Here is a 54,831-nt window from a genome sequence, read left to right on the forward strand (position 1 = left end):
TGAAAGAACCACGTCGACAACGGCCCCGTCTCGAATACAACGCGCCTGGCGTACGGGGCATGCTTGCGGATCATTTGCGCCAAAAGCTTGGGATCCGAAGGACATTTCCCCCGCCAGATCCGCTTGCCATCTTCGCGGATCGAAATTGCGGTATCTTTCAATGAAACATCAAGCCCAATATATTGGTTCATGGTTGCCTCCATCCGATGTTTGGGCCCGGTTCCAATCGAGAGCCCGTTTTTCCATCCTATCGGGGGCAACCACCCTCACCAGCCCAAAAAGCCAGAGACGGTCGCGCCGCGATTACTCCATGTTCGAAGGACGGTTGATGCGCGGCGAGAGGAGGTCCCCAGCATGAACTGGTCCTTGATTTTGGAGAGCGTTCCGGCGCTGCTTTACGGTGCGCTGGCCACGGTGCAATTGCTCCTTATGACCCTTGTTTGCGGAGCCCTGCTCGCCTTGCCGCTTGGCATCGTCGCAGCCAATGGCCGCCCGATTTTCCGGCTCCCGGTGATGGGCTACATCACCTTCTTCCGTGGAACGCCTCTGCTGGTGCAGGTTTTCCTGGTTTATTACGGATTTTCGCAGTTTCAGATTGTTCGCAGCAGCATCTTCTGGCCGGTCCTTCGTGAAGCCTGGTTCTGCGCACTGCTGACGCTCGCGCTCCATACCGCAGCCTACACCGCGAACATGTTGCGCGGCGCCATTCTCGCAATCCCGGCCGGTCAGAAGGAGGCGGCCGTCGCCTTGGGCATGCGCCCCTCGCTCATCTACCGGCTCGTTATTCTTCCCCAGGCGTTGCGCATCGGCATGCCGGCCTATGGCAACGAAATGATCAGCATGATGAAGGCGACCTCGCTCGCCAGCACAATCACGATCATGGAGCTCACGGGCACGGCAAATACGATCGTCGCCCGGACTTATGCTCCCTACGAAGTCTTTATCTCCGCTGCGCTCGTCTATCTCTGCGTCGCCTGGATGCTCTCGCGCCTGGTGCGGGCGATCGAGGCCCGACTTTCCCGCCACATGCGACCGGCCGTAGAGGCAAAAAACACATTGAGGAGGGTACCCGCCCATGCTTGACCAGCCGCTTCAGCTTTTTTCCAGTTTCGCCAGCGAGATCGCCGATGTTGCGCGGCAGATCCTGCGCACTGCTGCGGCCGGCCCGCGCCGCCCCGTTGCGAAATCGGATTCGAGCCCGGTGACGGAAACGGATCGCGCGGTCGAGCAGTCGCTGCGCGAACGCATCGCAGACCGCTTCCCTCGCCATGGGGTGCTCGGGGAGGAGTTTGGCGCCGAGGGTTTGGGCGAGGAGTTCGTCTGGGTCATCGATCCTATTGACGGCACCAAGGCTTTCGTCGGCGGACTCGCTGTCTATGGCACATTGATTTCATTGACGCATGGCGGGACGCCGGTCCTTGGACTGATCGACAATCCTGTCACCGGCGACCGCTGGTTGGGATTGTCAGGGCGCGCGACGACCCTCAACGGTGTTGCCATCCGGACCGCATCGACTGCTCTCCTTTCGGAGGCGTTCATGGCCAACGGCAATCCGGAGCCGTTCCAGCAAAACGAGAAGGATGGCGTTGAACGCCTGCGCCTATCTACGCGGTGGTGTGTCTATGGTGGGAGCTGCATGGCCTATGGCCGAGTCGCGGACGGTAGCATCGACATCAGCATCGACGGAGGGCTCGATCCCTACGACTATTGCGCCCTTGTCCCGGTAGTGACGGGTGCGGGCGGCTGTATCACGGACTGGCAGGGTCGGCCGCTCACGCTGACTTCCGGCAATCTGTGCCTCGCGGCCGCCAACGAAGCCTTGCATCGCCAGGTCCTCGAAACGCTAAATTGACGCAGCTCTGATGAGGGCAGGGCTACGATCAAACGTCTCCCGGCCCCGGAATGACAGCTCTCCCTCTGCCAACACGATGCATACGAAATACATGCCGACATCTTCGCCTGGTTTGTCTTCGTTGGGTGAACCTTCGAGCACCTTGTGAAATTCAGCACCTCACCTGTAATCCAGCGCCAGGCGGCCGCCGCAGCACTTGGCGGCCATATTCGCCGAGTTCCACGTTCCCTATTGCGCATAGATCACCACGTACACATGGCCCCTGAACGAACCGTAGACTTCCCTCCCCATTCCGTCCAGTATCGGTCGGTACGGGCGAAGAGGCGCGTTTTAGGCGTGCGTGGAAAGTACGGACGAAAGCCCAAGGGAGCGCTGCTCAGGCGCTATTTCGCCTCACGACCAACTGTTCCGGCAGTCCGGATCGCCGCAATCTTCCAGCAAGGCCAGCCAATCAACGCCGATCTTGTAGCGCCGCAGGCCGCGCTGGTAGAAGACCATGGCGGCCGCATACCGAGCGCGGCCGGACCACTCGGTTCCGGCCAGCAGCCTCATCATCTTCCAGTGCCGCTTCGTCTCCTCGTCCATGACGCTGGTCTCAGAAGCGGCCAGGCGGGTTGGCCGAGCGACGGTCCAGCTTGACGAAGAGCCGCGCGAAAACGCGCGCCCGCTGGCCACCTGGTGGCGATGATGTGGTTCCGAAGATAGTCCAATTCGGATTGCGCGATCTCGGCGCGACGGCCTGATTTCATCTCCAACGGAGCTACTGGTCGATCACATGGACCCTACTGCAGAGCCGTTGGCGAGCATCGGCACAACGGCGGGGGGTGACATGGCAATTGCGCCAGCCCCCGAAAGCAAACCTCGCTAGACAGTGACCTGGTGAGGGTATTTGACATGTTTCATGAGTGATCGCTCCCTATCGCAGCGAACTCATTTCACAGGGGCAGCAAGCGGCGTGTCCTTCGCGACGATGTAAGTCGCAAGCTCCGACGCCTCGCCATCGCCAACATTCTTGGCGATGTGCGCAACACCCGCCGGAATGAAGAGGGCTTCACCGGCCTTCAGCGTCACCGGCTTCTTACCCTCGAGCGTGTACTCAAGCGTACCTTTGAGCACGTATGCAATTTCTTCGCCGGGATGTTTATGATTGATAGATTCAGCGTTTGGCGGGAAATCTACCCGGACCTGAAGCGCTTCCTTGCCCGGCACGCTGATATCGCTTTGAACCAGACCAGTCCGTTTGAGTTCCTGCGCCTGGGCGACGCTGCCCAGCGCGAAACTGATTGAAACCGCCGCGGCAGCGATCGCGATGCTATGCATAATTTTCATTTGGAACCCTTTCCAGTGGTGACCAGTTGTCGAACTTGGAGCGTGCAGCCGAGGATGGAATCGCGCTTTTGCGGCGGGACCTCAGTCCTCACGAAATCCGTTTCTATTACCGTGTTCAGTTGACGCGTTGCTTGTGTATGGATTGTTTCTCGATGAGCAGGAGTTTGTATCGAATCTGCGCCAATAGATTGGCTGAAACGATTAGTTACAAATTGGCGATGATGGTTCGTCGAAAGCTGGAGCAAGTCGAGCCAGGCTATCCCTGAGACTGCCCGCGCTGCGTTCCTAGGTACCTTCCAAACCCGAAGTCAGCGGTCACAGCGCCGGGGCTTCTAGGCGGCTGATCCGTCATTTTGGAAGGCGAGAAGCGCGGAGCCTCTTATAACATAAAGGCGAAGTTGGATGGTGGGCCCACAGGACATGAACCTGCAACCGATCGGTCATGAGCCGGCGGCTCTGAGCATTGAGCTATCCACCATCACCTTTCTAAGGACAGCAGAACCGATAGATCAATCGCGTGGCGGCTTTCCTGAAATCTCGCAGATTTCACACAACGAACGGCCGGTGGGATCTGCTGGTAGAACTCAGCGCCTCTAGCCTGGCCAACTTTGACGCTGTGCTGCGCAAAATCCGTCTCGTGCCCTGCATTATGGGCAGCGAAACGAGCTTTCTTTTATCCACGCCGCGGTCGACGAAGGCGAAGCTCCAACTTAACGAGGGTCGATTTAGGTCACGCCGCGGCGTCGGGCGGCTGGGATGATATTGATCGAATTTCCGCTGAAAACATGGACGACCATCAGCGGGACGCCAGTCACCCAATAGCTGCATTTTCGCAATGGATCATGACCATCGCGCCCTCACGGCGCGCAGCTGCCATGGCGTCGAGCAACTCGCTGCCCGTAACCCAGAATGAAGACAGGATGCTTCAGCTTCGCCGAGAAAAAGGCGACGAAGCTTGCTTCCGCTAGAAAGCAGACGGCGTCAGTGGAACGGCATTGCTACTGCTCCAAGTCAAACTCCAGATGCTGGGATGCAAGACCGGCGACGCTTGAGCAGCGGCACTCGCCTGATGAATTTGTTGGTCGCGAAATCTGGTAATATCCGCCCTAGTTCTGCCCAACGGACCCGCAACGATCTTGGCTTCCGTGTTTGGAGATATAGCGCCATGCCGACCCGGCGACATTTCCTTATCAGCTTCGTCGCCACGCCGATTGTGCTGCCGAGACTCGGCCATGCAGCCGGCGCTTCCGTGGAGTTGCCGCTTACGGCCAATTGCGGTGATGACCAGGATCTGACGCCGGCACAGACCGAAGGCCCGTATTTCACACCGGAGAGCCCTGAAAAAAAGGACTTCGCCAGCGATTCACCGGGCGGTGAAAGAATGACACTTGTTGGCTACGTGCTAACCAAGGACTGCCAGCCGGTAGAAAAAGCGTTGATCGAGTTATGGCATGCCGATGAGACCGGCACCTATGACAACAGCGGATACAAACTCCGCGGACATCAATTCACGGACGCTGAAGGCAAATGGTGGTTTGAGACGATCGTGCCTGGGCTCTATCCTGGTCGCACCCGGCATTACCACGTGAAAGTCCAAAGGCCCGGCGGGAACGTGCTGACGACGCAGCTGTATTTTGCCGGTGAGCCGGACAATAAGGGTGACCGCATATTCAATGCAGACCTGTTGCTCGACATCAAAACGACGAGCGACGGAAAATTCGGCCGCTACGATTTCATAGTGGCGTAACTGGCACTTTTCATCCAGCCCTACCGGCGGCTACGCCGTGGCAGAGTGTGTCTGAGCATTCTTATAGCAGCTCGGTCATGTTCCAATGGCATGGCTTTCGAGAACATTGCTGAGGATACGAAGAGGTCGGGGCGCTTGAGGTTGATTACGGGGCCGCCTGGCAGATCCTGCTGCCTGCAGCATATCGCAACCTCATGATTTCCCTGATGACCGTTCACACACACCGTCCTCTCCGCCTACGCTGTGTGGACCGATCTCCGCGAATGGACCGACACTGAAAACCGTGCGCACCAAGGCCAAGGACTCTGGTACTTTAGACCGGATCCTTTCGCTTTGGCGCTGTCGTCGCCGTTTGCGGCCATTTTTTCTCCCCCTCTCGGCTTTCAGATCGAGCCGGAACCAATCCTGACGTCGTAGGTTTGAAGGTCGTCCTGGCTCTCTTACACCAGGATTTTGGCACGTACCTCCTAGGGTCCGGTTATCGGCTTTCGGGGCCCCTTTTTTTTCTTCGGTGCTGGAACCTCTGTTAAATGTACGCGTTTCTAGCTTTGCCTACGATCCACCATCCCCCGCGGGATCTAGGCTAGGCTCCATCTAATAGCCCAGCATGGAGCCAATGGCACCTCCGTGCCGAGGCCCCGCTCTCCCCGGACGGGGCCGTCTCTTTTCCAACTGGGAACCACTTTCACACGCGGCAGTTAGAGGATAGGCAATGATCCTTTCCGGGATCACAGCGCTTCATGAGGTACTCCCATTCCCCGCGTAGAAGCGCCAACGATACCAACTGGCCCCGACACCCCATCGGGGCCATTCTTCCGTTTGCTCCGAATTCCGGTGAGCGTTTTTGTCCCTGTGGGAACCGCTCGACTTCACAGTAGTTTCTCGTTTCAAAGCGAGGATGTCATGATTGAGAGCAAGCGCGAAATGAACGCAAATGAGATCCCAAGTTTTGTGGCCGAAGTGATCGCGGCGGGTTGCGATATCAACGCCGTGGGACACGATATGTATGTGCTTGGCGATGTCGATGAGCAGGAAGAAGCCAAGGAGGAACTTAGTCGGATCGGCGAGAGGTATGGCGACCGCGCAGCTCTGAGGTCCGAGATCATCGCCTACCTTCGGTCCATTGGTCGGTTCGTGGACGTGACATGGCCCCAGACCATCCACTAGCGCAGCCTGCGCGACCTTACGGAGCCATCTTTATTCAACGGCGGCAGGAACCTATCCGGGACCTGTTGGTTTGTTCATTGCTGATGATCCCGGATCCCTCCGGATCAAACGTAGAGAGCCCCATCGTCGTGCCGTCGGAGGTGGGGTTCTTCTTTCTGCTTACCTACCTTGCCCCGTGATCCCGAAGATGATCCGCCGTATCGCCTCGGCCTGACTTATCCCAAGCGCCCTGGCCGCAATTCCGGTGACTCCAAGCCACCGATGCCTCAGCTTCCATCGCCTCACGTCATCGGTCACCAGCTTCATCTCGGAGACCTCCTCCCCAATCGTTATCGCGGAGGCCTCAAGATGGCCGACGCGGTCGACAAGCTGGTTCATGCGCCAATGAACCACTTGCCGGCTAGTCGTCGCCTTGTCTTGACGGCCAGACCTGGGCCAGGCGCGCGGCCGAGTAATTGAGCTTCTCGATCACCCGCTGCATCGTGCCGCCGGTCTCGTGAAAGACGGTCGCGAGCTGTCGGCGAGCCACCGGTCGTCGATTACCTTACCGGCCGATTGGGGTCGATACTATGACACTCATGGCGCCGACCTGGGATGCATGAGCCGGCCGCCAAAAGGCGCGCGCCTCGCATAGGCGAGGAACGTCGTTCTGTTCATCGAGTTTTCCTTTAGTGAGATGAAAAAATGAGATAAAAATCGCCGGCCGAAGTCGACGCTGGAGCTGTTAAGGGCTAGTCATAGCCCGTTTTGAAGACCATATTTTGTCTGATCGCCGGACCATGAAACGGGCTCCAGCGACTGATGGACCATCATCACTTTCGCCTTAAATGGAGGAGGTTATGTTTGATCGACTGCAATCCGGATACATTCTTCCCGAGGGGCTCACCGTCATTTCCACGGTCTTTGATAAGGTCGTGAACGCACGGAATATCCCCCGACAAAGTGAAGAAAGCGAATGGCTGGCTCGCGAGGCGCTCCGTTTGTTCATGAGTGGCGTACGAGACGCCTGGGAACTGGAACGCCGACTTAAAGATGCTCGCCGCCCGCTCGACCATTTACCGCCATCGGGAGGCGTTGGCATGGTCGTGGATCTGCTGCCAGAGCTGACGGCATGGGCGCGGAGCTTGACCGCCTCACAGCGTGCGGCAACCGCGCTCACCGAAAAAACACTCGAATACGCCATCGAAAACATCGATGAATTCGTGGCGACATCAGATGTCAGGAGATGGCTGGTCCGTGTGATGTTGGACCTCCGGCTTGGCCGAAGACGAGGCCAACATCGAACGTAGGCCCGGAGGGGCCATCATCGGGATCTACCTCTTTGTTAGGAACGCCAGCCACCATTCACGAACGGCATGAAGCCGGCTGAGGAACACATGGGCTATGACTGGAATGGTGCTCGCGGGCGCCGGATGAAGATCGCGCGAATTGGAACGGCCGTCGCGCTGGCCGCCTTGTTGGTGTCCGTCGCGACGGAGGTTGTGACGCGAGCTATTTAGAGGGTAATAGACGATGGATACTTTGGGGGCGACGGTGCTGATCGCAGGGCTGTTCCGGCTGACCAGAAGAACACTAGCTGGGGGCCTCGTACGCAACCTCAACCAGGGTCGAAACCTTCCCATCGAGCAAAATCGCCGCCTGGGACCGACGCCTTGACTGGCTGGGGTCCCTGCCGGCTTGGCCTGGAGCCGCGTTCGTCTTCATCGGCGTCTCCATGATCTCCTGACGCTGAGTGATTGCACTCGTTCAATCTACCCCCCTAAGCATCGCGAACCCGGCGCCGGCTTTGCGGATCGATCAAAAGCGACTATTTTAGTGATGTCTTTCGTACCATGCAGGAGGCATCCATGGGGCTTGGCAGCACAACGGTCCAGGGCGAATTTCTGGGTTCTTTTTCTATCGCGTCCATTGACCCGCTCCTGGGGGTTTTCGAACTATCAACTTCGGCTGGTACGACGATCGAGGTTCAGCTTGACCGCTACAGCGCTGAGACATTGATGTCGGCACTTGCGCAGTTCCTGGCTCAAGGGCAAGCAGCGGAGTTTGACGACGGGATGTGAAGGGTTTGCTGGGTGAGGCGAGCTCTTTAGGGAGGAAAGGAGAGGCCTCGCGCTGATCGCAGGTGTGTTGCGGCTCGATCGAACTGCCCTGCCGGAGGGAACTATCCGCAATTGCTTGACTGGATCCCCGCGATGCCGGCTTGGCCTCGAGCCGCGGTGATCGTCGTCAGGGGGATTGTGATATTAATGTGAAAAGGCTCCAGATCGAAACGGGTACGATCCAGAGCCTTCGTCTGAGTGTTGCCTTCCGTCTGCGCCTTCGATTTCGACAGACGACGCAATTGAGAGCGCATTCACTCGCAGAATGCAACCAAACGATTTCTGTTGCTTCGTCGGCTGGACCATCGAGGGCGAGCGGTCGTCGCTCTGGCGGCCGGTCCGTCGAGGCATCGCGGACCTGCTCTGCGCGGTGATGGCGCCCGCCGGGTACTGATATGCGTGGGGCAGGCAAAGTAGCAACTTGCTAATGAAGTCGTGTTCGAGGAGACTGCGTTTAGCCTTGCCGTTAGGGGGTGTAACATGGACTTCCAAAAGGTCGGTAGAGCCCGGATGATGATGCGCTTGCCACGACATCGGAAACAAATTGCCGACGCAAACTTCGTTGCGATAACCGATCTGCTCGAAGCTTACGGTAAAGCCGCTGTGACCCGTGACGAACTGCGCGAGCAGGCGGGTCCCGCCCCAGCACGGCTGAAAGAATATGAAGACCTGTGCCGGAAGTTCGAGGACGACATCCTGAGAATGCTGAGTGCCGTCAGTCCACGTATGATCCGCTAGCGCACGAGAGCGATGTTGACAGCGATGTCTTTCGACACTCCCGCCGCACCGTCCGGAACGGACGCAATCGTCGCCATTCGGAACACGCCTCCGCAAACACGTTACGATGTTGTTCTTCTCGACTGGCAGATGCCGAAAATGGATGGAAGAGAGACTGCAATGGCGCCCCGCTCGCTTGGGATGACCGACACGCCGTGTCTCATCATAGTAATGGCCTATGGCCGTGAGGAAGTAGTCCAGGCGGCGGGAAGGGCGGGAGTATCGGATGTGCTGGTCAAGCCCGTTCAACCATCTGCTATGCGATGCGGTCATCCGTGCGATGGGGACGAGCCGCCGACAGGGCCGAGGGAGGCGCGCCTTCGCTCCTGCGACACAATTGGATGAGTACAACCAAAGGGGGAATGCTGCGTCTTGGAAAACTAATCGTTGACGCGGCAATCCAAGTCCCTTATAGATGCGGCATCGATCTTTTGCTTGCCGAGCTTTGTCTACCGCGCGATTGGCACCGCGCTTTAAGCGAACTTCCCTTTCAAAAACAGTCGGTTTCCACCTGCTTAGCATAGGCTGAGCGGTCCCTCACTCTATGCTTTGAAAGGGTTCATCATGACCACAGGCACAGTAAAATGGTTCAACTCCACCAAGGGCTTCGGCTTCATCCAGCCTGATAACGGTGGCGCAGACGCGTTCGTGCACATCTCCGCCGTCGAGCGCGCTGGAATGCGCGAACTCGTCGAAGGTCAAAAGATCGGCTTCGAGCTCGAGCGCGACAATAAGTCGGGCAAGATGTCTGCTACCAATCTGCAGTCTGCCTAAAATTGAGATTTGCTTCCCTTTGACCACGGATGTACTGGCATTGCCGGAAGCAGTTTCAACAAGGCCGGGCGTTTCGCCTGGCCTTTTTTGTTCGCCACGCCGAACTAGTTGAGGTTCCAATGATAGAAGCACATAGCAAATCCCGTCAGCAGGCGGAGATCGCCTTCATGAAAGTCCAGACGCAGTTCTTCTCCAAAAACAACGCAATGGAAGAGGTGGAATCCGTTGCTCAGGCCCGGGATGCCAAGACTCTCCGGCTCCGAGAGGACCGCCTTGCAAAGGAGTTGGCCGACCGCTTGTCGGCGACACGCAATCTCATCGCCAAACGCGCCAACACACGCTGATCTCTGACGCACTTACTATTGGGATACGAATGAAGAACGCCGGAAAAAACGACATCTCCGACCGCCGAGCCGCATCGGCAGACGCCAAAACTGCTCTCTTGAACGCCTACCGAGCGGCAAGGACTGCAGCAGAACCAGGGAGGATGGCAAGGCAGGCCGAGCGCGAAGCCCTTTCCACCGCTCGTGAAGAGCGGCGCGTTGAACGCGAGCGTCTGAAGCTTGAGGAACAAAAGCGTATCGAGACCGAGGCGACAGAGCGGCAGGCAGCCGTTGAGGCGGCAGCGGTCGCCGAAACCGAAGCGCGGGCGATCGCCGAAAACGCGCGTATAGCGCGGGTGATCGAAGATGAGGCGGTGCGAAAGGCCAACCGCGACAGGCGCTATGCCAATCGCAAGGCAAGACAAGGATAATTTTTCCGTTGCGCCGTTACCCGACAGCATGGCGATGTCATGCTCGGGACACTCAATACGAAAGGGAACGCCGATGGCACCGGATGCGAATGAACTCCAGGCGATCAACACGTCGTGGCAAATCGCAATCCAAGAAATCCTGCGCATGGTTATACGGGACATGTACCATGCCGGCGGCGAGGCAAATTTCAAGGCGCACATCAAACGCATCGAAGAGGCCGCCGTCGACAGCATCTACACCGATCTAAGGCTTCGAGGGACCAATGAATGGACCGAGGTGCTCGTCAAGGAACGGGCGAGCAATTTCGTAACCACCTTGCTGACGTCCTTTACGTACGACCGAGCCTGACTGGATGCATACGCTCGCTGCGATCAGCGATTTCACGTTGCTTCATCAACGCCGACTAGTCGCCAGGCTGGGCGGCCCTCACCGTCATCTCATCCCAAAGCAATGATGCTGTCCGTGCGAACGCGCTGTAACCGGCTTCAAACGGATGGCCGTCTCTTTCAGGATAAAGGCGCTGCCCGGCAACGATCGCATCCTGCAGGGCATCGGCGGTTGCGGCAAGCGCGCTTCGATACGGCAAACCGAGCTCCTTTGCGGTCTCGCGAATCTTGTCTTCAAGCGCAACCTGACGTTCAACGCTGAGGACAAATTCCGGCGCAGCTGACGCCAGCCGGTCATGGCGACGCAGGCATTCGAAGATTACGCGCTCTTTCGATGGAATGAGCAGAATGCCCACCCGCCCCGGCCGCTGCTGTGCCCAATCGGCCGCAAACCGCTGGAAGTCGCTGAACATTGCTGCGGTTTCGGGTGACGCCAGATCCGCCATGCGGCCGTGGTCGTCGACATAGCGCTTCAGGACGGAAGGGCATCCGTCCGGAAATGTGTAGTATTCGGATGTTTCATCATCGCCCGGTTTGAACAGTCGGGCGTAAAGAGTCTTTAGTCGTTCCCCGATCTCATGGTGATAGACACTCAGGATCGCGACATTCTCGACAAGCTTCGTCTTGAGGCTCGCGGATTGCTCGGCACACTGCCAATAACCTCCCGCGTCACCGAACAGGGCCTGCAGATGAAGCCGCCTCTGCTCTGAGAGCCAGAAGTCGGAACGGGCATTCTTGATATCACAGGCGGAAAAGACGACTGCGAAGTCGTTGGCAGGGAATACGGCGACAATGTTTCCTTTCGCGCCCGCGGCCAAAGCATCGTGCACGATGGCGTGATAAGTGTAGATACCGTAGCTCCCAACACCGAAGTTGTAGGTGCGTTGCCCCGTCATTGCCTCGAAAGCCGCCGGCCAAGAATGCGCGCTATCAACGTTGTTGCCATAGGTCATCGAATCGCCGATCGCCGCGACCTGAAAGTCATGACCTGCTCCAGGTGGATCCCGGAAGCCGGCCTTGTCTACGTCGCCGAGTGCCGGATCGAGGCGATAGCCATATTTCTCGTCGATGCTCTTGTGCGTCCGTGTGCCGATCGGAAACGGCGTAAACATACGCAGCATTGCTTCCCCGGCCCCGAGCGCCACCGTGAGCGAGATAAACAGCAGCATCATGTTCTTCAGCATGTCCCCTCCCTCTCATACCCGATGCGAAATCGATCCGGCATAGTTGCCGGTCGCAGCCGCGCAGTCCCCCACATGCCTGCCGCGCGGCGGTCCGAGCGATCCCGTCAGGTTGCGGTGGCTTCCCGCGAATGTCGGAAAGGTCGACGAGAGGAAAGTCAGCCGGAAAAATTCCCCACCGACAGCGTAGGCAAGCCATAAACGTCCATTGAAGGAATGCGAGTTATGTCGCCTCCAACAAGCAAATTTATATGCGCAATAACTAATATTAATCTATCATGCGTTTGACCGTCCCGCCATTAGCCCGGATGGAGGATGAACTGCGCGAGCCGTCTTCGGTCAGGCAAGAGCAAGGCTCGGGCTCGCGTTGCCTGCCCCGAGCGACGCCGGCGACCCAGGTGCGAAGGGCCTGGGTTGACTCACCCTAGTTGCTGCGCTGTTCACGTTCCGGGCCAAAATGATTGCGTAATGTGCACCATTCATTTCCGACAAAAGGAAGATCTGGCCAAATTTGCTCAGCAAGTTCGGTGTCCCATGCAAGTCCTGCGAGTGAGCTCGCGTGGCGTTGCGGGCAGAGGTCTATCGATCGCGCTTTTCCCCGTTAAATCGCGAGCGATAGGATAGCTAGACAGTCTAGCCAACATGGAGTGGAGCTATGGAATGGCAACTGCAGGACGCCAAGAACCAATTCTCGAAGGTGGTGCAGAAGGCCCGCCACGAGGGACCGCAGATTGTCACGCTGCGGGGGAGCGCGGCGCCGTTGTACTGTCCGCTCATGACTACGACGCCCTACGGGCTGGCCGGCCGACGTTGGTCGATGACCTGCTTGGCGGTCCCGCTTGGGACGACCAACTCGCTGATGCGGTGAATGTACGCATCAAGACGCCAAGCCGAGATGTGGCCTTCTGATTTACCTGGTTGACACAAACATTGTGTCAGAGGCGCGACGTGGCACGTCGCAGGCGGTGTCTTGGCTGCGCTCTGTCGATCCGCTCAGCATCCACCTGAGCGCGCTCACCCTCGGCCAAATCATGCGCGGAATTGCCCTGAAACAGAGGTCGGATCCGAAGACTGCAGCACACCTCACCGAATGGCTGCGCAAGCTGCGCCACGACCATGGCGACCGCATTTTGCCTATAACAGACCAAATCGCGGTCGAATGGGGCCGCATCGCGGCAATCCGCCCCCGCGGTGATACTGACGGGTTGATCGCCGCGACCGCGATCGTCCACGATCTTGTCCTTGTCACGCGCAACTTCAAGGATTTCGAAGACACAGATGCCTGCGTAATCAATCCTTGGGAAACGTCGGCGTGAGCCGCCCGGCGCGACGGACACCCTTTCTCGAGGATAGTTTTTCGGACCAACTGTTCGCCGGGGCTTGGATCTTGCGGTATGCAATTGATTGAGCCTCCGCAGTGAGCGGAGGCTCAATCACGGTCGTTATTGCGACGCGCTCGCGTTGCATGGCGATGCCGAGCCTAGCCTAGCCTTGGATTTTCCCATTACGAGAACCTTATTGTAGGTCGGCGGCGATGACACGCTGATCGGCGTCCGGGTAGCGACCACCCCTATGCTCCATGTTTGGGGCGCGCGCGGACGAAGCACCCATCGCTGAAACTTTGACGCAATCACTTTGTGCTGCTCCGCCGCTCGATATCCGCGCTCACCGCGGCCGCCTCTCGACCGATCTCCCTGAGCAGGCCGGTGACCGGATTGTGGAAACCGACGAGATAAAGGTCGAGCGCGGCGGCTTGGCGAGTGACGCCGCTCTTGCCGGGCCGCAATGCCGCCGGCAGGAACTTCTCGAAACTCGGCCGGTAGCCGGTCGCGAGGATGACGCTGTCGAACTCCGCATGCCTGCCGGAAACGAAAGTGGCACCGCGCTCGGTGAAACGCTTGATGTCTGATGCCACTTTGATGTCGCCGGATTTGATCGCTCTCACCGTGCCGACATCGATGACCGGGATGCGTCCGGCGTTGATCTGCTCAAGAATGCCCTGCTTCGGCCTGGCGATGCCGTATTTTTCGAGCTTACCTAGCGCGAGGTCGAGGATGGTGGGGAACAACCGGTCGTTCACAGCTCGCGGCAGCGGTTGGGTTGCGATGGCGATGATCTGGATCGGCACGCCGAACAGCTGGCGCGGCACGATGTGGATGCCGTTTCGTACCGACAGCGTCGGGCGGGCGCTGCACTCGGCAAGGTCGAGCGCAATCTCAGCGCCGGTGTTACCCATACCGACAACCAGAACCGACTGGCCGGCGAAGGGCGCGGCTTCAGTGTAGTCAGCGCTGTGCAGCCGCCTGCCCTTGAAGGCCTCGATTTCGGGCAGGCTGGGAACGAAGGGCTCCGCATTGTTGCCGCTGGCGACCACGACGTGGCCTGCGCAGAATGTCTCCGTTCCGGTCTCGACCAGGTAGCCGCCGTCCTTGCGGCGGATGGACTTGACCGTCTCGCCGAAGCGCGGTCGTAGCTCGAAGCGCTCGGCATAAGCGTCGAGATAGGCGACCATCTTCTCGCGCGGCACATAGCGCGGATAGTCCTTGGGGAATGGCATGTGCGGCAGCGCGGAGAACGCCTTCACCGTATGAAGGTGCAGCCGCCCGTAGTGGCGTCGCCAGGCGGGGGCGATCTCATGCGCCATTTCGAGGATGACGAAATCCAGCCCCGCCCGTCTTAGGCAGGCGCCGACCGCAAGGCCGGCCGGCCCGGCTCCGACAATGACGACATAAGTATCCACTCGATGGTCGCTCCCAGAATGGAGCCTAATTCGACAGGGGTCGGCGGACAAGTGGGCGGGGCGCTGTCTCCCCTTGTACTCCGCCTGTATTGCCCGGGTTGCGTTTCCATGCCTTCGGCGAGAATGTTTTTTGGGGCGGGAGCGGCCGAGCGGTCGTTGCAGCCCCAATTAGACGGATTTCATTTTCCACGCCAAAGGAAAAGTGAGGAGAGACCGAAAGCCTCACGATCTGATCGCACAATGTATCGACTGGAAGGTGCCTCACTGGGGTAGAGCCGGGTCTGCCACTCTATGGGGAACAAGTGCTACTTCCTCGGTGTTGAGGTTCTAGCTTGTGCAGAAATACTTGGTGGCGCGCGTCCAGAGGTATCCGCCGGTAAATCTTACCATTGCGACGACGATTGCATCGATCAAAAAATGGGGCCGGACGTTCTCTGCGCCGATAGGGTCATCTCATTTTTCAACCAGGCGACAAACGCCTCTATCGCTTCGAGTTTCTTCGAGAGCGGGTCGAAGGCTGCCCAGTATGCAGCTTTCTGTGAGCTCAACGAAGCCGACAAGGGCCTAACCAGGCGCCCCGCCCGAATATGCTCCCGAACAAGAAGGCCTCGCCCCATGGCGACACCCTGACCATCAAGAGCAGCTTGCAATACAATGTTGTAGTCAGTCAGCCGGGTCTGTTTGGCCCTCTCAAGCGGAAATCCGGCTGCCTCCGACCACAGCTGCCACTCGAGGCCGCTCTTGGCCTGTAATATCTCTTGGTTGAGCAGGTCTAGCGCGGATTGAAACTGGGATCCGTCTCCGTATAGCGCCGGGCTCAACACCGGAGACAAATCTTCGTTTGCGAGGTGCACGCAGGACTGTTTGCTCCCGCCAAAATCGCCAAATCGGATCGCGATATCCGCTTCGCCTCGCCCGACATCGACAATGCGCAGGGTCGGATCCAATTCGAGTTCGATCGCCGGGTAGCTCTTGAGGAAACTGCCAAGTCTGTTGACCAGCCAGTTGGCGGCGAAAGAGGGAAGCAGGCTCACACGCAAGCTGGTCTGCCCGGATCGCGAGCGCACCCTCGCGGTGCCCTCCGACAGCACAGTGAAGGCCTCGTCGACGGTGGCAAGAAACATTGTGCCCGCCTCGGTCAGCTCAATGCTTTTACTCTTGCGACGAAAGAGTGGAGTACCGAGAGCACTCTCGAGCTGCTTGATGTGGTGGCTCACCGCGCTTTGCGTAATGAGCAGTTCCTCGCCGGCCAATCGAAAGCTCCCTCGGTTTGCTACCACCTGGAAGACCCTGGCCGCGGAAAGGGGTGGGAGGAACGGGGAACTGCGCAATGCCGATGCCTCGCGGATCAATGACGGCTGACATTAACGAATTCGATCGCAGGGCGCAAAGCTTTGAATTGGCGGGCTCCTCGGATTTCTTTCATTAAGCGAGAAAGAAAAGGAGAAAACGATGACGATTTCCATCCGTGACCAACTGGTTACTCTTGGCCTGGAACTTCTCGCGCCGACGTCTCCGGCTGCGAATTACATTTCGGTGGTCCACACGAGCAACCTGTTGTTCATTTCCGGTCAGATCAGCAAGGCGCCGGCCGGTGAGATCATTGCAGGCACCCTGGGTGCGGACATATCTCACGAGCAGGGGGTGCAAGCGGCGCGCATCGCAGCCCTTAATCTTCTCGGACAGATCGCTTCCAATACAGACGGCTCGCTTTCGTCTGTCCGCCGCATCGTGAAGATTGGCGTATTCGTCGCGGCAACGAGCGAGTTCAAGGATCACTCGAAGGTTGCAAACGGTGCCTCCGACCTGATGGTTGCGGTGTTCGGCGAAGCCGGGCAGCACACGAGGGCCGCCATTGGTGTCAGTTCGCTTCCCTCGGGGGCAGCCGTCGAGATCGATGCGGTTGTTGAACTGGAGCAGACTAGGTGCTGACCGACGCAAAAATCGACGGCCTGCGCAACGACACACCCGGCTGCGCCCAGCGAAGTCACTTCAATCACGCCGGAGCTTCGCTCCCACCGAGGCGGGTCACCGAAGCGATTGTCGGACACTTGATGCTGGAATCGACGCGAGGTCCGATGGAAGCTGCCGCACTGGTTGCGGACGAGTTTGCGATACTTCGTACCAATGCTGCCAAGTTCATCGGCGCCGACGAAGGCGAGGTTGCCTTCGGTGGATCGGGGTCTGCCCTTTGGGGGAGCGTATTTGCCGCGTTGCCACAGCTGAGGTCGGGCGAGCGCATTCTCATTGGGCGACAGGAATGGGGCGGTAATGTCGCATCGATGCAGCGTGCGGCAAGCCATGCCGGGGCAAGTATCGAGACCATTCCCTGCGCGGAAGACGGCAGTGTCGATCCGAACGCTCTTTCCGCAATGATCGACGACAAGGTGCGCATGATCTCGCTAACATGGCTTCCCGCCAACGGGGGATTGATAAACGACGCCGAAGCCATCGGGCGGGTCGCCAACGCGGCTCGCATCCCATACTTCGTGGATGCCGGGCAGGCACTTGGTCAGCTTCCTATCGATGTGTCGAGGATAGGTTGCGATGTGCTCAAGGCGGCCGGCAGGAAATACGTTAGAGGGCCGCGCGGAACGGCTCTCGTCTACGTTCGCTCCAATTTTCTTGAGAAGCTCGATCCCAGTTTCGTTGACGTGAGCTCCGGCCCTCTCGTGAATGGAAAAGTCGAGCTGAGGAAAGATGCTCGTCTATTCGAAACGTCCGAAGCGCCTATATCACTGCTCCTGGGGCTCGGCGAAGCACTCGCGCTGGCTTCGGAGTTGGGTGTCGAGGCGATCCAAGCCCGCATAGCCCGACTGGCAACCCGGCTTCGGGACGGGTTGAAACGTATTCCGGCGGTTGAGGTGCGCGATCTCGGGGAGAAACAGTCGGGCCTTGTTTCTTTCACGGTGGAGGGAATTTCGGCATCGGTTGTGAGACGCAGACTAGCAGAGAAGAGTATCTCAATCGGGGCGAACGGCGTACCCTACACGCCCTTCGACATGACGGCGCGCGGACTGCAGGAAATAGCTCGAGCCTCGGTCAGTTATTTCAATACGGCGGGAGAGGTCGATGGCCTGATCCATGCGGTTGAGCACATCGCAAAAGATGCGATCCAATAGAAGGACGGAACCACGATGGATTTGGGAATGAGTGGCAAGCGCGCGATCGTCTGCGCGAGCTCGAAAGGGCTGGGCAGAGGCGTGGCGCAGAAGCTCGCAGAGGCGGGCGTGATCGTTACCCTGAACGGTCGTAACCGGGACGCGCTGGAGGCCACCGCGAGGGAGCTTCGCGAGCTGACAAGTGCCGAAGTCTATGCCGTGGTAGCAGACGTGACGACCGTAGAAGGTCGGCAAGAGCTTCTCGAAGCGGAACCGAAAGCCGACATCCTCGTCACCAACGCAGGGGGACCGCCGCCTGGGTTATGGACTGATTGGGAGACGAATGAATGGTTGAACGCACTGAACGCTAACATGCTGACCCCGATCTTGCTGATGAAAGCGGTTCTGCCCGGTATGATCGATAGGAGCTGGGGGCGCGTCGTCAACATCACCTCCGCCTCGGTAAAGTCACCGATCCCGGAGTTGGGCCTGTCCAACGCATCCCGCAGCGGACTGACCGGTTTTGTGGCAGGGACGGCAAGGCAAGTCGCGAAACATGGCGTAACGATCAACAACCTCCTACCGGGGTCACATGAGACTGATCGTGTAGCCGTGCTTCTCCAGCGACGGGCAGAAGTGAAGGGCATCTCAATCGACCAGGCGCGGCAGGAGGCGCATGCGGAGAATCCGACCGGGCGCTTCGGCACGATTGAGGAGTTCGGCGCTGCCGCGGCATTTCTTTGCAGCCAGTACGCAGGCTATATTGTCGGCCAGAATATTCTGCTCGACGGTGGCGCTTTCAGGTCGACGCTTGCTTAAGTTCCAACGTCTCACGGCATCGCGGACCTCATTTCCGTGTCAGAGGGTATTCGAATATTATCGAATACCCTTTGATGATCAGATCGACTTGAGTTTGACGCGCTGTTCCGGCTTCTCCGCGTCTTCCTTGCGCTCGCTGTATCGGTCGACGAGATAGGCCGACGCGTCAGCAGCGTGAATTTCATCAGCTCCTCGCAGAGGTCGACAACGCGGTCGTAGTGGGACGATGGCTTCATACGCCCATTTCCGTCGTACTCCTGATAGGCCTTGGCGACTGACGTTTGGGGATCGTGATCATGCGCATCCAGCGGCCGGGCAGCCGGAGGGTATTGATGGCATCGAAGGACTGAGAACCACCCGACTTGCATGACCGCAAGGGACTTCCCCTGCGTCGCACAGATCGAGCCGACGGACAGCGGGATCCAGTCGATCTGCGCCTTCATGATCCTGGGGCGCTCCGGGCTGCCCCAGACCTGGCCCTCCGACCATGCCGAAAGTTCCCGGCGTTCCTGGACCTTCGGATGGCGCACGGGTGCATCATCCGGAAGCGGTAAGCCGGAGGGATCAGATGAAGCACACCTCAGCCCCGAAATGCTCCCAAGTACCCCCAGTGCGCTAAGGAGGCGGAAGGCGACGGCTCTTGCTTTTCAACCCACAAGCGTCCCAGCGATTAACTCTAAGGCCCTGGTCGTAAGTCGCCCTCAGAGCCTCACTTTGCTGGACGATCCCAGGCTCCATCCTCAAGACGGCGATCCTCGATCAGTTTCCCCACCTGAAGCAAATCGGGCGCATCCGCAAGCGTCCGCGCCAAAGCATCGTTCCGCGGATCCCTGCAGCCGAAATTGAAGACAAGCTGGTCAGAACGTCCGACCTCGATCCACGTCACCGAGACTGAAGCATGATCCGTGGCAAACTGTCTGCACCGCGCATGCCCCACGGTAATGGTCTCCGTTCCTTGTGGCCGATGCGGTGCGAGTGCCGACTGAAAGGTGGACCATTCCTTTGGCGTGATCGAGAAAGGCTGTTCGCCATGAACGCTTGTAAAGCGCCGGCCCTCGAACATACCCCCGCTGGCGCTCACCTGGAAACGGTAAACGGGGCACTCGCCGAGACATGGTTTGCGTTCGACAATGATGCTCGGCGTCTGGCTTTGCTCCACCAGCAGCGCTGCCGCAGCCATTATAATCTTCGCAACCAGAATCATATCGTGCACCCTTTCAGGACCCTGGGCCGGTCGTCAGGTCCGCTCAACACGTGTGTCACGGGTCAGCATCTTTTGCGTGTTAAGAAGTCAACCTCAACCAATACGCAGTCCCAGTCAACGCCCTTTTGTGGCTGACAATCTTGACCTGTATCCGGGCGGGTCACGCGTCTGCCCTTAGCGAGGGGCCGGTCGGTTGGAACAAAACTCCCAAGGTACTGTTTACCTACAAATATGCAGGAGGATCAAACATGGCCGATATCGGGCTGCCTATTCCGAAGGCGATCGTCGATCCCACTAAAGATTTCGTGGGCATTCCGGCACAGCAGAGAAACACTGCTAAGGAAATCAATCGACTTAGAAAGCAGGTGCGTCGCTTGCAGACGCGTGTTGAGAACATGGGCATAGTGGCAATTCGTCCGAGGCGAAGGACGTATCGACTGGTAGGCGCGGCTGTAACCATTGCCTTTGCGGGGCTTTCATGGGCCCTTTGGAGATCACGCGATACGGCGACTTTTCGTCGAATAATATCGGTCGCGCTTCCGTTTCGCGATCCCGGCAACTTCTGACCTCTCGCCCCAAGGCCGGTTTTTCAAGCCAGGATCGCCCCCGTCGGGAAGCGGCGACCGAGGACGCGCCAATCAGCTCCATTCCGGGGAATATCGATGGAACTCGGCCCGGGTCCGCGGGGATAATCGGGGCTAGCCGATCTCCCCAAGAGTCTCGCCGTCGCATGCGAAACGAATGTAGGCTGGCTTGGCGAAGGCGAACAGCTTTCTTGCCAATTCAGCGGTCGACAGCGGTGAGCAAGGTTACCGCGCGACGTTTGGAAGCCGACGGGTTGACGGCTCATTGGATCGGTCGTCCAAACCCTCTGTTAAATCTCTGCCGCTAGTCTGTTTCAAAAGGGGATACGGAAAGGCATTTTGATGAGAGGCGCGGCGCCGGTGATGTATCAGCACTTCCTGAACAAGCAAGAGTCCTTCATGTACGATCGGGAAACCAACTTCCCAATGGAGGACACGCGGAACGATGCGCGCATCGAATACACTGAGAAGGGCATGACGCAACTGAGCTCTCGTCGCTGCGAGATCATCAAGCTTTCGAAAAGCGGCGCCCTGATCAGCATCCTCACGCAGTACACGCTGCCACAGAATTTCTACTTGGACATCCCGAGCGCCCGCATCCAGATGGTCGGCTGCCTGACAAAGCGGGTGCATGCTAACAACATTATCGAAGCGCGGTTCCTGCGCATGCTGACGGACCGCGACCTCAATCGCATCTTCGTCTACAGCACCCATCCGAACCACCGCAATCGCACGCTCGACATTTACCGCTAGAAAGCAAATCACCGGCGCCGCCGCCAACGCAGCGCCTGCGGTAGCGACCACCAGGCCGATCCCAAAAGAGAGCGGCTATGTCCCTCAAGGCGCCGAGTGACTGGGCAGATCCCATCAAACCACCGCGCCGCCGGCAGAGGATATTCTTCACACGAAACACCTGCCATCGGACAGGCGGGACCTGTCCTTGGAGGAACAACAATCCGGCGCGGGGGTTTTCGACTCCAGTGTAAGGAATTTCCTGATGGGATGGATTGAGGTCGATCATGGCGGCTGACAAGCTCTCAACCTACAAGAAGAAACGGGACTTCAAGCAGACAAAGGAACCGAGCGGCGCGGCCGCTGTTAAGCCGGCCAATCGGCTTCGCTTCATCATCCAGAAACACGACGCGACGCGCCTTCATTACGATCTTCGCCTCGAACTCGACGGCGTGTTCAAGTCCTGGGCTGTGACGAAGGGGCCGTCACTTGATCCGCATGACAAGCGGCTGGCGGTCGAGGTGGAGGACCATCCGCTCGACTATGGCGATTTCGAGGGCACCATCCCGAAAGGCCAGTATGGCGGTGGCACGGTCATGCTGTGGGACCGGGGATATTGGGAGCCGGAAGGAAACATGTCGCCGGAGGAAGCCCTGAAGAAGGGCGATTTCAAATTCGTGCTGCAGGGTAAGCGCCTAAATGGCAGCTTCGTGCTCGTGCGGATGCGCAACGACCGCGATGGCGGTAAGCGCACCAATTGGCTGCTGATCAAGCATCATGACGATCATTGTGTTGAAGAGAACGGCGCTGCCATCCTGGATGAGAATATGACCTCGGTGGCTTCTGGACGAACCATGGAGCAGATCGCCAGCGGCAAGGGGCGCAAGCCCAAGCCATTCATGATGGCGAGCGGTGAGGTCGAGGCCGACGCAGTCTGGGATAGCAAGCGAGGGCGCGCAGCCGATAAACGGAAGGAGAGGGGTCGGGAGGATGTGGCGACGTCAACCGGGGTTGACCTGCCCGATTTCATTGCTCCGCAACTCTGCGAAACCGTGGAGCGCCCGCCGGCCGGGAAGAACTGGCTGCATGAGATCAAGTTCGATGGATACCGCATCCAAATGCGGGTCGCAGACGGCGAGGTCATGCTGAAGACCCGTAAAGGGCTGGACTGGACGGCCAAATATCCGGAGATAGCGAAAGCTTCTTCCCAACTGCCCGACTGCATTATCGACGGCGAGATCTGCGCGCTCGACGACAATGGCGCTCCGGATTTCGCGGCGCTTCAGGCCGCCTTGTCGGAAGGCACCACCGGCAATCTGGTCTATTTCGCGTTCGACCTCCTGTTCGACGGCGGCGAGGATTTGAGGCCGAGGCCGCTTACCGATCGAAAGGCGCGTTTGCAGGAGCTGCTGGCAGATGCGACCGACAATGCCCGTCTTCGCTTCGTCGAGCATTTCGAGACGGGCGGCGATGCGGTCCTGCGTTCTGCGTGCAAGCTTTCCCTCGAGGGCATCGTCTCGAAGCAGGCCGATGCGCCCTACCAGTCCGGCCGTACCGACACCTGGGCGAAATCGAAATGCCGCGCCGGGCATGAAGTGGTTATCGGCGGGTACGCCAAGACGAATGGCAAGTTCCGGTCGCTGCTTGCCGGCGTCAATCGCGGTGAGCATTTCGTTTATGTCGGCCGTGTCGGCACAGGCTACAGCGCCAACAAGGTCGAAACACTGCTGCCAAAGTTGAAGGCTGTGGAAACGACGAAGTCGCCGTTCACGGGCATCGGCGCGCCGAAGAACGAAAAGGAAGTCGCCTGGGTGAGACCCGAGTTGGTCGCCGAGATCGAATTCGCTGGCTGGACCGCAGACGGTCAGGTCCGCCAGGCCGCCTTCAAGGGCTTGCGGGAAGACAAGCCGGCCGATGAGGTGAAGGCGGAAAAGCCGGCATCCCCCGCCAAGACCAAAACGCCGGAGCCCGCGCCGACGGTGAACAATGTCCCGCGCAGCAAGGGCGCGAAGGCCGAGGTCATGGGCGTGCTCATCTCCAATCCGGACAAGCCGTTATGGCCGGACGCCGGCGACGGCAAGGCCGTCACCAAAGAAGAGCTGGCCCGGTATCACGAAGCGATCGGCTCTTGGCTGATCGAACATGTCAAGGGCCGGCCGTGTTCGATCATCCGAGCGCCTGACGGCATTGGCGGCGAACAGTTTTTCCAACGCCACGCCATGCCGGGTACGTCGAACCTGCTGGAGCTGGTCAAGGTGTTCGGCGACAAGAAGCCGTATTTACAAGTCGACCGTGTCGAAGGCCTCGTCGCCGTCGCCCAGATCGGCGGCATCGAGCTACATCCATGGAACTGCGAACCAGGGAAACCGGAGGTGCCGGGCCGGCTGGTCTTCGACCTCGACCCCGGTCCGGATGTGCCGTTCGCGGCTGTGGTTGCGGCGGCCCGTGAAATGCGGGACCGGCTTGATGATCTGGGACTTGTCAGCTTCTGCAAGACGACTGGGGGCAAGGGACTGCATGTGGTGACGCCGCTGGCCGTGAACGCACGTACGCCGCTTTCATGGGCGCAGGCGAAGGGCTTCGCCCATGACGTCTGCCAGGAGATGGCCCGCGATAATCCAGACCTTTATCTCATCAAGATGACGAAAAGCCTGCGGCAAGGCCGCATTTTCCTCGACTATCTGCGCAACGACCGCATGGCGACGGCGGTAGGCCCCCTGTCGCCACGGGCGCGTCCGGGCGCCACCGTGTCGATGCCGCTGACCTGGACGCAGGTCAAATCCGATCTCGATCCGAAGCGGTTCACCGTGCGGACCGTACCGGCGTTGCTAACGAAGACGATTGCGTGGGAAGACTATTGCGACGGACAGCGCGAGCTCGAACAGGCCATCAAGCGGCTCGGCAAGCACAAGGCTGCGGCATGATCTTTGAACGGCAGGGCGGCAAGACCACATAGGAAGCATGAAAAATCACACTGTCCCCATCGAGCACCTGACCCGCCTTCGGCGCATCCGCGGCCTGGTACGGTTGATGGACACGGCGCTCCGCATTCCCGGCACGCGCGTATCGCTGGGCGCAGACTCGGTTCTTGGCCTCATCCCAGGCGTGGGCGATTTCGCAGCGGCGGCTATCAGCCTCGTCATCATAAACGAGGCGCGCCGTCTCGGCGTTCCGAATGACAAGCTGGTGAAGATGCTTGTCAATGTCGGCTTCGACACGGTCGCAGGAAGCGTGCCGGTGCTCGGCGATGTCTTCGATATCTATTTCAAGTCCAACCGCCGCAATCTGCAACTCGTGCTGGACCACTTGGAACTCGACCACGCTGACCTCGATCGGTAACGCCGGTCAGCTGCGGTCTCCAAGCGTGGCGATATCGAACACCGCGGCATTGTCCTGGATTTCGCGCAAGCCCTTATAGGAGGCGTGGCGCAGATTTCCGTCGTCCGTCCAGCCGCGGAACTCGATCTCGGCGATCAGCGTCGGCAGCGCGAAGACGTAATTCTTGCCCTTGACCGGCACGACGTGTTTCTTCGTCTTCAGCTTGTCCAATGTCTTGCGCAGGTATTCGGCATCCTTCGCCTTGAACCCGGTTCCGACAGAACCCACCGACACCCAGCTATCGCCCCGCCGGGCGGCAAGCAGAAGGCTGCCGATCCCGCTACGCGCTGCAGCGGACTGCTCATAGCCGACGATCAGGAAGCTCTCACTCTGGACGCATTTGACCTTGATCCAGTCGCCTTTTCGTCCCGACCTGTATGGCCGCTCGCGGTGCTTGGCAACAATGCCTTCGAGCCCCATCGAACATGCATTTGCCAGCAGATCGACGCCATCACCGTGCGCTTCTTCCGACAGCTGCGCCGCGCCGCTTGCGCCGTCGAGGAAATCCGTAAGCAGATGCCGGCGAACCGAAAGCTCCGTCTTCCTCAGATCGTGGCCGTCAAAATAGAGGAGATCGAATGCGACAAAGACCGCCTCCGTCGAGGCGCGCTTGCCGCCGCGGCCCCCGAGCGAGCGTTGCAGCGCCCCGAAGTCCGCATGGCCCTCCTTGTTGAGGACCACGGCCTCGCCATCGAGGATGGCGGTCCCGACGTCGAACCTCTTCGCGGCTTCTGCGATCCGGGGAAAGCGATCGGTCCAGTCATGGCCGCCGCGCGTGATGATCCTAACACCCTTCGGTTCGATGTGGATGGCGAGGCGATACCCGTCCCATTTGACTTCGTAGAGCCATTCCGGTCCTTCTGGCGGCGTCGGCCGGAGAAGCGCCAAGCACGGCTCGACGCGGTCGGGCATCGGATCGAAGGGCAGAGTGGGCTGCTCGGGATTGCGCCGGCGGACCGGCCGCGACTGGAGCGTGGTACCGGATTCATCGAGCAAGGGTATGGCCGATCGGCGCTTCGCTCTCATGGAGATCCATCATGCGTAAGAGAGAATACGAACATCAGTGCCTTCCGTGAAGTTTTCAGGATGAGCGCTTTCCTTTTCCGCTCGCCGACAAACTCTTGCGAAGAGCGTCCATGATGTCGATGACGTTGCTGCCAGCCGCGCCGGTCTCTTCCTTGGCCTTGCCCTTGTTCAAGGGCTTCAGCCCCCTCTTCTTTTTCGCGATAATGTCGAGGAGAGCGTCCTGCACGGGGTCGGAGACCATGTCCGGGGACCAGGTCTTGGTGTGCTGCTTGATGAATTTCTCCACAAGGGGAATAAGATCAGGGTCCGATGCATCGTCGATATCCTCGAAATAGGACTCTTCTGGCCGGACCTCGTCGCCGAAGCGTAGTGTCCAGAGCACGATACCTTCGCCGCGCGGTTCGAGCACGACCGCCCGCTCGCGCCGGCCGATGACGAGTTTCGAAATGCCGAGCACCTTGTCTGACGCCATGGCGTCGCGAATGACGGCGAAGGCCTCATGGCCGACGGGACCGTCGGGCACAAGATAGTGCGGTTTTTCGAGATAGATCCACTCGATGCTGTTGCGAGGGACGAACATGTCGATATCGATGGTCTTGACGGTGTCGAGCGCGACGGCATCCAGTTCGTCGTCCGTGAGAAGCACAAAGTCGTTCTCGCCGCGGGCATAGCCCTTTATCTCGTCCTCATCCTTCACCGGTTTGCGCGTGACCGCGTCAACAAATTGCGAGACGACGCGATTTCCAGTCTCTTTATTGAGCGTGTGAAACCTGACTTTTTCGCTCTCCGACGTTGCTGGCGACATCGAGACCGGGCAGGTGACGAGCGAGAGCTTCAGATAGCCTTTCCAGTATGGGCGCGGCGCCATGATCCCTCTCCTCAGCCGGCTTTACGCTGTCTGGACGTCGAGCCGCGCGCTTTCGATGCCGCGGCGCGCGACGCCGGCTTGCGCCCGACGCCCTTGTTGGTATTGGCGGCGGGTCGCGTCAGTTGTTCGCCGCCGGCCTTCAGCATCTTGGCGCTTTCGCGTAGGGCGGCCAGCAGGTCGTCCGGTTTGGAGACCTTGACCTCCTTTCGCTTCGGCAAGGCCTTGCCTTCAATTTTCGCCTTCACCAGCTCAGCAACCGCCGTCTCGTAGCGATCGTCGAACGCGGCCGGGTCGAAGGTTCCTTTCTTCGTAGCGATGATGTGCTTGGCAAGATCCAGCATCTCACCTTTGATCCGCAGCTTCGGCACCTCCTCAAACGCCTTCTCTGATGAGCGGACTTCGTAGTCATACTGCATCGTGGTGGCGATCAGGCCTTTGCCGTGGGTGCGGATCAAGAGTGTGCGCATGCGACGAAACAGGACCGTGCGCGCGACCGCAGCGACCTTCGACTTCTCCATTGCATCGCGCAGCGCGGTAAAGGCGTCCGACGAAACCCGGTCGGTCGGAACGAGATAGTAGGGTTTGTCGAAATAGACGTCGTCAACGTCGGAGCAGGGGATGAAGGCTTCGATCTGCAGGGTCTTGTCGCTGTCCGGAACGGTAGCGGCCAGCTCATCCGGATCGATCATGATGTACTGGCCGCTTTCGATCTCGAAGCCCTTGGTCTGATCCTCCCGCTCGACCTCCTTGCCGGTGTCGCTATCGACGAAGACACGGTTAACACGATTGCCGGTGCGGCGGTTGATGGTGTGAAACGCGATACGTTCCGAGGTGCTGGCGGCCGTGTAGAGGCCGACTCCGCAACTTACCTCGCCAAATTTGATGAAGCCCTTCCACTGGGCACGATGACCGGCCATCTTTAAAACTCCCGACTCGACGCAACCAAAGCGAGTCAAGCGAATCACGAGCGAATTTGTTCCGACTCGAACGGAATCGAAAATCCATAACTTAGGCATGCTTTGACGCCCTTTTCGCGAGTCTCGACCATGTCGCTGATTCGCTGCATCTTTTCGGGGCGGCGTGCGTTCTTCCGAAACCACAACTGGAAGGGAGAATGTCATGACGAAACGTGAATTCGTCGATACCGGAACCGATAGGCGCTATATTCGGCGCTGCGGGAAACGCCAGTTCAAGGAAAGTATCGATGTGAGCCGGGTCCCTGTTCGCCGATCAGCGCACAAAGGCGAAGACTGAGGCAAAACCCGGCAAGGCGGTCGCGGAGATTGGCATAAGAAGCATTGGCGCGCGGGCCGCCCTCTGTCGTAGCGACGGGTGATGCGATGGCCGACGATGTCGAGATTGATCATGAGGACAAAGGGGCTGGCGAGCGCGTGTCGGTCGCATTTCCGTTCGACCGTATGGCCGTGCAGCGGTTTCGCGAGGCTTTTCCACGCGCCCGCTGGAGCGACCGGCGAAAGGTCTGGATCGTCCCCGGCACGACCGCGCGCCGGCGCATCGATCGCTGGCTGGCCAGGGAAGAATCCCGCGTCGATCCATACGCAGAGGGCAAGGGCAGGGATGCTTATGCGTTCGAGCCGATCCTCAGCCCTTATCTCAACGTCGACAAGGACGGGTTTCGCATCCGGACGCCTTTTTCACGCAAACTGGTCGAGGAAATCCGGCAGGTTCCATTTGCCCGTTGGGATGGCGAGCATAAGGTCTGGCGGGTGCCATTCGCTTCCTATGATCATCTTGTCGATCGCTGGGGGGCTATCGAGGCGGAAGCGCAGCGAAATGAGCGTGAAGAAAAACGCAAGCGGGCCGAGGCGCGCAAGGGAACCTACGAAGAAAGACTGTCCCGCCGCCGGGCGGCCGAGCGCAAGCGCCGGCGCATCCCGCTTGCCGCCGATGATTTGCCCCCGATAGATCGGCCGCTTGCGACGCCGCTCTACGGGATCGTCGTAATTAGAGACATAACCGGCGAGCTAGTCGATTGCCATGAGGTAGCCGACCTTTATCCGGACATCGCCGGGGATCACGTTTGGGGCCTATGGCGGACGCCTCTGCTGGAGGAACTGGTGCAGACCTGGCCCTCGAAAAGGGCGGCGGAAGAGCGTGAGCGCTGGCGCGGCTGGTGGCTGCCGACCCTTGAGGAATTGCGCGAGGCGCGGCTGACCGCCAAGGCGCGCGAACGCAGGGCCACACAAAAGGCTCAGGCCTGACTTCAATCCGATGGTGGTTCGATCATCGATGATGACCGGCGCATGGTCGCTGGTGTGCTTCCAGCCCCGAGGGCTCTCGATCGCATGAAGAGCCAACAGCCGTTGTCGAAGGTGGGTGGGCTGGGATGCGATCTCCCAGCTTGACGGCGGCGGCTCTGTTAAAAGGTCGCGTCCGCTCGCTGTTTCGCGCCGGTCCATCCTGATAAACCTCCCGTCAGAGTGAAACGTCGTGCTCGGTTTTGACCGCGTCGCCAACCGATCGTGACTGATGCCTTTGGTTTCGCGTCCCGGCGATACGGATGAGATCTTTCAGCATGGTCAGCAGCCCTGGCCAGGGGCGTCCTCAAGCTTGAGCCCTGGATCGCGCGCAAGATTAAACAATGAAGCTTTGCGGTGACTTCGATTACCGAGGAGGCCGGTGCCGCGACTTGCTCCGCGATGAGGGCCGCGAAAGCCACGATCCTTGTACTGGCGGTTTGCGGCCGGCCCAACTTAAGCGCGCCATTGCCCCGATGATCTGGAGCCTACAGATGGCGGCCTGACCAGCCTTCGACACCCGGCCAAGCCGTTCTTTCCCACCAGAAGAGAATGGTCGTGGAACAAGGCCGAGCCAAGCGGCAAAGTCACGTCAACAGAAATATCCCAGCCGGCGGCAGGGATAGTGTACGCTCGGCAATCTGCGGTCAGTTACTGCCCGAGAGCGTTGATGAGATCGTCGGGTGAAATGCCTACGGCCAGACTGCAGACCCGGCTTGACCTTCGGATTCTACCTTTCGCAACAGTATCAAGCGTCCGTCTCTCTTTGTCTTGCATGTTGGTGCTTGTTCCACGCGCCGCTGTTCGTGTGGAAATGCAGGCCTCGCTTTTAAGGTCAGCTACGATGACTACGACATAAAGAACGGCGATTGAGCCGTACAGGCATGCTTCACCATACTCCAAACGGCCCAGGCGGCGCTGAAAGGAAGCCATGTTCTTTCAGAATTATGATCGCTTGAAGTCCGCATTGCTCTTGGTTGCGATGCTCGGGCTCGTGAGTGGGCTGGTATTTTTTACGGCCGGCAGGCCCGATGCAGCCACTCTAGCTTGGCGAACCGGCGTCGTCCCAGTTCTTCTTGCGCTGATCGTCGAGATTCTTCGCAGTCTTTGGCGAGGCGAAGTCGGACTGGATATCGTGGCGGCGCTTTCGATGTCAGCGGCGCTGTTGTTCGGTGAAACGCTCGCCGCATCGGTCGTCGCTGTGATGTATTCTAGCGGGACATTTCTGGAAAGTTTCGCCGAGGGGCGTGCCAGGCGCGAAATGAGCGCACTTCTGTCCCGGGTGCCGAGAACGGCCACGCGGCATGCAAATGGCACTCTTGAAGATGTAGAGCTCGACAACATTAAGCCGGGCGACCTTCTTCTGATCCATCAGGGCGCCGTCGTGCCAGCGGACGGCGACATCGAGAGCGAGAAGGCGAGCCTCGACAAGTCAGCCCTCACGGGGGAATCGATGCCCGTGCGGCTGGGGCGTGGTGAAGAGGCGATGAGCGGATCAACCAATGCGGGCGAGGCTTTTGACCTGCGCGTTCGACATCGTGCAGCCGACAGCACCTATGCCGGAATCGTCCGGCTGGTAGAGGCAGCACAGGCATCCAAAGCGCCGATGGCACGGCTTGCCGACCGCTATTCCATGCTGTTCCTGGCTGTGACGATAGCGCTAGCAACTGCTGCGTCGTGGTTCACTGGTGACCCGATCCGCGCTGTGGCGGTGCTTGTCGTCGCCACGCCGTGCCCGTTAATACTTGCCGTACCCGTCGCCCTGGCGGCCGGTCTTTCACGTGCAGCGCATTTTGGTGTTCTTATCAAGGGCGCAAAGCCATTGGAGGCTTTGGCAAGGAGCAGTACACTCGTCCTCGACAAAACCGGAACCTTGACGGATGGCCGTCCACAGATCGTTTCGACCGAAGCACACAACGGCATGTCGGATGACGAAGTATTGTATTTCGCCGCAGCTCTCGAACAAGCGTCAAAGCATCCTATGGCTCAGGCGATTGTCACGGCGGCACGCTGCAAGGGTTTTATGCTGCCGGCGCCCGATCACCCTACCGAGCGTCCTGGCGAAGGAATTTCCGGAATAATTTCAGGCCGACAGGTCACCGTGGGAGGAGTTGCGTTCGTCAATCAACAGGTCGGCACGACGGCTTTGATGAACCCTATAATGATGGCTGGTTCTGTGGTTGTCGCCCTTGCCGTCGACAATAAAATTGCTGGCTACATTACCATGGCGGATGCTCTCCGGACAGGTACTGCCGAGCTAATAGCAAACCTTCGGCGGCTGGGCATTGGCCGCATCGTGTTGGCTACCGGCGACAGGCGGGCGGTCGCAGAAAATATAACCAAAGGACTCGGGCTGGATGCGGTCAGGTCGGATCTGACACCGGACCAGAAAGTTCTTCTCGTGCTCGCAGAGCGTAAGAATGGGCCAGTGATGATGGTCGGCGATGGTGTCAACGATGCGCCGGCTCTTGCAGCTGCCGACATAGGCGTGGCCATGGGGGCTCGTGGCGCTGCTGCCTCGGCTGAAGCCGCCGATATCGTTCTTCTGGTCGATCATCTGGATCGCTTGCTGCCGGGGATCGAGATCGCCCAGCGTTCCCGGCGTATCGCGATGGAAAGCGTGGTGGTTGGTATCGGGATGTCAATTGTTGGCATGATGGCTGCCGCCCTAGGCTTCATCACTCCCGTGCAGGGAGCGATCATCCAGGAATTAATCGACGTGACTGTGATCCTCAATGCATTGCGCGTTCTCGGGATCAAACCCCGAGTAGGGCAGGAGAACGCGGCATAGTTTGGCTGCCCACTCCGGCCGGCAGATCTGGTCGCAGATGTGGCGGCTGGACGGAATTTGTCGGTGTAGGCAGGTTTCGAGCGCAGACCAAAGAGATGAATTCCGGTCGGCCGCAACGTGCGCTCCTGCTCCGATAGAAACCGGCAGGCCAGCGGAATCTCGCCCCCCTTTTTCCGCCACACGGCAATTGGGGGGGCGGCCCAAACTGCTGTGGATCTACTGATGGTAGGAGCCGACAATGTGGAGGCCCATCTAACCGTTCGACGAAATCATCGAGATCTGGAATGATTGAGCAGAGCATCCTGAATTGCCACGGTTCGAACTCACAAAGACAGGGTCTTCGCACGCGTCGCATCAGCAGAAGGCGCGCGACTTCGGCCGGCGAAGTCCAGGGCAGCTGGCATAACCGCCGCCTCCATGACTTGCCTGTTCAGGGTTCTTTGCGCGATAGCATTCAGGCGGATTGTGTTGTTCATCGACGCCGCCGAGCCTAGATGGCGGATGTCGAGAGGGTGAGCCCTGTTAGCGCGAGCAAAATCCTGGGGACTAGTCCGGATCGGCGAGGCGCCTACTCCGCCTCGACTTAACACGGCATAGAAGCAAGGAAGGAACTATCGTGTCTTGTCATGGCGGCGTGAGGGAGGGGCTGGGCGCGACTGTTTTGGCTTTTGGGGCGATGTCGCCCCTGGCGATGTGCCGAATATGATCATCCGGATGTCACGGTCGCATTTGACGTCGACCAGAACGCCGCTGCAGCAACCCGCGCGACGGCTTTTGCTGAGGCGGCCGACGGGCGCTATCTGGTCGCCGGTGCGCACCATGCTTTTCCGGGGATCGGGCATGTTCGCTGCGATGCGGACAATTACGACTGGGTACCGCTGGTATACCGGGCCGTCTACTGAACGCCAAACGCATGGAATGGTCGTCATCCGCAGCGATCACTGTCGATGCCGACCTCCCAGGCGAGAAGTGGCTTGATATTTACGCGCCCTTGCCGATGCCCGCGGGAATGGCCTTGTTTGGCTTGCCCGCAGAGGCAATTTGCACATCGGATCATCAAGAGGTGACGACGGGGCATCCTGGATGTGATTAAACGGAGCCTGGCGCGAGCACACTCGCCAGGAGGTCGTGAATTTGGAAGAGTCGGAAGAAATCTCTCGCGGTCCACTTTCGAAAGGAGCGTTATCGAAGGGCCGCACCCTGCAGGTCTCGCAAGACCGGGAAGAAGCGGCTGCTCCACCTGAGCGGACCTCGCCGCTCGGCCTCGAGCAATACATCGCGGGCAGGACGCTTGTCAGTGGCGATGGCCCGGCCTGGAAGGACCTGTTCGTTCAAGTCTATTCCCGCCGCGACAGGCAGGAAGCGTTTCTTGTCCCGGCTGTTGCAGAACCGCTGATCGTCTGGGTTATGTCGGGCGAGGCGAATGTCGAAGAGCGCGAACTCGGCGGCGATTGGATATCCAATATTGTGTCAGTCGGAGACTTCTTCCTGACCCGTTCCCCGACGCCCTATGAAATGCGCTGGCGTTCGACTGGGACGGCGCCCTTTCAGGTGATGCACCTGTATTTGTCGGTTCCTCTGTTTGAGCGTGTCGCCAAAGAGGTGCTTGGCGGCGATGGGCCGCCCGCGCTGCTCGACGTCTCCGGCGGGAAAGACGAGCAGCTCTCGCATCTTCTGGCCTTGATCCATCAGGAGCTTGCCGCTGAGGGCAAAGGCAGCCAATTGTTCGTGCAAGGATTGGCTCAAAGTCTCACGGTGCACCTGATCCGCAACTACGTATCGGAGGATCGGCAAGACAATCGGCAGACGGCTCTTCCTGGCTTTAGGCTTCGGCGCGCCATGGCTTATCTCGAAGAGCACCTGGCTGACCCGTTCAATCTGGCGCAGCTCGCCGTCGCGGTGGGCATGAGCGAGTTTCATTTCAGCCGACTGTTTAAGAAAGCAACAGGCCTTTCGCCCTCCCGCTACCTCATTCGCCAGCGCGTCGCCAAGGCACAGCAGCTCCTGCAGGAAACGGATACGAGCATCATCGAGATTGGCCTGTCCGTTGGCTATTCGAGCCCAAGTCACTTTGCCCAAGTCTTCCGCCGCGAGACAGGTCTGGCGCCGAGCCACTATCGTCGAGGATGATTTTTCATCCGTCTGCGATTTGAGCAAGATCGCGACAGGTCGCGCAAGGCCCCGTGAGAAGGGCCCGCGTGAAACGCTTAGGTTTCTCCTTGTCGAAACGAAACGCCCACCGCGGTGGTGGGCTTCAAAGACAAGGAGTGAAGACAATGGCCAATCTCAACGGAAAGATCGCATTGGTAACTGGCGCGTCGAGTGGCATTGGCGCCGCTACCGCCGTGAAGCTCGCCGAAGCCGGCGCAATAGTCGGCATCGCGGCTCGCCGGACCGAAAAACTCGAAGACCTGAAGAAGCGGATTGAAGCTAAGGGCGGCGAGGCTCTGGTGATCGAGATGGATGTCGTTGATCCGAGCGCCATCGAAACCGGCGTCAGGAAGCTTGTCGAAGCCTACGGCTCGATCGACATCCTGGTCAACAATGCGGGCCTGATGCCACTCTCGGACATCGACCAGTTCAAGGTCGACGAATGGCACCGGATGGTGGACGTGAACGTAAAGGGCCTGCTCAATACGACGGCTGCCGTTCTGCCCCAGATGATCAAGCAGCATTCGGGCCACATCTTCAACATGTCCTCGATCGCGGGCCGCAAGGTCTTCAAAGGTCTTTCTGTCTACTGCGCCACGAAACATGCGGTCACGGCCTTCTCCGACGGACTGCGCATGGAAGTTGGCCAGAAACACAACATCCGCGTGACCTGCATTCAGCCAGGCGCTGTTGCCACCGAGCTCTACGACCACATCACCGATCCGGGTTACCGCAAGCAGATGGATGAGCTGGCCAGCCAGATGACATTCCTTCAGGGCGAGGACATTGGCGACACCATCGTCTTCGCCGCTCAGGCTCCGGCGCATGTCGACGTCGCTGAGCTGTTTGTCCTGCCGGTTGAGCAGGGCTGGTAAGCGACTGTCCTACCGGGCCCTGCCCAAGGGTGGGGCCCTTTTCACGGGAGAGTACGATGAAAGAGATATCCGCACTACAAACCTACCGTGTGTTGGAGCCAGGCCCAATCGTTATGGTAACGACCAGCGATCGGGGAAAGCCGAACGTCATGACGATGGGCTTTCATATGATGATCCAGCACGCGCCGCCGCTGATCGGCTGCATCATTGGTCCGTGGGACCATAGCTTCGAGACACTTCTGGCGACGGGCGAATGCGTCATCGCCGTTCCTGGGCTCGATCTCGCCGAGACGATTGTCGATGTGGGGAACTGCTCGGGCGACAGCGTCGACAAGTTTCAGCGTTTTGGACTGCGCACCGAAAAGGCGAACGAGGTCTCGGCGCCTCTTATCGCCGACTGCCTGGCGAACATCGAATGTGTGGTGGTCGATCGGCGCAACGTCGAGCCGTACAACCTGTTCATCCTGGAAGCCAAGCGCCTATGGGTGAACGAAACCCGCAAGGAGCGTCGAACGCTCCACCACCGGGGCGACGGCACCTTCACCGTCGACGGCGGAACGCTCGATCTCAAGGACCACATGGTCAAGTGGCGCCATCTGCCCTGAGGAGCGCCGGCCGCTTCACCCGAAACCGAAATTAGAGGAGAAACACCATGTCTGCTTATCTCGTCGTCGACCTCGATATTCACGATATGAATTCGATCGAAGACTATCGTTCCAAGGCATTGCCGCTCGTAGCCAGAGCAGGCGGCCGCTTGATCGCTCTCGACGTCACGCCACTTGCGCTCGAAGGCTGGGAAGCCACCAACATGCTGATTATTGAGTTCCCGGACAAGAAAGCGATCCGCCAGCTGTTTGCATCGCCTGAATATGGCCCGCTTGCTGCCCAGCGCCAGGCTGCTGCCAATTCGAGGATTATCGCGATCGAGGGCGCCTGAAGTCTCTCAAGTCGAGAAGGATTATCGATATGGCCGAACTGACCAATGTAGCCGTCTTCAAGGCAAAGCCTGGTCGATCAGAGGATCTCGCCGCCGCGCTTCTGGCGCTAGTCTCCCCCTCGCGACAGGAAGCTGGAAACTTGCGTTACGAGATATTCCAGTCCAGGGATTCGCTCGAGAATTGGATGGTGGTTGAAGACTGGCGCTATCCTTCAGACTTCGACGAGCACATGGCGACCAGCTATGTCCGAGATTTTCTGGCGAAGGTTCCTGACCTCTGTGTCACCGATGTTGAGATCCGAGGCTTTCAACAGCGCTCGGTGCCGCATGCATAACCGCTGGATAATCGAACGCAAAAGAGCCCGGGCTTTTGGCCCGGGCTCTTTTGCGGCTTACGCGGGGTTAGCGGCGAGCGTCGAGGCTGAGGCGGCCCGCGCCGAACGCGACGACCTGCAGCAGGCCACCGGCCATGGCGATGTTTTTGAAGAAGTGAATGAACTGGTTCAGGTCGTTGAGGTTGTTATGGAACGTCAACGCGGTGGCAATGCTGAACAGGGCGAGGATCAGGGCGACGACGCGGGTCTGGAAGCCGAGGATCAAGGCAACGCTGCCGAGGATTTCCGTCACGACCGCTGCACCATAGGAGAGGGGCGGGAAGGGCAGGCCAACCATATTGATGTAGCCGATTGTTCCGGCGGGGTCCGAGATCTTGCTGATGCCGGAAAGCAGGAAGATGGCAGCAAGAAGAACACGGCCGGCAAGCGGGGTCACGCCGTTGACGAGGATCGACTGTGAAAGAGTTTCTGCGCGCTCAGCGATTGCATCGGAATAGGACATCGACGTTTTCTCCTGGGGTGGGGCGCAGCCACCGTGGCTGCGTCGTGAGAAGAAATTGCCATCACGCAATCAAACGAAAAAGCTGGATAATTTCGCGGATTATCGTCGATGATTTCGAACGATCTAGGCAAAGAAAAACCCGCGCTTTGGAGGCGCGGGTCCGACTGCACGGGCATGGAATTTAGATAACGGAGAGAAGGCCTCCGTCTACCAGGAGTGCTGTCCCGGATATGTAACTGGAGAGATCCGACCCCAGAAATGCCACAGCATCTCCTACTTCCGAAGGTTTGCCCAGACGACGCAGGGGCGTTCGTTGGCGGAAGCCTTCAGAGGCCTGGGCAATACCTGGGCTTGTGCGGAGGAGTTCCGTGTCTATCGTCCCGGGTGCGACCGCATTCACACGAATGCCGTCTGGGCCAAGCGCGTCCGCCAGTGACTTCGCCATCAGCACCACACCGCCTTTGCTTGTCGAATAGGCAACGGTAATGCCGGCACCAGAGATCCCCCCCATGCTCGCCATGAGGACAATGCTGCCCTGCTTGTTGAGCGCCTTCATCTGGCGCGCAGCTGCCTGCGCACCGAACAACGGGCCATCGAGGTTGACCGACATCAGGCGGCGGTAATCGTCTTCCGGAACTTCCGCTCCGTCTGTCTTCAGCGTAATGCCTGCGTTTGCCACCATGACATCAACGCCACCGAACTCCTCTGCTGCCGCAATCAGGGCGTCATTGTCTGCCTTGCGGCTGACATCTGCTTTGACGAAAACGGATTTAACCCCCAGTTTTCTGATATCGGAGGCAGTGGGTTCACCGCCTTCGCGAGGTGCTTCCACGACGTCCGAGACGATAACGGCTTTGGCGCCATGTTCGGCAGCCCGGATGGCGATCGCACGGCCAATGCCGCTCGATGCGCCGGTGACGATGACGACCTTGCCGTCTAGAATGTTACTGTTTCTCATTGTGGTGATCCTTAGTGTTCCGGCACTTTGGGGGCCGAGGAGGGCAGCGCGTCGAGTTGCTGCAGGAGGTAGTAGAGGTTGGCCACGCCCCAGTGCTCGACGATCTGACCGTTGCGGATGCGCATAGCATCAACCGTCTCGAACTTGATCTTGCGGCCCGTCGGTTCGATCCCGAGGACAACGCCCTGATGGGTGCCGTGATAGGTCTTGAAGGTCGTGACGATATCGCCGTCGACCGCCTGCCAGTGGATCTCGGCATGGAAGTCCGGGAAAGCGACGCGCAGCGCGCGGTAAAGGCCGCGCGCACCCTCCTTGTCGGGTGTCCCGCCCGGCTGCGGTGTGTGGTCGAGAAAGTCGTTAGCGAAAAGCGCGTCGAAGAGTTCGAAATTGCCACCGGACTGCACTTCGAGTGTGTTGCGGCGCACGACTGCTTTCAATGCTTCCTGTTGGGCTTCATGGGGGGCTGACATGACATGATCCTTTTCTCGGTTCGGCGTTAGAGTTCAAAGCCACCGATCGTCATGCCGCCATCGACGGTCAGCATGTGTCCGGTGACATAGGAGGCGGCGTCGGAGGCAAGCCAGATCGCGGCGGCCGCGATTTCCTCCGGCTTGCCGCCCCGTTTGGCGGGGATGGCATTTTGAGCAAGTGCCGCAAAGCCCGGGTTTTGTTGGCTATTCGCCGCGACCATGGGTGTTTCAGTCCAGCCGGGCGCAATCGCGTTGACGCGGATGCCATGCGCTGCATTTTCCATAGCGACGACGCGGGTCAGTCCCTGGACGCCGTGCTTGGAGGCGGCGTAGGCACTCATGCCACCAGGACCGGTCAGCGCCGCGACAGAGGCCGTGTTGACGATCGAGCCACCACCACTGCGCTTGAGGAGCGGGATCTGGTACTTCATTCCGAGAAAAACGCTTTGCAGATTGACGGCTATGACCCGCTGGAAATCCTCGATGGGATAGTCCTCGATCCGCTTTGCCGGACCAGTGATGCCGGCATTGTTGAAGGCTGCGTCAAGCCGGTCGGAGGTGGACTGAATCTGCTCGATCCAGCCTACCATCTGACGTTCGTTCGATACGTCAAATTCGGTGGCGAACGCCCGGCCATCTTCAGCGCGGATGAGCTCGGCGGTTTCGGCAAGCCCGTTAGCATCGCGATCGGCGATATGCATAGTCGCCCCTTGCCGGGCCAGATCGAGCGCGATGGCGCGACCAATTCCGGAACCTGCACCGGTGACTGCGACGACCTTTTTTGAAAATAGCGAGGTCATGCCACCTCCTTGCCAACCGATCGCGATCGGCTGGTCTGGTTAGACGGGTTTTGGGGGTTGGTTAGACGCGTGCTGCGACGAGTGCGGATGCGGTGCGGGCGACAATCTCGCCCTGATGGAAGGCGCCTTGAAGATCGATCTGTGACGGCTGGCGAGAACCGTCGCCACCGGCGATCGTCGTTGCGCCGTAAGGGGCGCCGCCAACAATCTCTTCCATGCTCATTTGTCCCTGATGGCTATAGGGCAAGCCGACGATGATCATCCCGAAGTGCATGAGGTTGGTGATGATCGAAAATAGGGTGGTTTCCTGACCACCATGCTGTGTGCCGGTGGATGTGAAAGCTGCGCCCACCTTGCCATTTAGGGCACCGCGCGCCCAAAGGCCGCCAGCCTGATCGAGAAAGCCGGCCATCTGCGACGACATACGGCCGAAGCGGGTCCCGGTACCGACAATGATTGCGTCGTAGTCGGCGAGTTCAGCCACGGTCGCGACTGGCGCTACCTGATTGATCTTGAAGTGCGCCTTGTCAGCGATTTCGAGGGGCACGGTCTCCGGTACCCGCTTGATCGTGACCTCTGCGCCGGTGCTTAGAGCGCCTTCAGCGATCGCAGCGGCCATCGTCTCAATATGGCCGTAGGACGAATAGTAGAGAACGAGAACCTTGGTCATTTGCTTGTCTCCGTCGAGTGTTGCTGTCGATGAAGCCAAAATGCGGGTTTCGTTCATTTCGGAAAAGCCGGATAAAATCGTCGCTTACGATCGAAAAATTCGAAATGCTGGAGCTCTTCCAAACGGTAAACGATCGGCCAAAGACGCTGCCTTCGACGTCGCCCTACTAAGACGCCATCCGCTCGCGGCGCAGCACCATTCCAGCGTGGTAGAGGACACCATCAACAAACTCGCCATCGGCGGTAAACCCAGTGTCGTCGACATAGTCGATGTGGTTACCGATAACGGTATAGCTGCCCTGATAAGCGCTCTCCCTCTTTCCGCACGCCTCGTCGTATCGTCCGTCGGGGAGAAGATTGTGGCGTATGCGGCCGTCGGCGGTAACCCACATGCCTACGTAAGGGTGAATCTCGGCCATCGTATTTCTCCTAAGGTTGGGTAGAAGGTCGGTGAAGGGGCAGCGATCATCATGATCAGGGTTCCACGACAGGAGATTGCCCGCGACCCGAGCCCGGCGGTAGACAAGCCCTCCAGGAAACTTGCCCGTTTCTACACATCATCGCCGTCCAATGACGGAAGCCGCCCAGATGCCTCCTCTGTGCGGTAATGGTGGCCCTTCGATCCCCAGGCACAGAGTCGAGGGAACCACCTGAGCACGCTTGGAGGAATAGGCAATTCTGGCGGAGGTCCGTTCTACCGGTCTCCGTCGGGGACTGACTAAATTTCCTCTTGTGCCCAAGCACAATGCCGCAGAAAGCGAGAGGATAGTCATTATGAGCAAAGTCTGGTTCATCACGGGAGCCGCCCGCGGTATCGGGATGCAGGTTGCAAAGGCCGCACTGGCGGCCGGCGACAAAGTCGCTGTAACTGGTCGCAACGTCGAGCAATTGGCTGAAGCCTATCGCGAATTCGGCGGCGATGCGCTTCCGCTTAAACTCGATGTATCCAACGAAGCGGAAGCGGAAGCAGGCGCAAAGGCTGCAACCGATCATTTTGGACGTATCGATGTCCTCTTGAACAATGCAGGCTTCGGGCAGCTGGGGCTGTTCGAAGAAATTGGTGCAGCGGCGATCGTCAATCAGTTCAACACCAACGTTTTCGGTCTGTTCAACGTGACACGGGCGGTACTTCCCATCATGCGCCGCCAGCGAGCGGGCCACATCTTGAATGTCTCTTCTATCGGTGGATCCCTTGGCTTTGCAGGCTCGACAATCTACTGCGCGACGAAGTTTGCGGTGGAGGGGTTTTCGGAATCACTCGCCCAGGAGACCGAGCAGTTTGGTATCAAGGTCTCAATCGTCGCACCTGGCTTTGTTCGCACCGATTTCCTCGACAACTCGTCTGTCCGCTATGGCGACAAGTCCATCGAGGACTATGCGGCGCTGTCGGAGCAGATCCGTTCCACCTACGACAGCTACAGTCATAAGCAGGCAGGCGATCCTGCGAAACTGGCCGCAGCGATCGTATCTCTGTCACAGCAGACACAACCACCTCTGCGGCTTCTGACGGGCTCTGACGCAGTGGAGATGGCGAGTGCCAAGCTTGGGCGCGCCAAAGCCGAAATCGACACGTGGCACGATCTGTCCGTTTCGACTGACATTATAGAGTGAAGCCAGATCATACGGCGATGCTGACCTCGCAAGGAAGCGAGGTCGGCATTCTGTTTTCCAGACGGACCATGGACAACGTTCGCAGACTTGGCGACATGATCGAAGCCCAAACGGGCTCGAATGGTGTCTTCGCCACATCTATGCCCAGCGTTTTCCCGATTTAGGCGTCGGAGCCCACACAATCGGTTCATACGCTGTATGGACCGAGCATCTGCTTGGTCGCGCAAGGCGGCAAGCGCGTTGAATGCGGTGGTCATAAGCCCACCTACATCTCAGGATTCGCGCGCTCTCATTGAGCCGGACATCTAGCTCATGCAGGAATCCTCACTGTCGCATACATACTCAATTCCCAAGCGCGCAGAGAAGAGGTTAGCGCCTTTCAGGCCCTCAGTTGAGTTGGAAAACGCAATTTTCCGCCTCATCCGGCTACTTGATAACCCGAGGGACATCAACGTTCTGGGCCTTTGGTTGAGATCGAAATCCTTTATCATATCGGGCGAGCGATGCCCGCGTTCCGTCAATTGGCTATCTCGAACTCAATAACTGGCCGAACCGCGGAAGCGGCGAATTATCTCCGCCGTCATTTTCGCAAAGAAATGTCGCTGCACCGTCTAGCAGGTCACGCAAGTATGACAACGCGTTCGTCTCGTGCGAATTTTTCCAGGCTAACCGGATAGAAACCCGAAAATTATAAGAGGATGCTGCGAGTTCAGGAGGCCCGGCGGCTGATCTCCCTCGGCGTGCGGCCGGAAGCCGGTGCCAGATCTTCCGGCTACACCGATCAATGCGAATTCGGGGCCGACTATGCGACCGCGTTTGCAGCAATGCCCTGCATCGAGGCGGTTTTGCTTGCGCACCACATCAGCGGTCGATCTTGAAGAATAGGATCCACGTAAGGGGCGGGGCTGGCAGCGCCGCCTCGGCTTCGAAATTCTATTGCCACGTTGTGGCCGGCATCGACCTCATCTTCTCGACGTCCTTCTTCGGGGGTAGTCCGTACATTCGCGCATATTCGCGCGAGAACTGAGACGGGCTTTCATAACCGACGCTGAAGCCGGCGGAAGCGGCATCGACCGCCTGGGCGATCATCAGTCTGCGCGCTTCCTGAAGCCGGATTTGCTTCTGGTACTGCAATGGGCTCATCGCGGTGACCGTTTTGAAGTGCTGGTGGAATGACGAGACGCTCATGTTCACTTGCGCGGCGATATCCTCGACCCGCAGAGTTCGCTCATACTGGCACCTGATAATTGCGACCGCCTTGTTGATCTGACTGAGCTTGCTCTCCGCCATTGCGATCTGACGAAGACGGTCGCCTTGGTCTCCCAAAAGCAGGCGATAGAGAATTTCCCGTTCGGCAAGAGGTGCCAGGACCGCTCGATCGCTGGCGCGGCCGGACTCAAGCAGTTCCGCCAGGCGCAGGATTGCGCCAAGAAGGTCTGTCGGCACGTCGCTGACCGCGATGCCGCGCTGCGGCTTTTCGTTGCGGATGCCGGCGGGAATGGCCGCGCCGATCACATCAGCGATCGCCGCGGGCTCAAGATCAAGGCGTAGACATAGATAGGGTTGGTCTCGGGAGGCGCTGAGGATCTGGCCGGCGATGGGCAGATTAACGCTCACAATGAGGAACTTCATCGGGGCGTAGACGTAAGCTTCGTGCGCAAGCGTCGTCTGCTTGCGGCCTTGGGCCACGAAACAAACAGCTGGCTTATGGAGGATGGGAATCGGCTCGGTCGGAGTGGTTGAACGCAGAATATTCAACCGCGCTATACCCGTCTCGTTTACCCCGTCGACCGCCGCGTTTTTTGCCAGGATGCTAGCCAGCCGTTCAATCATCTGTGTCTCGAATTGCGATGCTTGCCAGAAACGTAGCGGCATTCGATGCTGCCGACAACCATCTCGGCCCATTGTGAATTCGGTCTCCGCCTCAATTGTAGCCGCGGTTTTCGACGATCGCACTCGTTCGGATGGGCATGGCGAACTCGTGTAACCTAAGAGGATGCCGCCCGTCGGGCGGGCGGCTCCATTTGTCAATCCTTAAGCAGGTTTAGAGCGACGAGCGCCTGTCCGAAATGCTGGAGAGAGCCGGAGTCTTTGAAGCTGCCGAGATAGGAAGGCGCAAAACCGAGGCGAGCGATCAGGTCAGCGACCTTCTTGCTCGCTTCCGGAAAATTGCCCGACAGGAACAACACGCGTCTACCGCTTTCCTTGACGGGATCCGCAGCCAGAACAGCAGCCGGGAGCGTGTTGAACGCCTTCACGAGCTCAGCGCCGGGGAACAGTTCAGCGACGATTTCCGAAGACAGGCGGCCGCCGAGATCGCGCGGCTTGAACGCAGGAAAATCGATAGCATTCGTCGCGTCGACGATGGTGCGACCACCCCAGGCCGACCTTCTCTTGGCAACTTGCGGTACGGCATCATACGGTACGGCCAAGATAACGACGTCGGACTGAAGAGCTTGCTCTAGTTCCACAGCCTTCACCGTGCTGCCGAATTTGTCGGTGATCGTCTGAAGCGAAGCCGGGCCGCGTGTGTTGGCGATAACGGCATCGATGCCTGCGGCGTGGAAACGTTCTGCCAGTGCAGAGCCGATCGCGCCAGAACCAATGATTGCATATGTCGTCATAGTCGTTCTCCTTTGATAGGCTGAGATTTTCAGTCGAAGTTGTCGGGGAGGGGAATGAACTCGTCGTCGCCGGGCACGCCGGGGAATTGCCGTTCGCGCCATAGATTGACGGCATGGCGGATGCGCTCTTGATCGGTGGCTACGAAATTCCAGCGGATGAAACGCTTTTCCGGAAGCGGTTCTCCTCCAAACGCAAGGAATCTGGCTGGCTCCCTCGCCTTCACTACGATTTCTGAGCCGGGCTTGAACAAGATGAGACGGTCGGGGCCGTGGGTACCGTCCTGGCCGGCGATCTCGATTGCGCCGTTGACGACGAAGATCGCTCGCTCGATATGCTCGCCGTCGATCCTGTACCGGGCGCCCGCCTGAAGCTGAATGTCGGCGGAAAACAGATCAGAGAAGGTGGCGGCAGGTGAGCGCCGGCCGTGCAAGGTGCCGGCCAGAAGCTTCATATTGATGCCCTCGCCACTAACCTTCGGCAGTTCGCTGATGCTTAGGTGCTGGAAAAGTGGTGCCGTCTCTTCAGACTGTTTCGGAAGGGCGATCCAGCTCTGCAAGCCTGTGAGCTTCCCTCCGTCCTTGCGAATGTGTTCCGGCGTGCGTTCGGAATGAACAATGCCGGAGCCGGCCACCATCAGATTGACCTCGCCTGGGCTGATCGACTGCACGTAGCTTTCGCTATCACGATGCAGCAGTTCACCCTCGAGAAGATAGGTGAGGGTTGATAGCCCAATGTGCGGATGAGGTCGGGTGTCGATCCCTTCGCCGGCCCCAAAGCGGACCGGTCCGAAACTGTCGAGAAATATGAACGGTCCGACCATCTGGCGCATAGCGGCGGGAAGTGCGCGGCGGACGGCGAAACCTCCAAGGTCTCGGCTCGAGGGCAGAATGACCTGTTCGATGTCGGCGTTCGACAAATAGGACATTGTCAGCTCCGGCGGTTGAATTTCGATGAGCTGAAAATAAGTCCACTAGACGTTTCGGAAAACTCAGATAATTTCGGCGAAAACGATCGAGGAAATCGAAATGTCAGATCCCGGCCAGCCTACGCTGGATCAGCTAAAAGTCTTCATCACCGTGGTTGAAACGGGGAGTTTCGCGGCCGCGTCCCGCAAGCTGAACCGAGCTACTTCAGTCATCAGCTACACGATCGCGAATCTTGAAGCGCAACTGGGCGTGACGCTATTCGATCGGCTATCGACGAAGAAGCCGCAGCTAACCTTAGAGGGCAGGACCGTCCTTGCTGAGGCGAAGAGCGTTGCTCATGGCATCGACAATCTTCGCGCCAAGGTGAAGAGCATGCTCCGCGGCGTGGAGCCGGAAGTTCACCTAGCACTTGATGTCATGCTGCCGGCTGCCCGCGTCATGGACGCGCTGAAGGCGTTTCGGAAGGAGTTCCCGAGCGTATCTCTTCGCTTGTATGTTGAGGCGCTCGGAGCGGTCACTCAGATGGTGCTGAACCGAAACGCCGGGATCGGCATTAGCGGCCCCCTCGATGTCGAAGTCGCAGGGCTTGAACGCATCGGCGTGGGGTTCGTCAAACTGATACCGGTGGCCTCGCCTGACCATCCTCTGGCGGGCGGTTCACAGCCGCCTGGGGCCGCACGAAGGCACATCCAGTTGGTCTTGACCGACAGGTCTCCGCTCACTCAGGGACATGAGTTTGCTGTTGTCGGAAATCACACGTGGCGTCTGGCCGACCTGGGCGCAAAGCATATGCTTCTCAAAGAGGGCATTGGTTGGGGCAACATGCCCGAGCCGATGGTACGTGATGATATCGTGGCGGGTCGTCTCGTGCAGCTCGACCTTCCCGACTGTAAAGGCGGCCCGTATCGCCTTCAAGCAGTGTATCGCACCGACACGCCCCCTGGCCCTGCGGCCAGTTTCCTGGTCGACCATTTCCGAAATCAGGATGTGGATGAGCCAATCGCCGCTGCTTAACGGACGCGTTTGAACCTCTCCGGCTCACGGCTTCGACGCTTGGCGTAGGGTGCTTGAAGCGCATTATCATTCTCAAGATGGGAACGACGCCATCAGGCGAACCGGGAGGTGCTTGGTTTCGTTCCTGTTTGGGAGATCCTAACTGAAGTGCAACGCCGGATCGGGCGGTCCGGATCATGCGATGTCGGATTGTCGGCCGAGGTGGCGCGATCAGTGGCTGGGAAGGCGGCCCGAACGATCAGGATCGGCACTGTATATCCAGCAACAACCGGCGTGCTGCCGGCGTTTCTCGCCCGCATCGGCCGGAAGTTTCCCGATGTGGCGCTGCATGTCAGAAGCGGCTCGACGTCAGACATCATCCGTAGGCTGGAAAACGGCCAGATCGCGCAAATCGGACGACACATCTGCCGCCGGCGACGCGGCAATTCCAAATGAAGCCTTCAGCATCCACGCAGGAGCCGTTCGGCAGACATCGCTCAAAACCAGAAAGTATCGCGGTTTTGGGTATCCAGTCGCGAACGAGGGGAAGGTCCCTCATGGCACGTATCAGCAGGACCGGCCCCTTCGCCAAATATCGCCGAACGCATTCTTCCCCTCGATCCTGATCGTCCATTCCACAGCCATCGTCGCCTGCTGCATCGAGGGAACCAAGAGGCCCCACCGGCAAATGGAAGTGCGTGCGCCCTCAAGGAAAGTTACCGGTCTAGTTTCAAGAGCGCAGCCATATACGGCGAGGATCAACTTGGATCGGCGCCCATGACAAGTCCCTCGATGTCGTGCTTTTGGGTAATCGGCACGAGCTCGTCCACGACGCGGCAGACGAGGTGCTTCTTGCCGATTTCCGGCAGTGCATCATACCAGTCCCGCGTGACCATCATGTCGTGCAACTCTGCATGCCCGGCCCCCGGCCTGTCCACACCCAGCACCATGACGGGTCGAGCGATAGGGGACTGATGCTCCGTGCCTCGGTGCACCGTCAGCGCCGAGCGGCAGGAAATGTCGCCGCGCTGCGGATACTTGCGTGTCGCACGCTCTTGAAACCGGCCCCAGAGCGCCTTGTCCGGGAACATTTCGTGCTTCCATTCCCGGCCATCGTCATATTGCGTTCCCGGCGCCACTTCGAACGGTCCCATATCCTCGGTGACGTCAACGCCGGTGAGGTTGAAGGCAAGCGAGGTAATCTGGTGGTCTCGATAGGTTTCTACGGGCGAGGGGAAGTCGCGGTGCCACGGCTGGTATTTCGCTCCCTGGAACGGCACGTCGAGGCCTATCTCTACGATCTGGTAGTCCGATCCAAGCACGTTGGTGCAGACCTCGACCACCCATGGATGGGTGATGAGATCGACGAAACCGCGGAAGGCCTGGGGATGGATTTCGACATACCAGCGGCGCGGTCCCCGGCCGACCGCGCCGCCGGGCCTTTGAATGGCCGACCAGAAGGCCGTCATCATGTCCTCGTGCATATCGTCGGCCCAGGCCAGACTAAAAGCACCCTTCAGCCCGATGATGCCGTCTGCCGCCAGCTGCGCCACCTGCGCAGCAATATCGTAGTCGGGTGCTGGCTTCGTTTTCATCCGGTCTCCTCCCAATTTTCAACAAGGCTACTGCGACTAATAAATATTAGTCAATGGCCGATTTTTATTAGTTGGTGTAGAGAGGGCAAAACGGGGGCGACATGAGCGGTGGAAAAACGAAGACACGCGTAACCATGATGGATGTGGCCAAGGCGGCCGGCTGTTCGCAGGCGACGGTCTCGGTGGTTCTCAACAATGTCACGGACATCAAGATATCCCCTGAGCTTCGGGCGCGCGTGCTGGACGTCGCGCATAGGCTCAGCTACGGGCTTGCGAGCCCTATCCGTCGCGCGGGCCTTGAGGATCTTCGCGGCGAGTGTATCGGCTTCATCGTCGATCAGCTCGCGACGACCCCGGAAGCCGTCAACGCCATCGAGGGCGCGCGGCACGCTTCTTGGGAGAATGATGTCACAATTCTCGTGGCGCAGACGCAGGGACGGGCCACGCATGAGCGCAAAGCGGTGGCCAGCCTTCTGCAGGCCGGTGCGCAGGGGATCGTCTACATGTCCGTGTTCACCCGCCGCATATCGCTCGACCCGGTCTTCGAGGACCTTCCCGTTCCGCTCGTGCTGCTCAACTGCTATACCAGCGATAACCGTTTTCCCGCTGTGGTTCCTGATGAGGTGACCGGCGGGCGCATGGCGACGGCGACTCTTATCAGGAAGGGGCATACACGCATCGCAACGATCGTCGGCGAGAGCTTCATGGAGGCGGCGCAGGATCGCCTCGCGGGCTATCGTGAGGCGCTGGCGGAGGCGGGGCTGCCCTATGATGACGGCCTGGTGGCCGAAGGAAACTGGACACCGACATCCGGCTTCGAGGCTACCCAAAAACTCCTGTCGCTTCGAGAGCCGCCGACGGCGATCTTCTGCCAGAACGACAAGATGGCGATGGGCTGCCTCATGGCGATTGGCGAAGCAGGTCTGCGCGTTCCGCGGGACATCTCTGTCGTCGGCTACGATGACGACGAACTGTCGCGCCATCTGCGGCCGCAACTGACCACCCTGGAGCTTCCGCACCGGCCGATGGGCGCCTGGGCGATTGAGCACCTTGCAAAGAAGCCGCGCTCAGGGCATCACAACCTAAAAAAGCTCGGATGCACGTTGGTCGTCCGGGGCTCGGTCAGTCGCAAATCGGCCTGACATGATGAAGGCGATTGGGTAATTATTTCAGCGGACGAAAATCTTGGAAATTGCACTCGAAGAGAGCGCAAGACCAACTGGAACGCATCGATCTACTGGCCCACAGGACGCTATCGTGCACGAGCTTGCGGTTCATACCGTAGGCGTACCGACTGGATGTTGCGGCGGTGGGCCTGTCGCGCGCCTATTTAAATCCACAAGTAGGCCTCCCATAGCCTGCCCAGACAGAGCAAGACGAACTAGGGGAGGCCAGCGCTTCGGCGGTTGGAGGTTACGGTGCGACGGCTTCAAAATCGCCGGGCGTCCAGCTCTTGTCAAAAGCCGCCTGCTCTGGTCCGTAGATGCGGATGTAGGCAAACCAACCCTTGCCGGGCGATGTCTTGATCCACCGGTTTTCGCTGTCCTTCGGCTGTTCCGGGCCGAAGAACAGGCTGAGCGGTTCAGAGCCTTTCACGTCCTTCAGTTCGAACAGGGAGCGCAGCGCCGCCTTGTCCTGATCAGTCTGCACCTGAGAGCGGGTGGCGGAATCGTAGACAGTAACCGACCAGAACAGCTTGCCCGGCACGGGTTGCGGTATCGTCAGTCTGTAGTTCTTGCCGCCGTCGAGATACGCTCCCGAACTGTCGCGTGCGCCGAGCCAATAGAGGGAGCCTGCTCCGGCATCGCGCCGAAACATTGCCGGAGAAGCGACGATCGCCTGCGCAAACCAGCGATCGCGCGCTTCGAGGTCGATACCGGCGGGCGTTTCGAACTGCGCGTTGTCCGCAACGAGGCCGGCCCATTCCCATTGCCGGTCTGGCCAGTTCTTGCGGTCCGGCCGGTCGCTGTCGAACGCGGAAACCAGCATCTGATCGCGACCCTGCCTTGCAGCCTGCTCCAGCACCGCCTTTGTGCGGTCATCGGGATTGAACGGCTTGCCTTTTTCAATGCCGAGTTCTGCAAGCAGACCGTACATCGGCAGGAAGGCGGGGTTGGCGGTCTCGGCATCGATGACGCCGTGCAGGACTTGCCAGAACTGCAGATTGTCTTCCCAACGCAGCGATGAACTGTCCATCGCCTTTTCCGTGGTCTCGATCACTTCAAGCGGCTTCGGATTGTCGGCCTGCGCAAGCGGATAGATCTTGACCGACCGCAGGCCGTCCAATGCCTTCTTGACGTCGCCGCCCACCGGCAGGGCGCGAAGGGCGATAAGGTTCTTGATCGAGGTGGAGCGACCGACGAAGTACCCTTCGGGCACCGAGCCATCATAGCCCGGAGGCAGGACGAGATGTTTGCCGCCCTTGCCCTTGTCCGGCCCCGGCAGGCCCATGTCCTGAACCCAGCCCTGGTTGTGATCGTCCACCAGCCCGATGAAGGCACCTTCCGGAAGCTCGATGACCATGGGACCGTTCGACAGATCGAGAACGCCCGAACCGTAGGGCGTATCCGAGTTGAGCGTGAAGCCGACCTGGCGCGGTCCTGTCGAGGCGATCCCCCATTGTTTGCCGTCTTCGATCCCGACATTCCGGTTGCCCTGGAATATGCCTTCAACTGATACGGTCGGATACCAGAACCGATAGGCGACAAGGGCGCGCTGCAGCAGAGCGTCCGCGCGCACCTTCTGCGTTGCTTCCGGCGTCGGATAACCGCGCTCGAACGCATAGGGGGATGCCGCTGTTGCATCCTGCGACAGGGCCGGAGACGAGTAGGCGAAGGTGAGCGCTAAAACTGCGAGTGAGGCGCGATAATACATGCGGACTTCCCTTTGTATGAACGGGTGGACGACGGTGGCGGCGACAGGCTAGTGCAACACCCAAGTCGCCGCTGGAACACCGACTTAGTGCTATTGAAGCTTCTCCAGGTCTCCCGGTTTCCACGACTGATCGAAGAAGGGCGCCTTCGGTCCGTAGAGCCGGAGGATGGCGAAGAACCCTTCGCCGGGGTTGGTCTTCAGCCAATTCTTCTCGTGACCCTTCGGCGCATCCGGTCCGAAATACATGTCGTAGGAGCCGTCGGCATTGGCCACAGGCTTGTCCATCGTGTTGAGCGACGGGAAGGGTTGGCCGTTGGCGAGGCCCGAGGCTGTGTCCGGCCGGTAGACCGTGACCGACCAGAAGATTCCGGCTGGAATATCCTTGGGCAGATGCAGTTTGTAGGACTTGCCGCCGGACAGCGGATCGCCATCGGCATCCGTGAAGGCGACTGGATACTTCGCTCCTATGCCGGCCATGTTGACTGCCATCGCCGGGCTCGCCGAATAGGCGAGCGCAAAGAAGCCGGTCCTAAGGTCGATGTATTTGAAGGACGGGCCGGTGAACTCCGTATCGGCCGGGAACGGATTGACCCATTGGCGGTCCTTGTACCAGCGCGTGTTCGGCACGATCGGCGGTGGATCGTAGGCGATCGCGCGACCGATGCGGAACGCGGTCTTGCCCGCCTTGTCGAGGATGTCGCGGGCATGCTGGTCGGGATTGAATGGCTGCCCCTGGATGATGCCGATGCTTGCGAGCATGCCCCGCATGTCCGCGTCAGCCGGGTCGACATATTCGCTGTCGATGAAACGCGACAGCATGTCGAATGCGCTTCCGTCGGTCGGATAGAGCATGTCGGGAGATGCCTTGGAACCGTCGGGGAACTCCATCGGTTTGGCGGTGTCCTTCTTGCCGAGAGGGTATATCTTTGTCTTCATGACGAGATCGACCGGCTCAGAGAGATTGGCGGGATCCTTGAAGAAGGCACGCCAGAAGACGAAGACATTGTAGGTGCGTGATTTGTAGACGATGAAGTCCTTGGGGATCTCGCCCTGATAGTCCGGCGGAATGACGAGATAGTTGGCGCCTTTGCCCTTGTCGGGACCTGGAAGGCCGACGTCGCCGCACCAGATGTCCTTCGCGTAGGGCTCCGGATACCAGGTCTTTTCCGCCACGGGGGTGGGGTTGCAGATGGGGCGCTGGAAGAAGTCGTCGAGAATGCCCTGGAGACCCGGGGGGACCTCGAGCACCATCGGTCCATCTTGCTTCAGGTCGAGATAGCCCATGGCGTAGATCACGTCGGAGTTCGGCGTGGTCACCTGCGTATTGGCGTTGAGGCGTTCCTTCCACACCGGAAGGACGTTGTAGCCTTTGCCGAACAGCTTTTCGGAGCCTTCCTTCATCGCAAAAATGTTGAGCGCAGGCTGGGCCCAGAGGTAGCTCTGGACGGCTCGCTGGAACAGCAGCTCGTCCTTGAGCTTGGCATTGTCCTCTTTCGACAGGTAGCCTTCGGTGAGTGGAACGGTCGACAATTCGTCATATCGTGACGATTGCGCATGGGCGTTCGAGCCGATTGCCATTAGGACGGCAAGGACCGCCGATTTCACCAATCGCGATGTCATTCCAGTCATCCCTGTCTCTCCCTTCTCGGTATCCAAAGTGAGGCGTCGCGCCGAGCGCAGTGTTTAAACGTGTTAGATTGAGGGGCGTGCACGCGGCAGTTGGCAAGTACGTAACAGTTACAGCGAGCCATGGTCGCCGCGAAACGGCGCCGTTGTTGCGCGTCGATTTACAGTTACGTACTGGCTCGCACCTTCGCTACATGATCTCATGGACATCGCTGGAAATCGGAGGCGGAGCATGAAGGAACTGAAGGCGGTGGCGGCAGCTCGTTGAGACTGCGCCTCAAACATTAGGAAGATACGACCTGCGAAGACCATTGTGCGGCGACATTTGTCGACCGCGGAGACAACCCGTATTTCCACGAGATCGGTTTCCGCTGGTCACAGCGCATTGTCACCGGCCAGGCTGTTCGTAAAACCCGAAATGGCAGGGAACGCATGAAAACCATGTGGTCGCGAGTGCCGCCGGCGCTGCAATTGCTGCAAATCTTTCGCGTCGCGACCGGCCGTCAACTGCGAAGAAGTCCGGATGGTGGGATCATCGTCAAAACAGCAGTCGCTGTCTTTGGTTGATCAGGGCCATGTACCGACTCGAAGACCTTTCGGTCGTGCTGCTTTTGTGAATATCTCGATTGGCTCGCCTGTTGCCTTCGCACCGCTCGACGCTAGTTACCTGTGTCAAAGGAGGGCAAAAATGGACACAAGCGTAATGTCGAAGGCCAAAACAGGTGTAGAGGGGCTGGACGACATCCTTTCGGGCGGTCTGTCACGTCGCCACGTATTCCTTCTCGAGGGTGCGCCGGGCACGGGGAAGACCACGATCGCCATGCAGTTCGTTCAGCAGGGCGCTACTCTCGGTGAGAAATGTCTCTATATCACGTTGTCCGAGACCGAGGATGAGCTACGTGACAGTGCGATGTCGCACGGGATGGAAATCCATAGAAATATCGAAATATTCGAGCTCGTTCCGCCTGAGAGCTTGCTGAACGCCGAACAACAGCAGAGCTTGCTCTACTCGTCGGATCTGGAACTCGGCGAGACCACCAAAATGATATTTGAGGTTTTCGAAAGGGTTCAGCCGAACCGCGTCGTGCTCGACAGCCTCTCGGAAATCAGGCTGCTTGCCCAAAGCTCCCTTCGCTATCGCCGGCAAATCCTGGCGTTGAAGCACTTCTTTTCGTCTACGGGCGCCACGGTCTTGCTTCTCGACGACATGACTTCCGACAGTCTCGACAAGACGGTCCACAGCGTAGTGCACGGGGTTATTCATCTTGAACAACTGGCGCCCAGCTATGGTTCGGAAAGACGCCGCCTTAGGATTACCAAGTACCGCGGCCAGGCATTCCGCGGTGGCTATCACGACTTCATCATCAAGACTGGAGGTGTTTCGGTCTTTCCGCGATTGCGAGCGATCGAGCACCGCACGGAGTTCGAGCGCTCTACGTTAAAGAGCGGGATCGCTGAACTAGACGCGTTGCTGGGTGGCGGCATCGAGCGGGGATCGAGCACGCTGCTGATCGGTCCTGCGGGCATGGGTAAAAGTCTCTTTGCGCTTCAATTCGTCGAGGCGGCCGTCAAGCGCGGCGAAAAGGCCGCCCTCTTCATCTTCGATGAAGAACTGGGGCTGCTGTTCCGGCGCATGAAAGACCTTGGCTTTGACTTGGAAGACTACCAGCGGAACGGCTCGATTCACATCGAGCAGTTGGATGCAGCTGAGGTTTCACCTGGCGAGTTCGCCCAGCGTGTGCGCGAGCACGTTACCAGATTTGACGCAAAGACGGTCGTCATCGACAGCATCAACGGCTATCAGGCCTCCATGCCCGAAGAAAGCGCGCTCGTCCTCCACATCCACGAGCTGCTGCAGTATCTGAACCGCCAGGGCGCGAACACCTTCGTGACGGTGGCGCAGCATGGGCTGGTCGGTGACATGAAGTCGCCGGTAGACGTGACCTATCTCGCCGACACCGTCGTTCTGCTGCGCTACTTCGAGGCGGTCGGCAAGGTCAGGAGGGCGATCTCCGTCGTGAAAAAGCGGACCGGCAAACACGAGGACACGATAAGGGAGTTTACGATCGGCCAGGGCGGCCTTTCGCTTGGAGATCCGCTTTCGGATTTCCAGGGCGTGTTACGCGGCGTCCCGACCTTTGTCGGTGAGAAACAACCGCTGCTGAAGTCCAGTGAGGGCGAGGACGATTCCAAATAGAGACGCCATTGCTCTGATCCATGCCCCTTTGGGAAGGGACGCGCAGATCGCGGCTGCGCTTTTGTCGGAAGCCGGCATCCGGCCGAAAATCGGCAAGGACATTGCCGCTTTCGTCTCGGCTCTGGATGAGGATATCGCTTTTGCCGTCGTGACGGAGGAGGCCTTACGGTCGGCCGACCTTCGCCTGCTCTCGGCGTGGATCAAATCGCAACCGAGCTGGTCCGACCTTCCCTTCATCATCTTGACCCATCGAGGAGGTGGCCCTGAGCGTAACCCTTCCGCTAGCCGTCTGTTGGAGGTGCTGGGGAACGTCAGCTTTGTTGAACGACCATTTCATGCCACGACGTTCATCAGCGTTGCGAGGTCGGCGCTGCGGGGCCGCCGACGCCAGTACGAAGCTCGACTCCGGATCGAGGCGCTGGACGAGGGGGAACGGCGGCTAAAGACGGCGCTTGAGGCAGGTCATCTGGGTGCGTGGGAACTTGACCTCACCACCTATGCTTTGATGACATCGATCACCTGTCGGGGAGTGTTTGGCAGGAGCGCTGGCGGGACATTTACCTATGGCGACCTCCTTGCCGCCACTCATCCTGACGATATCGAGAGAGTGAAATCGGCGATGCAGGCCACCATCGAGAGCGGGGCCGACTATGCAATCGAATATCGTACCGTCTGGCCCGACAGGTCCATTCATTGGGCGGAAATGCGCGCGCAGCTTTCTCGCGACCGGAGTGGGAACGCGGTCAAGTTGGTTGGCGTCTCTTCTGATATCACCGCCAGGGTATCGTCCGAAGAGCAGCAGAAGCGATTGAACGAAATCCTTGAAGAGCGTGTCGCCGAGCGAACGGCCGAACTGCACAAGGCTCACGGAACCGTCATGGCGGAAGTGGCCCAGCGCGAGCGTGCCGAGGCGCAGCTTCGGCAGGCCCAGAAGATGGAGGCTATCGGTCAACTGACAGGTGGAGTCGCTCATGATTTCAACAATCTTTTGATGGCGGTGCTAGGAAACCTGGAACTCCTGCGCAAACACACTGGTGGTGACGCGAAAGCCGAGCGTCTGATCGATGGTGCGCTTCAGGGCGCAAAGCGCGGTGCGTCGCTGACGCAGCGGCTTTTGGC

55 protein-coding genes and 9 pseudogenes (1 of these 64 only partly in view) are annotated in these 54,831 nt (G+C 59.1%); 38 read left to right on the forward strand and 26 right to left on the reverse strand.

All coding sequences use genetic code 11. The annotated features are described in order from the left end of the window. A pseudogene (locus tag BLU15_RS20090) lies at window positions 1-191 on the reverse strand (IS110 family transposase); the annotation flags it as partial. Between the two features lie 163 nt (window positions 192-354). Here BLU15_RS20090 and BLU15_RS20095 point away from each other — a divergent pair. Both BLU15_RS20095 and hisN read left to right on the forward strand, forming a co-directional pair. Further along, complete coding sequence (locus BLU15_RS20095) at window positions 355-1,083, forward strand: ABC transporter permease (protein ID WP_090297427.1); 729 nt, start codon at window positions 355-357, stop codon at window positions 1,081-1,083. Next, on the forward strand, window positions 1,076-1,852 hold the full coding sequence (gene hisN / locus BLU15_RS20100; RefSeq protein ID WP_090297430.1) for a histidinol-phosphatase: 777 nt from the start codon (window positions 1,076-1,078) through the stop codon (window positions 1,850-1,852). Before BLU15_RS20095 ends, hisN begins: the two co-directional genes overlap by 8 nt. Before the next feature lie 393 nt (window positions 1,853-2,245). Here hisN and BLU15_RS20105 read toward each other — a convergent pair whose 3' ends face one another. Together BLU15_RS20105 and BLU15_RS20110 are read right to left on the reverse strand one after the other, a co-directional pair. Then, window positions 2,246-2,437, reverse strand: a complete 192-nt coding sequence (locus tag BLU15_RS20105) for a hypothetical protein (RefSeq protein ID WP_090297433.1) — start codon at window positions 2,435-2,437, stop codon at window positions 2,246-2,248. A gap of 345 nt (window positions 2,438-2,782) precedes the next feature. Next, complete coding sequence (locus BLU15_RS20110; protein ID WP_090297435.1) at window positions 2,783-3,181, reverse strand: cupin domain-containing protein; 399 nt, start codon at window positions 3,179-3,181, stop codon at window positions 2,783-2,785. A gap of 519 nt (window positions 3,182-3,700) precedes the next feature. On the opposite strand from BLU15_RS20110, the pseudogene BLU15_RS20120 reads away from it, so the two are divergent. The 3 genes and pseudogenes from BLU15_RS20120 to BLU15_RS20135 all read left to right on the forward strand — a co-directional run. Further along, window positions 3,701-3,941, forward strand: a pseudogene (locus BLU15_RS20120) (Lrp/AsnC ligand binding domain-containing protein); the annotation flags it as partial. Between the two features lie 405 nt (window positions 3,942-4,346). Further along, complete coding sequence (locus BLU15_RS20130) at window positions 4,347-4,928, forward strand: dioxygenase family protein (RefSeq protein WP_090297441.1); 582 nt, start codon at window positions 4,347-4,349, stop codon at window positions 4,926-4,928. 903 nt (window positions 4,929-5,831) lie between these two features. Then, the gene (locus tag BLU15_RS20135) at window positions 5,832-6,095 is read left to right on the forward strand and encodes a hypothetical protein (RefSeq protein WP_034803228.1); all 264 of its coding nucleotides are present in this window, start codon (window positions 5,832-5,834) and stop codon (window positions 6,093-6,095) included. Window positions 6,096-6,254: 159 nt separating this feature from the next. Here the strand turns inward: BLU15_RS20135 and BLU15_RS20140 are convergent, their stop codons facing one another. Together BLU15_RS20140 and BLU15_RS40655 are read right to left on the reverse strand one after the other, a co-directional pair. Further along, window positions 6,255-6,473, reverse strand: a complete 219-nt coding sequence (locus tag BLU15_RS20140; RefSeq protein ID WP_090297444.1) for a DUF1515 family protein — start codon at window positions 6,471-6,473, stop codon at window positions 6,255-6,257. A 22-nt stretch (window positions 6,474-6,495) separates the two neighbouring features. Continuing rightward, entirely contained in the window at window positions 6,496-6,624 is a 129-nt protein-coding gene (locus BLU15_RS40655; RefSeq protein ID WP_256385327.1) for a hypothetical protein, read from the reverse strand. Window positions 6,625-6,934: 310 nt separating this feature from the next. Here BLU15_RS40655 and BLU15_RS38995 point away from each other — a divergent pair, with 310 nt between their 5' ends. The 8 genes from BLU15_RS38995 to BLU15_RS20185 all read left to right on the forward strand — a co-directional run bounded on the left by BLU15_RS38995 (window position 6,935) and on the right by BLU15_RS20185 (window position 10,848). After that, complete coding sequence (locus tag BLU15_RS38995; protein ID WP_143034234.1) at window positions 6,935-7,384, forward strand: hypothetical protein; 450 nt, start codon at window positions 6,935-6,937, stop codon at window positions 7,382-7,384. Between the two features lie 558 nt (window positions 7,385-7,942). Then, window positions 7,943-8,155: a hypothetical protein gene (locus BLU15_RS20155; RefSeq protein WP_089045299.1), complete on the forward strand. Its 213-nt coding sequence runs from the start codon at window positions 7,943-7,945 to the stop codon at window positions 8,153-8,155. Between the two features lie 519 nt (window positions 8,156-8,674). Further along, window positions 8,675-8,932 carry a hypothetical protein gene (locus tag BLU15_RS20160; protein ID WP_143034235.1) on the forward strand — a complete coding sequence of 86 codons (258 nt, stop codon included), beginning with the start codon at window positions 8,675-8,677 and terminating at the stop codon, window positions 8,930-8,932. Window positions 8,933-8,944: 12 nt separating this feature from the next. Next, window positions 8,945-9,316, forward strand: coding sequence for a response regulator (locus BLU15_RS40855; protein WP_090297450.1), 372 nt, complete (start codon window positions 8,945-8,947; stop codon window positions 9,314-9,316). A 219-nt stretch (window positions 9,317-9,535) separates the two neighbouring features. Further along, window positions 9,536-9,745, forward strand: a complete 210-nt coding sequence (locus BLU15_RS20170) for a cold-shock protein (RefSeq protein WP_034806062.1) — start codon at window positions 9,536-9,538, stop codon at window positions 9,743-9,745. A gap of 119 nt (window positions 9,746-9,864) precedes the next feature. After that, entirely contained in the window at window positions 9,865-10,089 is a 225-nt protein-coding gene (locus BLU15_RS20175) for a hypothetical protein (protein ID WP_090297814.1), read from the forward strand. A gap of 29 nt (window positions 10,090-10,118) precedes the next feature. After that, entirely contained in the window at window positions 10,119-10,499 is a 381-nt protein-coding gene (locus BLU15_RS20180; RefSeq protein ID WP_090297455.1) for a DUF6481 family protein, read from the forward strand. A gap of 73 nt (window positions 10,500-10,572) precedes the next feature. Beyond that, window positions 10,573-10,848 (forward strand): hypothetical protein, encoded by a 276-nt coding sequence (locus BLU15_RS20185; RefSeq protein ID WP_034799791.1) that lies wholly within the window; start codon window positions 10,573-10,575, stop codon window positions 10,846-10,848. A gap of 55 nt (window positions 10,849-10,903) precedes the next feature. On the opposite strand, the gene BLU15_RS20190 is transcribed toward BLU15_RS20185, so the two are convergent. Further along, window positions 10,904-12,070, reverse strand: a complete 1,167-nt coding sequence (locus tag BLU15_RS20190) for a hypothetical protein (RefSeq protein WP_244546783.1) — start codon at window positions 12,068-12,070, stop codon at window positions 10,904-10,906. A gap of 652 nt (window positions 12,071-12,722) precedes the next feature. Between BLU15_RS20190 and BLU15_RS20195 the strand changes: the two are divergent. Then, window positions 12,723-12,976 (forward strand): annotated as a pseudogene (locus BLU15_RS20195) (type II toxin-antitoxin system Phd/YefM family antitoxin). Further along, window positions 12,976-13,383 carry a type II toxin-antitoxin system VapC family toxin gene (locus BLU15_RS20200; RefSeq protein ID WP_090297458.1) on the forward strand — a complete coding sequence of 136 codons (408 nt, stop codon included), beginning with the start codon at window positions 12,976-12,978 and terminating at the stop codon, window positions 13,381-13,383. The pseudogene BLU15_RS20195 and the gene BLU15_RS20200 overlap by 1 nt, the downstream one beginning before the upstream one ends. 314 nt (window positions 13,384-13,697) lie before the next feature. Here the strand turns inward: BLU15_RS20200 and BLU15_RS20205 are convergent, their stop codons facing one another. Further along, window positions 13,698-14,807: a flavin-containing monooxygenase gene (locus BLU15_RS20205; protein ID WP_090297461.1), complete on the reverse strand. Its 1,110-nt coding sequence runs from the start codon at window positions 14,805-14,807 to the stop codon at window positions 13,698-13,700. Window positions 14,808-15,217: 410 nt separating this feature from the next. Continuing rightward, a complete protein-coding gene (locus BLU15_RS20210; protein WP_309139281.1) occupies window positions 15,218-16,159 on the reverse strand; it encodes a LysR substrate-binding domain-containing protein in 942 nt (313 codons plus the stop codon). A 100-nt stretch (window positions 16,160-16,259) separates the two neighbouring features. Between BLU15_RS20210 and BLU15_RS20215 the strand changes: the two genes are divergently transcribed. The 3 genes from BLU15_RS20215 to BLU15_RS20225 are packed head-to-tail and all read left to right on the forward strand — an operon-like array spanning window position 16,260 to window position 18,727. Beyond that, entirely contained in the window at window positions 16,260-16,739 is a 480-nt protein-coding gene (locus BLU15_RS20215; protein ID WP_090297467.1) for a RidA family protein, read from the forward strand. Continuing rightward, complete coding sequence (locus BLU15_RS20220; RefSeq protein WP_244546785.1) at window positions 16,733-17,929, forward strand: aminotransferase class V-fold PLP-dependent enzyme; 1,197 nt, start codon at window positions 16,733-16,735, stop codon at window positions 17,927-17,929. Before BLU15_RS20215 ends, BLU15_RS20220 begins: the two co-directional genes overlap by 7 nt. A gap of 15 nt (window positions 17,930-17,944) precedes the next feature. Then, complete coding sequence (locus BLU15_RS20225) at window positions 17,945-18,727, forward strand: SDR family oxidoreductase (protein WP_090297471.1); 783 nt, start codon at window positions 17,945-17,947, stop codon at window positions 18,725-18,727. Window positions 18,728-18,805: 78 nt separating this feature from the next. Here the strand turns inward: BLU15_RS20225 and BLU15_RS40015 are convergent. Beyond that, window positions 18,806-19,324 (reverse strand): annotated as a pseudogene (locus BLU15_RS40015) (NAD(P)H-dependent oxidoreductase); the annotation flags it as partial. Between the two features lie 112 nt (window positions 19,325-19,436). Then, entirely contained in the window at window positions 19,437-19,931 is a 495-nt protein-coding gene (locus tag BLU15_RS40020) for a DUF6438 domain-containing protein (protein WP_244495230.1), read from the reverse strand. 248 nt (window positions 19,932-20,179) lie between these two features. On the opposite strand from BLU15_RS40020, the gene BLU15_RS20240 reads away from it, so the two are divergent. The 4 genes from BLU15_RS20240 (at window position 20,180) to BLU15_RS20255 (ending at window position 24,586) form a co-directional block, all read left to right on the forward strand. Further along, complete coding sequence (locus BLU15_RS20240; protein ID WP_034799802.1) at window positions 20,180-20,497, forward strand: hypothetical protein; 318 nt, start codon at window positions 20,180-20,182, stop codon at window positions 20,495-20,497. A 360-nt stretch (window positions 20,498-20,857) separates the two neighbouring features. Beyond that, entirely contained in the window at window positions 20,858-21,268 is a 411-nt protein-coding gene (locus BLU15_RS20245; RefSeq protein WP_060520496.1) for a hypothetical protein, read from the forward strand. Between the two features lie 266 nt (window positions 21,269-21,534). Continuing rightward, entirely contained in the window at window positions 21,535-24,171 is a 2,637-nt protein-coding gene (gene ligD / locus BLU15_RS20250; RefSeq protein WP_090297473.1) for a DNA ligase D, read from the forward strand. Between the two features lie 37 nt (window positions 24,172-24,208). Next, complete coding sequence (locus tag BLU15_RS20255; RefSeq protein ID WP_090297476.1) at window positions 24,209-24,586, forward strand: DUF4112 domain-containing protein; 378 nt, start codon at window positions 24,209-24,211, stop codon at window positions 24,584-24,586. 6 nt (window positions 24,587-24,592) lie between these two features. On the opposite strand, the gene ligD (BLU15_RS20260) is transcribed toward BLU15_RS20255, so the two are convergent. From ligD (BLU15_RS20260) to BLU15_RS20270, 3 genes are read right to left on the reverse strand one after another with little or no spacing between them, the layout of a single operon-like run. After that, complete coding sequence (gene ligD, locus BLU15_RS20260; protein ID WP_090297479.1) at window positions 24,593-25,651, reverse strand: non-homologous end-joining DNA ligase; 1,059 nt, start codon at window positions 25,649-25,651, stop codon at window positions 24,593-24,595. Window positions 25,652-25,706: 55 nt separating this feature from the next. Continuing rightward, window positions 25,707-26,519, reverse strand: coding sequence for a non-homologous end joining protein Ku (locus BLU15_RS20265; protein WP_090297481.1), 813 nt, complete (start codon window positions 26,517-26,519; stop codon window positions 25,707-25,709). An 11-nt stretch (window positions 26,520-26,530) separates the two neighbouring features. Further along, window positions 26,531-27,436 carry a non-homologous end joining protein Ku gene (locus tag BLU15_RS20270; protein ID WP_090297484.1) on the reverse strand — a complete coding sequence of 302 codons (906 nt, stop codon included), beginning with the start codon at window positions 27,434-27,436 and terminating at the stop codon, window positions 26,531-26,533. A gap of 202 nt (window positions 27,437-27,638) precedes the next feature. Between BLU15_RS20270 and BLU15_RS20275 the strand changes: the two are divergent. Beyond that, window positions 27,639-27,845, forward strand: a pseudogene (locus BLU15_RS20275) (hypothetical protein). 14 nt (window positions 27,846-27,859) lie between these two features. Beyond that, window positions 27,860-28,741 (forward strand): hypothetical protein, encoded by an 882-nt coding sequence (locus BLU15_RS20280; protein WP_090297823.1) that lies wholly within the window; start codon window positions 27,860-27,862, stop codon window positions 28,739-28,741. Window positions 28,742-29,144: 403 nt separating this feature from the next. Here the strand turns inward: BLU15_RS20280 and BLU15_RS20285 are convergent. Continuing rightward, window positions 29,145-29,369, reverse strand: a pseudogene (locus BLU15_RS20285) (transposase); the annotation flags it as partial. 339 nt (window positions 29,370-29,708) lie between these two features. Here BLU15_RS20285 and BLU15_RS20290 point away from each other — a divergent pair. The 6 genes from BLU15_RS20290 (at window position 29,709) to BLU15_RS20325 (ending at window position 35,866) form a co-directional block, all read left to right on the forward strand. Beyond that, on the forward strand, window positions 29,709-31,568 hold the full coding sequence (locus BLU15_RS20290) for a heavy metal translocating P-type ATPase (protein ID WP_090297487.1): 1,860 nt from the start codon (window positions 29,709-29,711) through the stop codon (window positions 31,566-31,568). Window positions 31,569-32,768: 1,200 nt separating this feature from the next. After that, entirely contained in the window at window positions 32,769-33,698 is a 930-nt protein-coding gene (locus BLU15_RS20305) for an AraC family transcriptional regulator (protein ID WP_244546794.1), read from the forward strand. Window positions 33,699-33,844: 146 nt separating this feature from the next. Beyond that, complete coding sequence (locus tag BLU15_RS20310) at window positions 33,845-34,594, forward strand: SDR family oxidoreductase (RefSeq protein ID WP_090297492.1); 750 nt, start codon at window positions 33,845-33,847, stop codon at window positions 34,592-34,594. Window positions 34,595-34,650: 56 nt separating this feature from the next. Next, the gene (locus tag BLU15_RS20315) at window positions 34,651-35,199 is read left to right on the forward strand and encodes a flavin reductase family protein (RefSeq protein WP_090297495.1); all 549 of its coding nucleotides are present in this window, start codon (window positions 34,651-34,653) and stop codon (window positions 35,197-35,199) included. 47 nt (window positions 35,200-35,246) lie between these two features. Further along, window positions 35,247-35,531, forward strand: a complete 285-nt coding sequence (locus BLU15_RS20320) for a DUF1330 domain-containing protein (RefSeq protein ID WP_090297497.1) — start codon at window positions 35,247-35,249, stop codon at window positions 35,529-35,531. Window positions 35,532-35,560: 29 nt separating this feature from the next. Further along, window positions 35,561-35,866: a putative quinol monooxygenase gene (locus BLU15_RS20325; protein WP_090297499.1), complete on the forward strand. Its 306-nt coding sequence runs from the start codon at window positions 35,561-35,563 to the stop codon at window positions 35,864-35,866. Window positions 35,867-35,933: 67 nt separating this feature from the next. Here BLU15_RS20325 and BLU15_RS20330 read toward each other — a convergent pair whose 3' ends face one another. The 6 genes from BLU15_RS20330 to BLU15_RS20355 form a co-directional block, all read right to left on the reverse strand. Next, window positions 35,934-36,368 (reverse strand): DoxX family protein, encoded by a 435-nt coding sequence (locus tag BLU15_RS20330; protein ID WP_090297502.1) that lies wholly within the window; start codon window positions 36,366-36,368, stop codon window positions 35,934-35,936. A gap of 181 nt (window positions 36,369-36,549) precedes the next feature. Further along, on the reverse strand, window positions 36,550-37,326 hold the full coding sequence (locus BLU15_RS20335; protein ID WP_090297504.1) for an SDR family oxidoreductase: 777 nt from the start codon (window positions 37,324-37,326) through the stop codon (window positions 36,550-36,552). 11 nt (window positions 37,327-37,337) lie between these two features. Continuing rightward, window positions 37,338-37,796, reverse strand: a complete 459-nt coding sequence (locus BLU15_RS20340) for an ester cyclase (RefSeq protein WP_090297507.1) — start codon at window positions 37,794-37,796, stop codon at window positions 37,338-37,340. 26 nt (window positions 37,797-37,822) lie between these two features. Then, window positions 37,823-38,596, reverse strand: coding sequence for an SDR family NAD(P)-dependent oxidoreductase (locus BLU15_RS20345; RefSeq protein ID WP_090297509.1), 774 nt, complete (start codon window positions 38,594-38,596; stop codon window positions 37,823-37,825). 61 nt (window positions 38,597-38,657) lie between these two features. Further along, entirely contained in the window at window positions 38,658-39,266 is a 609-nt protein-coding gene (gene wrbA, locus BLU15_RS20350) for an NAD(P)H:quinone oxidoreductase (RefSeq protein WP_090297512.1), read from the reverse strand. 166 nt (window positions 39,267-39,432) lie between these two features. Next, on the reverse strand, window positions 39,433-39,684 hold the full coding sequence (locus BLU15_RS20355; RefSeq protein WP_090297515.1) for an Atu4866 domain-containing protein: 252 nt from the start codon (window positions 39,682-39,684) through the stop codon (window positions 39,433-39,435). 355 nt (window positions 39,685-40,039) lie between these two features. Between BLU15_RS20355 and BLU15_RS20360 the strand changes: the two genes are divergently transcribed. Together BLU15_RS20360 and BLU15_RS40860 are read left to right on the forward strand one after the other, a co-directional pair. Further along, on the forward strand, window positions 40,040-40,876 hold the full coding sequence (locus BLU15_RS20360) for an oxidoreductase (RefSeq protein WP_090297518.1): 837 nt from the start codon (window positions 40,040-40,042) through the stop codon (window positions 40,874-40,876). A gap of 179 nt (window positions 40,877-41,055) precedes the next feature. Beyond that, window positions 41,056-41,172, forward strand: a pseudogene (locus BLU15_RS40860) (hypothetical protein); the annotation flags it as partial. A gap of 637 nt (window positions 41,173-41,809) precedes the next feature. On the opposite strand, the gene BLU15_RS20370 reads toward BLU15_RS40860, so the two are convergent. The 3 genes from BLU15_RS20370 to BLU15_RS20380 all read right to left on the reverse strand — a co-directional run bounded on the left by BLU15_RS20370 (window position 41,810) and on the right by BLU15_RS20380 (window position 44,426). Continuing rightward, a complete protein-coding gene (locus BLU15_RS20370) occupies window positions 41,810-42,709 on the reverse strand; it encodes an AraC family transcriptional regulator (RefSeq protein ID WP_090297826.1) in 900 nt (299 codons plus the stop codon). Between the two features lie 194 nt (window positions 42,710-42,903). Next, on the reverse strand, window positions 42,904-43,602 hold the full coding sequence (locus BLU15_RS20375; RefSeq protein WP_143034236.1) for an NADPH-dependent F420 reductase: 699 nt from the start codon (window positions 43,600-43,602) through the stop codon (window positions 42,904-42,906). Next, the gene (locus tag BLU15_RS20380) at window positions 43,530-44,426 is read right to left on the reverse strand and encodes a pirin family protein (RefSeq protein ID WP_090297527.1); all 897 of its coding nucleotides are present in this window, start codon (window positions 44,424-44,426) and stop codon (window positions 43,530-43,532) included. The genes BLU15_RS20375 and BLU15_RS20380 overlap by 73 nt, the downstream gene beginning before the upstream one ends. A 100-nt stretch (window positions 44,427-44,526) precedes the next feature. On the opposite strand from BLU15_RS20380, the gene BLU15_RS20385 reads away from it, so the two are divergent. Together BLU15_RS20385 and BLU15_RS40025 are read left to right on the forward strand one after the other, a co-directional pair. Next, window positions 44,527-45,441 carry a LysR family transcriptional regulator gene (locus tag BLU15_RS20385; protein ID WP_090297530.1) on the forward strand — a complete coding sequence of 305 codons (915 nt, stop codon included), beginning with the start codon at window positions 44,527-44,529 and terminating at the stop codon, window positions 45,439-45,441. 180 nt (window positions 45,442-45,621) lie between these two features. Then, a pseudogene (locus BLU15_RS40025) lies at window positions 45,622-45,825 on the forward strand (LysR family transcriptional regulator substrate-binding protein); the annotation flags it as partial. A gap of 353 nt (window positions 45,826-46,178) precedes the next feature. Here the strand turns inward: BLU15_RS40025 and BLU15_RS20395 are convergent. Continuing rightward, window positions 46,179-47,015, reverse strand: coding sequence for a phytanoyl-CoA dioxygenase family protein (locus BLU15_RS20395; protein ID WP_090297536.1), 837 nt, complete (start codon window positions 47,013-47,015; stop codon window positions 46,179-46,181). Window positions 47,016-47,116: 101 nt separating this feature from the next. On the opposite strand from BLU15_RS20395, the gene BLU15_RS20400 reads away from it, so the two are divergent. Continuing rightward, entirely contained in the window at window positions 47,117-48,157 is a 1,041-nt protein-coding gene (locus BLU15_RS20400; protein ID WP_090297539.1) for a LacI family DNA-binding transcriptional regulator, read from the forward strand. 271 nt (window positions 48,158-48,428) lie between these two features. Here the strand turns inward: BLU15_RS20400 and BLU15_RS20405 are convergent, their stop codons facing one another. Both BLU15_RS20405 and BLU15_RS20410 read right to left on the reverse strand, forming a co-directional pair. After that, on the reverse strand, window positions 48,429-49,889 hold the full coding sequence (locus BLU15_RS20405; RefSeq protein WP_090297542.1) for a DUF1254 domain-containing protein: 1,461 nt from the start codon (window positions 49,887-49,889) through the stop codon (window positions 48,429-48,431). Window positions 49,890-49,979: 90 nt separating this feature from the next. After that, window positions 49,980-51,509 carry a DUF1254 domain-containing protein gene (locus BLU15_RS20410; protein ID WP_090297545.1) on the reverse strand — a complete coding sequence of 510 codons (1,530 nt, stop codon included), beginning with the start codon at window positions 51,507-51,509 and terminating at the stop codon, window positions 49,980-49,982. 354 nt (window positions 51,510-51,863) lie between these two features. Between BLU15_RS20410 and BLU15_RS20415 the strand changes: the two are divergent. The 3 genes and pseudogenes from BLU15_RS20415 to BLU15_RS20425 form a co-directional block, all read left to right on the forward strand. After that, window positions 51,864-52,082: pseudogene (locus BLU15_RS20415) on the forward strand (IS1595 family transposase); the annotation flags it as partial. 121 nt (window positions 52,083-52,203) lie between these two features. Further along, a complete protein-coding gene (locus BLU15_RS20420) occupies window positions 52,204-53,712 on the forward strand; it encodes an ATPase domain-containing protein (RefSeq protein WP_090297548.1) in 1,509 nt (502 codons plus the stop codon). Beyond that, window positions 53,687-54,831: the 5' portion of an ATP-binding protein gene (locus BLU15_RS20425; protein WP_244546786.1), read on the forward strand. The gene runs 916 nt beyond the window's last position; the window shows 1,145 of its 2,061 coding nt (coding positions 1-1,145); its start codon is at window positions 53,687-53,689; its stop codon lies beyond the right edge, outside the window. The genes BLU15_RS20420 and BLU15_RS20425 overlap by 26 nt, the downstream gene beginning before the upstream one ends.

Source organism: Ensifer sp. YR511 (assembly GCF_900103045.1).
Lineage (GTDB): Bacteria > Pseudomonadota > Alphaproteobacteria > Rhizobiales > Rhizobiaceae > Ensifer > Ensifer adhaerens.

Excerpts from the sequence above, each read along its gene's own strand:
- BLU15_RS20190 (WP_244546783.1), bottom strand. The coding sequence starts at position 12,070 with ATGCTGAAGAACATGATGCTGCTGTTTATCTCGCTCACGGTGGCGCTC.
- BLU15_RS20420 (WP_090297548.1), top strand. The coding sequence starts at position 52,204 with ATGGACACAAGCGTAATGTCGAAGGCCAAAACAGGTGTAGAGGGGCTG.
- BLU15_RS20380 (WP_090297527.1), bottom strand. The coding sequence starts at position 44,426 with ATGTCCTATTTGTCGAACGCCGACATCGAACAGGTCATTCTGCCCTCG.
- BLU15_RS20185 (WP_034799791.1), top strand. The coding sequence starts at position 10,573 with ATGGCACCGGATGCGAATGAACTCCAGGCGATCAACACGTCGTGGCAA.
- BLU15_RS20105 (WP_090297433.1), bottom strand. The coding sequence starts at position 2,437 with ATGGACGAGGAGACGAAGCGGCACTGGAAGATGATGAGGCTGCTGGCC.
- BLU15_RS20170 (WP_034806062.1), top strand. The coding sequence starts at position 9,536 with ATGACCACAGGCACAGTAAAATGGTTCAACTCCACCAAGGGCTTCGGC.
- BLU15_RS20175 (WP_090297814.1), top strand. The coding sequence starts at position 9,865 with ATGATAGAAGCACATAGCAAATCCCGTCAGCAGGCGGAGATCGCCTTC.
- BLU15_RS40020 (WP_244495230.1), bottom strand. The coding sequence starts at position 19,931 with ATGATTCTGGTTGCGAAGATTATAATGGCTGCGGCAGCGCTGCTGGTG.
- BLU15_RS20135 (WP_034803228.1), top strand. The coding sequence starts at position 5,832 with ATGATTGAGAGCAAGCGCGAAATGAACGCAAATGAGATCCCAAGTTTT.
- BLU15_RS20240 (WP_034799802.1), top strand. The coding sequence starts at position 20,180 with ATGGCCGATATCGGGCTGCCTATTCCGAAGGCGATCGTCGATCCCACT.
- ligD (WP_090297473.1), top strand. The coding sequence starts at position 21,535 with ATGGCGGCTGACAAGCTCTCAACCTACAAGAAGAAACGGGACTTCAAG.
- BLU15_RS20320 (WP_090297497.1), top strand. The coding sequence starts at position 35,247 with ATGTCTGCTTATCTCGTCGTCGACCTCGATATTCACGATATGAATTCG.
- BLU15_RS20265 (WP_090297481.1), bottom strand. The coding sequence starts at position 26,519 with ATGGCGCCGCGCCCATACTGGAAAGGCTATCTGAAGCTCTCGCTCGTC.
- BLU15_RS20255 (WP_090297476.1), top strand. The coding sequence starts at position 24,209 with ATGAAAAATCACACTGTCCCCATCGAGCACCTGACCCGCCTTCGGCGC.
- BLU15_RS40855 (WP_090297450.1), top strand. The coding sequence starts at position 8,945 with ATGTTGACAGCGATGTCTTTCGACACTCCCGCCGCACCGTCCGGAACG.
- BLU15_RS20335 (WP_090297504.1), bottom strand. The coding sequence starts at position 37,326 with ATGAGAAACAGTAACATTCTAGACGGCAAGGTCGTCATCGTCACCGGC.
- BLU15_RS20400 (WP_090297539.1), top strand. The coding sequence starts at position 47,117 with ATGAGCGGTGGAAAAACGAAGACACGCGTAACCATGATGGATGTGGCC.
- BLU15_RS20345 (WP_090297509.1), bottom strand. The coding sequence starts at position 38,596 with ATGACCTCGCTATTTTCAAAAAAGGTCGTCGCAGTCACCGGTGCAGGT.
- BLU15_RS20155 (WP_089045299.1), top strand. The coding sequence starts at position 7,943 with ATGGGGCTTGGCAGCACAACGGTCCAGGGCGAATTTCTGGGTTCTTTT.
- BLU15_RS20340 (WP_090297507.1), bottom strand. The coding sequence starts at position 37,796 with ATGTCAGCCCCCCATGAAGCCCAACAGGAAGCATTGAAAGCAGTCGTG.
- BLU15_RS20355 (WP_090297515.1), bottom strand. The coding sequence starts at position 39,684 with ATGGCCGAGATTCACCCTTACGTAGGCATGTGGGTTACCGCCGACGGC.
- BLU15_RS20405 (WP_090297542.1), bottom strand. The coding sequence starts at position 49,889 with ATGTATTATCGCGCCTCACTCGCAGTTTTAGCGCTCACCTTCGCCTAC.
- BLU15_RS20095 (WP_090297427.1), top strand. The coding sequence starts at position 355 with ATGAACTGGTCCTTGATTTTGGAGAGCGTTCCGGCGCTGCTTTACGGT.
- BLU15_RS20330 (WP_090297502.1), bottom strand. The coding sequence starts at position 36,368 with ATGTCCTATTCCGATGCAATCGCTGAGCGCGCAGAAACTCTTTCACAG.
- BLU15_RS20245 (WP_060520496.1), top strand. The coding sequence starts at position 20,858 with ATGAGAGGCGCGGCGCCGGTGATGTATCAGCACTTCCTGAACAAGCAA.
- BLU15_RS20280 (WP_090297823.1), top strand. The coding sequence starts at position 27,860 with ATGGCCGACGATGTCGAGATTGATCATGAGGACAAAGGGGCTGGCGAG.
- BLU15_RS20110 (WP_090297435.1), bottom strand. The coding sequence starts at position 3,181 with ATGAAAATTATGCATAGCATCGCGATCGCTGCCGCGGCGGTTTCAATC.
- BLU15_RS20370 (WP_090297826.1), bottom strand. The coding sequence starts at position 42,709 with ATGATTGAACGGCTGGCTAGCATCCTGGCAAAAAACGCGGCGGTCGAC.
- wrbA (WP_090297512.1), bottom strand. The coding sequence starts at position 39,266 with ATGACCAAGGTTCTCGTTCTCTACTATTCGTCCTACGGCCATATTGAG.
- BLU15_RS20270 (WP_090297484.1), bottom strand. The coding sequence starts at position 27,436 with ATGGCCGGTCATCGTGCCCAGTGGAAGGGCTTCATCAAATTTGGCGAG.
- BLU15_RS20180 (WP_090297455.1), top strand. The coding sequence starts at position 10,119 with ATGAAGAACGCCGGAAAAAACGACATCTCCGACCGCCGAGCCGCATCG.
- ligD (WP_090297479.1), bottom strand. The coding sequence starts at position 25,651 with ATGAGAGCGAAGCGCCGATCGGCCATACCCTTGCTCGATGAATCCGGT.
- BLU15_RS20395 (WP_090297536.1), bottom strand. The coding sequence starts at position 47,015 with ATGAAAACGAAGCCAGCACCCGACTACGATATTGCTGCGCAGGTGGCG.
- BLU15_RS20360 (WP_090297518.1), top strand. The coding sequence starts at position 40,040 with ATGAGCAAAGTCTGGTTCATCACGGGAGCCGCCCGCGGTATCGGGATG.
- BLU15_RS20310 (WP_090297492.1), top strand. The coding sequence starts at position 33,845 with ATGGCCAATCTCAACGGAAAGATCGCATTGGTAACTGGCGCGTCGAGT.
- BLU15_RS20290 (WP_090297487.1), top strand. The coding sequence starts at position 29,709 with ATGTTCTTTCAGAATTATGATCGCTTGAAGTCCGCATTGCTCTTGGTT.
- BLU15_RS20325 (WP_090297499.1), top strand. The coding sequence starts at position 35,561 with ATGGCCGAACTGACCAATGTAGCCGTCTTCAAGGCAAAGCCTGGTCGA.
- BLU15_RS38995 (WP_143034234.1), top strand. The coding sequence starts at position 6,935 with ATGTTTGATCGACTGCAATCCGGATACATTCTTCCCGAGGGGCTCACC.
- BLU15_RS20375 (WP_143034236.1), bottom strand. The coding sequence starts at position 43,602 with ATGGCGCGAACGGCAATTCCCCGGCGTGCCCGGCGACGACGAGTTCAT.
- BLU15_RS20410 (WP_090297545.1), bottom strand. The coding sequence starts at position 51,509 with ATGACATCGCGATTGGTGAAATCGGCGGTCCTTGCCGTCCTAATGGCA.
- BLU15_RS20140 (WP_090297444.1), bottom strand. The coding sequence starts at position 6,473 with ATGAACCAGCTTGTCGACCGCGTCGGCCATCTTGAGGCCTCCGCGATA.
- hisN (WP_090297430.1), top strand. The coding sequence starts at position 1,076 with ATGCTTGACCAGCCGCTTCAGCTTTTTTCCAGTTTCGCCAGCGAGATC.
- BLU15_RS20215 (WP_090297467.1), top strand. The coding sequence starts at position 16,260 with ATGACGATTTCCATCCGTGACCAACTGGTTACTCTTGGCCTGGAACTT.
- BLU15_RS20315 (WP_090297495.1), top strand. The coding sequence starts at position 34,651 with ATGAAAGAGATATCCGCACTACAAACCTACCGTGTGTTGGAGCCAGGC.
- BLU15_RS20385 (WP_090297530.1), top strand. The coding sequence starts at position 44,527 with ATGTCAGATCCCGGCCAGCCTACGCTGGATCAGCTAAAAGTCTTCATC.
- BLU15_RS20225 (WP_090297471.1), top strand. The coding sequence starts at position 17,945 with ATGGATTTGGGAATGAGTGGCAAGCGCGCGATCGTCTGCGCGAGCTCG.
- BLU15_RS20130 (WP_090297441.1), top strand. The coding sequence starts at position 4,347 with ATGCCGACCCGGCGACATTTCCTTATCAGCTTCGTCGCCACGCCGATT.
- BLU15_RS20160 (WP_143034235.1), top strand. The coding sequence starts at position 8,675 with ATGGACTTCCAAAAGGTCGGTAGAGCCCGGATGATGATGCGCTTGCCA.